Source organism: Burkholderia sp. Bp9099 (assembly GCF_003857805.1).
Taxonomy (GTDB): Bacteria; Pseudomonadota; Gammaproteobacteria; order Burkholderiales; family Burkholderiaceae; genus Burkholderia.
In genome coordinates this window covers 1-57,671 of sequence record NZ_QTPU01000039.1, presented here as the reverse complement: position 1 = coordinate 57,671, position 57,671 = coordinate 1, and the positions used below count along the sequence as shown (strand labels likewise).

Annotated in this window: 41 protein-coding genes and 3 pseudogenes (1 of these 44 running past the window's edge); 24 read left to right on the top strand and 20 right to left on the bottom strand. The window is 67.2% G+C overall.

Features of this window, described 5'->3' with window-relative positions:
• The 3 genes in view from DIE17_RS32500 to DIE17_RS32490 are tightly spaced (at most 30 nt apart) and all read right to left on the bottom strand, a layout consistent with a single transcriptional unit that may run on beyond the window.
• Positions 1 to 1,897 carry the 5' portion of a T6SS effector BTH_I2691 family protein gene (locus DIE17_RS32500; RefSeq protein WP_124488666.1) on the bottom strand. Its footprint begins 665 nt before the window's first position, so the window shows 1,897 of its 2,562 coding nt (coding positions 1-1,897); the start codon lies at positions 1,895 to 1,897; its stop codon lies off the left edge, out of view.
• Between the two features lie 30 nt (positions 1,898 to 1,927).
• On the bottom strand, positions 1,928 to 2,731 hold the full coding sequence (locus tag DIE17_RS32495; RefSeq protein ID WP_124523290.1) for a DUF4123 domain-containing protein: 804 nt from the start codon (positions 2,729 to 2,731) through the stop codon (positions 1,928 to 1,930).
• A gap of 10 nt (positions 2,732 to 2,741) precedes the next feature.
• Complete coding sequence (locus DIE17_RS32490) at positions 2,742 to 5,294, bottom strand: type VI secretion system Vgr family protein (protein ID WP_124921665.1); 2,553 nt, start codon at positions 5,292 to 5,294, stop codon at positions 2,742 to 2,744.
• 447 nt (positions 5,295 to 5,741) lie between these two features.
• On the opposite strand from DIE17_RS32490, the pseudogene DIE17_RS32485 reads away from it, so the two are divergent.
• The 3 genes and pseudogenes from DIE17_RS32485 to DIE17_RS32475 all read left to right on the top strand — a co-directional run.
• Positions 5,742 to 6,482, top strand: a pseudogene (locus DIE17_RS32485) (substrate-binding domain-containing protein); the annotation flags it as partial.
• Between the two features lie 46 nt (positions 6,483 to 6,528).
• Positions 6,529 to 7,215 (top strand): c-type cytochrome, encoded by a 687-nt coding sequence (locus DIE17_RS32480; protein ID WP_044847421.1) that lies wholly within the window; start codon positions 6,529 to 6,531, stop codon positions 7,213 to 7,215.
• Complete coding sequence (locus DIE17_RS32475) at positions 7,212 to 8,183, top strand: c-type cytochrome (protein WP_124921663.1); 972 nt, start codon at positions 7,212 to 7,214, stop codon at positions 8,181 to 8,183. The genes DIE17_RS32480 and DIE17_RS32475 overlap by 4 nt, the downstream gene beginning before the upstream one ends.
• Positions 8,184 to 8,217: 34 nt before the next feature.
• On the opposite strand, the gene DIE17_RS32470 is transcribed toward DIE17_RS32475, so the two are convergent.
• From DIE17_RS32470 to DIE17_RS38140, 3 genes are all read right to left on the bottom strand, one after another.
• Complete coding sequence (locus DIE17_RS32470; protein WP_124523294.1) at positions 8,218 to 10,140, bottom strand: SMP-30/gluconolactonase/LRE family protein; 1,923 nt, start codon at positions 10,138 to 10,140, stop codon at positions 8,218 to 8,220.
• Positions 10,141 to 10,805: 665 nt separating this feature from the next.
• Positions 10,806 to 11,999: a porin gene (locus tag DIE17_RS32460; protein WP_124921662.1), complete on the bottom strand. Its 1,194-nt coding sequence runs from the start codon at positions 11,997 to 11,999 to the stop codon at positions 10,806 to 10,808.
• A 184-nt stretch (positions 12,000 to 12,183) separates the two neighbouring features.
• Positions 12,184 to 12,318 carry a hypothetical protein gene (locus DIE17_RS38140; RefSeq protein WP_260439282.1) on the bottom strand — a complete coding sequence of 45 codons (135 nt, stop codon included), beginning with the start codon at positions 12,316 to 12,318 and terminating at the stop codon, positions 12,184 to 12,186.
• On the opposite strand from DIE17_RS38140, the gene DIE17_RS32455 reads away from it, so the two are divergent.
• The 4 genes and pseudogenes from DIE17_RS32455 to DIE17_RS32440 all read left to right on the top strand — a co-directional run bounded on the left by DIE17_RS32455 (position 12,317) and on the right by DIE17_RS32440 (position 15,079).
• Positions 12,317 to 12,949, top strand: coding sequence for a LysE family translocator (locus tag DIE17_RS32455; protein ID WP_124921661.1), 633 nt, complete (start codon positions 12,317 to 12,319; stop codon positions 12,947 to 12,949). The genes DIE17_RS38140 and DIE17_RS32455 overlap by 2 nt on opposite strands.
• A 96-nt stretch (positions 12,950 to 13,045) precedes the next feature.
• Positions 13,046 to 13,581 (top strand): annotated as a pseudogene (locus DIE17_RS32450) (GNAT family N-acetyltransferase).
• Positions 13,582 to 13,680: 99 nt separating this feature from the next.
• Positions 13,681 to 14,415, top strand: a complete 735-nt coding sequence (locus DIE17_RS32445) for a metallophosphoesterase (protein ID WP_124921660.1) — start codon at positions 13,681 to 13,683, stop codon at positions 14,413 to 14,415.
• 52 nt (positions 14,416 to 14,467) lie between these two features.
• Positions 14,468 to 15,079, top strand: coding sequence for an alpha/beta fold hydrolase (locus DIE17_RS32440; protein ID WP_124921659.1), 612 nt, complete (start codon positions 14,468 to 14,470; stop codon positions 15,077 to 15,079).
• Positions 15,080 to 15,140: 61 nt separating this feature from the next.
• Here DIE17_RS32440 and DIE17_RS32435 read toward each other — a convergent pair whose 3' ends face one another.
• Both DIE17_RS32435 and DIE17_RS32430 read right to left on the bottom strand, forming a co-directional pair.
• A complete protein-coding gene (locus tag DIE17_RS32435; protein ID WP_124921658.1) occupies positions 15,141 to 16,463 on the bottom strand; it encodes an ATP-binding protein in 1,323 nt (440 codons plus the stop codon).
• A complete protein-coding gene (locus tag DIE17_RS32430) occupies positions 16,460 to 17,200 on the bottom strand; it encodes a response regulator (RefSeq protein WP_044847429.1) in 741 nt (246 codons plus the stop codon). The genes DIE17_RS32435 and DIE17_RS32430 overlap by 4 nt, the downstream gene beginning before the upstream one ends.
• 227 nt (positions 17,201 to 17,427) lie before the next feature.
• Between DIE17_RS32430 and DIE17_RS32420 the strand changes: the two genes are divergently transcribed.
• Positions 17,428 to 18,009, top strand: coding sequence for a thioredoxin family protein (locus tag DIE17_RS32420; RefSeq protein WP_124488678.1), 582 nt, complete (start codon positions 17,428 to 17,430; stop codon positions 18,007 to 18,009).
• A gap of 49 nt (positions 18,010 to 18,058) precedes the next feature.
• Here the strand turns inward: DIE17_RS32420 and DIE17_RS32415 are convergent, their stop codons facing one another.
• Entirely contained in the window at positions 18,059 to 18,697 is a 639-nt protein-coding gene (locus tag DIE17_RS32415) for an FMN-binding negative transcriptional regulator (protein WP_124529959.1), read from the bottom strand.
• Positions 18,698 to 18,823: 126 nt separating this feature from the next.
• Between DIE17_RS32415 and DIE17_RS32410 the strand changes: the two genes are divergently transcribed.
• The 3 genes from DIE17_RS32410 to DIE17_RS32400 all read left to right on the top strand — a co-directional run bounded on the left by DIE17_RS32410 (position 18,824) and on the right by DIE17_RS32400 (position 23,218).
• Entirely contained in the window at positions 18,824 to 20,377 is a 1,554-nt protein-coding gene (locus tag DIE17_RS32410) for a PLP-dependent aminotransferase family protein (RefSeq protein WP_124921657.1), read from the top strand.
• Between the two features lie 97 nt (positions 20,378 to 20,474).
• The gene (locus DIE17_RS32405) at positions 20,475 to 22,673 is read left to right on the top strand and encodes a penicillin-binding protein 1A (RefSeq protein WP_124921656.1); all 2,199 of its coding nucleotides are present in this window, start codon (positions 20,475 to 20,477) and stop codon (positions 22,671 to 22,673) included.
• 98 nt (positions 22,674 to 22,771) lie between these two features.
• On the top strand, positions 22,772 to 23,218 hold the full coding sequence (locus DIE17_RS32400) for a nuclear transport factor 2 family protein (protein ID WP_124667888.1): 447 nt from the start codon (positions 22,772 to 22,774) through the stop codon (positions 23,216 to 23,218).
• A 120-nt stretch (positions 23,219 to 23,338) separates the two neighbouring features.
• On the opposite strand, the gene DIE17_RS32395 is transcribed toward DIE17_RS32400, so the two are convergent.
• Positions 23,339 to 24,628, bottom strand: coding sequence for a hypothetical protein (locus DIE17_RS32395; protein ID WP_185735413.1), 1,290 nt, complete (start codon positions 24,626 to 24,628; stop codon positions 23,339 to 23,341).
• A gap of 334 nt (positions 24,629 to 24,962) precedes the next feature.
• Positions 24,963 to 26,380 (bottom strand): annotated as a pseudogene (locus DIE17_RS32390) (MFS transporter).
• Positions 26,381 to 26,802: 422 nt separating this feature from the next.
• On the opposite strand from DIE17_RS32390, the gene DIE17_RS32385 reads away from it, so the two are divergent.
• Positions 26,803 to 29,262, top strand: a complete 2,460-nt coding sequence (locus tag DIE17_RS32385) for a DUF3772 domain-containing protein (protein ID WP_124921655.1) — start codon at positions 26,803 to 26,805, stop codon at positions 29,260 to 29,262.
• Positions 29,263 to 29,404: 142 nt separating this feature from the next.
• Here the strand turns inward: DIE17_RS32385 and DIE17_RS32380 are convergent, their stop codons facing one another.
• Complete coding sequence (locus tag DIE17_RS32380; RefSeq protein WP_044848776.1) at positions 29,405 to 30,916, bottom strand: aldehyde dehydrogenase family protein; 1,512 nt, start codon at positions 30,914 to 30,916, stop codon at positions 29,405 to 29,407.
• 642 nt (positions 30,917 to 31,558) lie between these two features.
• Between DIE17_RS32380 and DIE17_RS32375 the strand changes: the two genes are divergently transcribed.
• From DIE17_RS32375 to DIE17_RS32365, 3 genes are all read left to right on the top strand, one after another.
• Positions 31,559 to 33,139 carry an amino acid permease gene (locus DIE17_RS32375; protein ID WP_124488685.1) on the top strand — a complete coding sequence of 527 codons (1,581 nt, stop codon included), beginning with the start codon at positions 31,559 to 31,561 and terminating at the stop codon, positions 33,137 to 33,139.
• A 135-nt stretch (positions 33,140 to 33,274) separates the two neighbouring features.
• Positions 33,275 to 34,543: an NAD(P)/FAD-dependent oxidoreductase gene (locus DIE17_RS32370; protein ID WP_124488686.1), complete on the top strand. Its 1,269-nt coding sequence runs from the start codon at positions 33,275 to 33,277 to the stop codon at positions 34,541 to 34,543.
• Positions 34,544 to 34,658: 115 nt separating this feature from the next.
• Positions 34,659 to 35,333, top strand: coding sequence for a TetR family transcriptional regulator (locus DIE17_RS32365; RefSeq protein ID WP_044848780.1), 675 nt, complete (start codon positions 34,659 to 34,661; stop codon positions 35,331 to 35,333).
• A gap of 139 nt (positions 35,334 to 35,472) precedes the next feature.
• On the opposite strand, the gene DIE17_RS32360 is transcribed toward DIE17_RS32365, so the two are convergent.
• Together DIE17_RS32360 and DIE17_RS32355 are read right to left on the bottom strand one after the other, a co-directional pair.
• Complete coding sequence (locus tag DIE17_RS32360) at positions 35,473 to 37,296, bottom strand: phospholipase D-like domain-containing protein (RefSeq protein ID WP_124921654.1); 1,824 nt, start codon at positions 37,294 to 37,296, stop codon at positions 35,473 to 35,475.
• Positions 37,297 to 37,400: 104 nt separating this feature from the next.
• Positions 37,401 to 38,159 carry a DeoR/GlpR family DNA-binding transcription regulator gene (locus DIE17_RS32355; RefSeq protein WP_044848782.1) on the bottom strand — a complete coding sequence of 253 codons (759 nt, stop codon included), beginning with the start codon at positions 38,157 to 38,159 and terminating at the stop codon, positions 37,401 to 37,403.
• A gap of 205 nt (positions 38,160 to 38,364) precedes the next feature.
• On the opposite strand from DIE17_RS32355, the gene DIE17_RS32350 reads away from it, so the two are divergent.
• The 3 genes from DIE17_RS32350 (at position 38,365) to nadE (ending at position 40,788) form a co-directional block, all read left to right on the top strand.
• Positions 38,365 to 38,550, top strand: a complete 186-nt coding sequence (locus DIE17_RS32350) for a hypothetical protein (RefSeq protein ID WP_006752380.1) — start codon at positions 38,365 to 38,367, stop codon at positions 38,548 to 38,550.
• A gap of 252 nt (positions 38,551 to 38,802) precedes the next feature.
• Positions 38,803 to 39,672, top strand: coding sequence for a DMT family transporter (locus DIE17_RS32345; protein WP_124921653.1), 870 nt, complete (start codon positions 38,803 to 38,805; stop codon positions 39,670 to 39,672).
• A 279-nt stretch (positions 39,673 to 39,951) separates the two neighbouring features.
• Complete coding sequence (nadE, locus tag DIE17_RS32340) at positions 39,952 to 40,788, top strand: ammonia-dependent NAD(+) synthetase (RefSeq protein ID WP_124921652.1); 837 nt, start codon at positions 39,952 to 39,954, stop codon at positions 40,786 to 40,788.
• Between the two features lie 87 nt (positions 40,789 to 40,875).
• Here nadE and DIE17_RS32335 read toward each other — a convergent pair whose 3' ends face one another.
• The 3 genes from DIE17_RS32335 to DIE17_RS32325 all read right to left on the bottom strand — a co-directional run bounded on the left by DIE17_RS32335 (position 40,876) and on the right by DIE17_RS32325 (position 45,134).
• Positions 40,876 to 42,552: a S10 family peptidase gene (locus DIE17_RS32335; RefSeq protein ID WP_124921651.1), complete on the bottom strand. Its 1,677-nt coding sequence runs from the start codon at positions 42,550 to 42,552 to the stop codon at positions 40,876 to 40,878.
• A 73-nt stretch (positions 42,553 to 42,625) separates the two neighbouring features.
• On the bottom strand, positions 42,626 to 44,251 hold the full coding sequence (locus tag DIE17_RS32330; protein ID WP_124921650.1) for a protease pro-enzyme activation domain-containing protein: 1,626 nt from the start codon (positions 44,249 to 44,251) through the stop codon (positions 42,626 to 42,628).
• Between the two features lie 259 nt (positions 44,252 to 44,510).
• Positions 44,511 to 45,134 (bottom strand): LysE family translocator, encoded by a 624-nt coding sequence (locus tag DIE17_RS32325; protein ID WP_124488692.1) that lies wholly within the window; start codon positions 45,132 to 45,134, stop codon positions 44,511 to 44,513.
• Between the two features lie 134 nt (positions 45,135 to 45,268).
• Here DIE17_RS32325 and DIE17_RS32320 point away from each other — a divergent pair, with 134 nt between their 5' ends.
• Positions 45,269 to 45,733, top strand: coding sequence for an Lrp/AsnC family transcriptional regulator (locus DIE17_RS32320; protein WP_044848788.1), 465 nt, complete (start codon positions 45,269 to 45,271; stop codon positions 45,731 to 45,733).
• A 68-nt stretch (positions 45,734 to 45,801) separates the two neighbouring features.
• Here DIE17_RS32320 and DIE17_RS32315 read toward each other — a convergent pair whose 3' ends face one another.
• Entirely contained in the window at positions 45,802 to 46,713 is a 912-nt protein-coding gene (locus DIE17_RS32315; RefSeq protein WP_124523321.1) for a LysR family transcriptional regulator, read from the bottom strand.
• A gap of 150 nt (positions 46,714 to 46,863) precedes the next feature.
• On the opposite strand from DIE17_RS32315, the gene speB reads away from it, so the two are divergent.
• Both speB and DIE17_RS32305 read left to right on the top strand, forming a co-directional pair.
• Positions 46,864 to 47,820 (top strand): agmatinase, encoded by a 957-nt coding sequence (speB, locus tag DIE17_RS32310; protein WP_124488694.1) that lies wholly within the window; start codon positions 46,864 to 46,866, stop codon positions 47,818 to 47,820.
• 53 nt (positions 47,821 to 47,873) lie between these two features.
• Positions 47,874 to 49,199 carry an MFS transporter gene (locus DIE17_RS32305; protein WP_124921649.1) on the top strand — a complete coding sequence of 442 codons (1,326 nt, stop codon included), beginning with the start codon at positions 47,874 to 47,876 and terminating at the stop codon, positions 49,197 to 49,199.
• 181 nt (positions 49,200 to 49,380) lie between these two features.
• Here DIE17_RS32305 and metE read toward each other — a convergent pair whose 3' ends face one another.
• Positions 49,381 to 51,675: a 5-methyltetrahydropteroyltriglutamate--homocysteine S-methyltransferase gene (gene metE / locus DIE17_RS32300; RefSeq protein WP_124921648.1), complete on the bottom strand. Its 2,295-nt coding sequence runs from the start codon at positions 51,673 to 51,675 to the stop codon at positions 49,381 to 49,383.
• A gap of 127 nt (positions 51,676 to 51,802) precedes the next feature.
• Between metE and DIE17_RS32295 the strand changes: the two genes are divergently transcribed.
• The 3 genes from DIE17_RS32295 (at position 51,803) to DIE17_RS32285 (ending at position 55,590) form a co-directional block, all read left to right on the top strand.
• Positions 51,803 to 52,711, top strand: a complete 909-nt coding sequence (locus tag DIE17_RS32295) for a LysR family transcriptional regulator (protein WP_124488697.1) — start codon at positions 51,803 to 51,805, stop codon at positions 52,709 to 52,711.
• A 220-nt stretch (positions 52,712 to 52,931) separates the two neighbouring features.
• Positions 52,932 to 54,524 carry an inorganic phosphate transporter gene (locus tag DIE17_RS32290; RefSeq protein ID WP_124667898.1) on the top strand — a complete coding sequence of 531 codons (1,593 nt, stop codon included), beginning with the start codon at positions 52,932 to 52,934 and terminating at the stop codon, positions 54,522 to 54,524.
• A gap of 322 nt (positions 54,525 to 54,846) precedes the next feature.
• Entirely contained in the window at positions 54,847 to 55,590 is a 744-nt protein-coding gene (locus DIE17_RS32285) for a 2OG-Fe(II) oxygenase (protein ID WP_185735412.1), read from the top strand.
• 255 nt (positions 55,591 to 55,845) lie between these two features.
• On the opposite strand, the gene DIE17_RS32280 is transcribed toward DIE17_RS32285, so the two are convergent.
• The gene (locus tag DIE17_RS32280) at positions 55,846 to 57,270 is read right to left on the bottom strand and encodes a DHA2 family efflux MFS transporter permease subunit (protein WP_124488700.1); all 1,425 of its coding nucleotides are present in this window, start codon (positions 57,268 to 57,270) and stop codon (positions 55,846 to 55,848) included.
• Positions 57,271 to 57,671: the final 401 nt, after the last annotated feature.

The following is a 57,671-nucleotide window of genomic DNA, read 5'->3' as shown; positions in this document are numbered from 1 at the left end:
CGGGTTTGGCCTTAACGTTTGCCAGGGCGGCGGCCTCCGTCGCAGGGCTTTCGACTAGCACGAATTGCTTCGCCTTAATTTCCGGCTCGGCACTTCCTCCTACGGTGGCCTTGTCCTGAAGCTGTTTCTTCAGGTCCTGCACGCTAATTTTCTGCCGACCCGGCATCATTTCCTGCATCTGGCGGGCGACGTAATTCACCCACTGGTTTACCGACCCGTATACGGCCTTAAACTCGAACAGCTGTTTCGTCCGCATGCACAACGTGACATACAACGTCTTCGCCGCCGCAGTCTCCACGCCCGTACTGACCGCTTGAACGACTGGCCCACCGGTCTCGTGCAACAGTCGCGCCAGGGATTTCGCGACGGCAACCTTAATGCCCTTGTCCTTCGAATCCTCCACCTGCTCTATCTTGCTGTAGGACTCGATGAGCTTCGCCACAAACTCCCTCAGTTCCATGTACGGGTAACTGGACGCTTCCTTGACCTTCTCGGCCAGCACCGGGCTATTTAAGACGAACGCGCGCAGCAGCGGGTTGCGGGTATCGGATACGCTTCCTTGGGCCCACTTGACGAGCACGTCAATGGTTTCTTTGCGGTCCGCCGAGCCTTCGATGCACCGAGTAAATGTGTTGGTATAGTTCAGCCCGCAACGCCAGCTTCCCGACTCGTAGTCGAATTCGAACACATTGAGAAGCGCGGGACTGGAAAGCCATACCTGATGGTCTTGCGATAGCGGCACAAGCGTACTAGTTTGCTCCTGCCTCATGTCGTTTGCCATCTTTTGCCGAAAGTCGACGATGGCCTGCTGCCGATAGTGGGTCGTATAGGGCTTCCATGCCTCCGGTCCGGCCGTTGCAAGCTCCGCCGTCTTCTTCGCCTCAATGCTTTTGAGTTGCTTCTCAAGCGCCTTGCCACCATCGAACAGCGCTCCGAGGCTCATACCCTCATAGGCATTGGCTTCTAACATACTGGCGCCACGTTCAACGTCCTCTTTCGCCGATACCGCGACCGCTTTTTGCAGCGCACCGATTGCGCTGGCGGCCCAGATGCCGTGTTCATACGGTGCAAGCGCAGCGCCGAAAGCGACGCGCTGCTCGAAGTTGAGCTCCTGCGTGATACCGACCGGGTCCCACAATGCGAAGAACAGCCCCTTGTCCGGCAGGATGGTATCCATCGCCTTTTTCAGGGCCGGCTGCTGCCCGGCACGGTCATGGTACGGAAAGCAACCGGTAACGAGCGCATCGGGACGGCCGCCCTGGTATTCGCTCAGCAGCCCCTCGAGATGGTCCAGGCTATCCGCGTGCGGCTGGTTCATGCTGCCGTTATACCAGGCGGTCGCATCGAACTTCTGCATCCGCTTGTCACGACAGCCCATGAAATTCTTCGCATAGGTGTCGCGGACCTTCTGCGTCCAAAGCTCATCGCTGAACGCCAGATACACGGCTCCGGCATGTTCAGCGTCTTCAATGGTGATGCATTGGGCCAGTTGCGCATGCCCGGGTTGATGACAGCTGAACGGCTTCTCGAAACTACGGTCGAGCTTGATGCCGACCGGATAGTCGTACAAGTATCCTTCCGCCGTAACGGCATATATCTGCCACCGCTGTGTTTTCGGATAGAAGATATACACGTAGCCATAGCGCAAAGTGCGCAGCGTGTACTTTGCCTTCTTGAGCGCAATGCTGACAACGCCGTCGCCAAACTTGCCGCCCATGAGCGACATCGCGCCAGCAGAGCTGTGGGCCTTCGAGTTGGCCACGGCCCCGTAGCGGACGGGCAGAATCGGCAATCCCTTCTTCTTGCACATGTTGCATGAATTGGGCGCGCGCGAGCTTGTCTGCATCGCAGACTGCGTGAGCTGGGAAATACTCGCAAAGTTCGTGTCGAGTGCCATTCTGTATCTCTCTCGTGCCCCCACTCGGGCTTATTGATATTGGATGCTCTCGCGCGCAATCGCTTCCCAGTCTGCTGCGCTCCAGTTCGCCACCGCTTCAGCATACGGGCCTTTCCGCGGCGCCTGCAGAACGGCCCGAACACGCGGGTGACGGTCGAAGTACGGGGAGACGAGTGTGCCGTGAAGTGCAAAAGCAAGCAGGTCCCCGCCAGCGAGTCCATGAGCTTCGCCTTTTGCAAGCTGCGCATCGAGCAGTGCCGGAATTTCGGGACGCGGCGCCGTACCATTGCGCCGGAGCAAGTCAAGCGCGCGCTGAACCAGCTCGATGCGCGCGATTCGTGCGTGCTGGTCCGCCGTAACAGCGAAGGCTGCGTCCAGTTCGGCGGCGCCGTTGACCACCGTCCAACCGCTCATGGGGTCGAGGTACGTCCACGATGCAACCGGCCCCAGAAGAGCACCCATCTGCTCAGCCTTCAAGATGCGACCCAAGTGCGGAAACACGCGCGGGTCGTAGTAGCGGAAGACCGCATCGCCCGAAGTTGGCGCCCGCAGTATCAACCGGTCCGCCAGATGGTGCTGTAGCCGGCCCGTCGCCTTGCCGCATTCGACAATGGCGCAAACGACCGGCGGCAAGCCATTCTCCAGGTCCGATTCGGCGCGCTCTCTCAACGCTGGCAATTGCAGTTCGGGATGCTCGGCGCAGTACAGCACGGGAGCCACGCCCTCGAGCTCGGGACGAGCCGCGGGAACCAACTCACCGACTTCATAGACCGGCGGCACGCCAAGCAGCTCGAGCTTCCCGTTGACGACTTCAACGATAACGTAGTGAACCATGCTGACCGCCCTACACGAGTGCCGAGCCGGCCTGCGCTGCGGCTGCGAACTGCTGGGCGCACGACTTTGAAGGCGCAAGCTGCGCCGATGCGTTATCGCCCCCCGGGCCATCGAAGACGAGTGGACTGCCCTTGACCTCGACCAATCCCGGCGCATGGATGAAGATTTTGCCGTCGGCGATGCGAATCGTTGCGCCGCCGGCGGTGAGGGTGATTTCCTTCTGGGCCGTAACATTCACCGAATCGGACGTGGACACGACCTTCACGGTTTTGTCTGCCGTAAGTTCGATGTTGTCCGACTGCGCCTGCACTTCGACCTTGCCTTTGCCGGCAAACAGCTTGATACCGGCGTTCTGCACAAAGAAGCTCAGTTTCTCGCCAATGCTGGCAATCCATGACTTGGCCGCCGACACATAGGTGCTCTCGCCGCTGACCAGATTGACGTGCTGGGTGGCTGCTGCGTGGAGTGATTTCTGCGTCGACAGTCCCATGTCAGCCGGGCTCGCGAGCAGCATGACGGGTTGCGAAAATGCATTGGCGCTTCCGGTGCCGCCACCCGCTGTCCTGCCGCCCGCCATAGAGCCCTGCGCATCGCTCTGCGTCGTCGCAGCGAAGTCCTTGATGGCGTCCTGTGCGTCGTCCAGGGTCTCGGCCTTGCCGTCAGCTGCCGCGAGTGAGCGATGCTGAATCACGCCGCTCGAATCGATAAGGTGTTGCGTGGCTTCCTTCACATCCAGCGGCTGACTCGACGTACCGCCGCGGGCGTAGGTCGACACGTAGAGCCCGCGTCCGGCCCGCAGTGCGCCTGACGCCTCGGTCTTCAGTTCGAATCCCGCTCCAAGGTAGTTGCCGCGCGTATTGCCGCTGTGGTCGATGAGATAGCCGATGTGCAGATACGAATTCGCCGTCGAGCTGAAAAGCTGCGCCCGGTTCTGCGACGTGGAATCGTCGAAGACGAGTTGATTGAAACCCTGCCCGCTGTACTCCTGCGACTTGAAACCGGACAGCAGGCCGTTCGAATGCCAATGTGGCGTGTTGACAGCGTGAAAGAGCACTCCGCTGACGACCGGGCGGTCGCAATCCCCGTCGAGGTAATTGACGGCCACTTCCTGCCCGATTCGCGGAACAAACACACCGCCGAACCCTTTGCCGGCTTGCGGCAGTATCACCCGCATCCAGCACGATGACGTCTCGTTATTGCTACCCAGACGGTCCCAGTGCATCTGCGCCTTCACCCGGTTCAACTCGTCCGTGTACACCTCCTCACCCGCCGGTCCCACGATAGTGGCCGTCTGCATGTGCATGACCGGCTTTCTGTGCTCGAACGGGCTGCGGAATGGCACCGAGCGGCGCTGGACCTCGATTTCGGCCAGCACGAAGCTTTCATTACCTAACGGGTCTTTGGACACGAATGCGGCCTGCCGGTCCTTGTATTCGGCACGCAGACGCGACAGGCGCCGCTGCAGGCTACCCGGGAAGGGACGGCTGTTGCCCAGCGGCAGATTGTTCTGGATAGCCCAACGCACGCCGAGAATCGCGAACTCGCGGTCCTCAGGCTTGTCTGCTTCGTGCTCGGGATGGTCTTCGAGCGTGAACCATCGACCGGCGTCCATGCACGGCACACTGCCCACCCCGAAAAACCGTTTGCTGCGCGAGGCCATCTCTTCAAGTCGAATTCGCATAGCGCGCTCGCCACGGTCGTAGGACTCGCCGGTAACCGGAAAGCTATAGTGGCCCGCATATTCGTAGACTTCCAACTGCTGCGGGATATCGCCTTGGTCGACCGTAGACCGGTCCGCCCGCTGCAAAGCGCGCGTTGGACGTTTGTAATCCGCCGTGCTGAACGCATATCCGACGCTTTGCGTCGTACGCTCGCCGCTCCATTCGACGAGTGTGCCGGCCTGACCGTCTTGGTCGCCGCGGTAGAACGGTACTCGCTGGGTAGCGAGCGCCTTGCAATTGAAGAGGTCGTCGGTCACGACAACCGTATGGGACTTACCGTCCTCGGCATACTCCACGTACGTGAACCACCCCTCTGACTCCATCAGCCGATGGACGAAATTGTGGTCGGTTTCGTACTGGGTGCAATAAGACCGCACTGCGCCCGGGTCTTTCGTGTCAACACGGAAGTGGCCCTTTGCCTGCATGTGGCCGCTGAACACTTCAGTCAGGATGTCGGCAGTCGTCAGGTCCTGGAAGATGCGCGCATCCTTGCGGTACTGCAGAAAGCGCATCCACGATGAAAAGGAAAGCTGGTAGTAAACGAGTCCCCCGTCCGCGCCGAGGCGTCGCGTGGCATAAACGTAGCCGTGCCAGGGCAGGTAAGACTCGTCGGCTTGACGCACCCATAACGTGACAGGTTGCGCCATCAGGTTCTTCAACTGGAGCGCTTGCTCCCGGGAAACGACGTCGACTGTGAGCTCGAAATCCCGGCCCACGCGAGATTCACCGATAACGCGCTGCGGCAAAAGCACTCTTGCCCCGAGAGGAGTGTCCAGGATGAGCGTCCGGTTCGTCTGCTCGATACCCGCGTCGAGCATCAACGCGTTGGGCAACCTACCCATATCGAATATCTCCTCGGGAAATTAACATGCACATAAATCGAAAGGACAAAAGGTCAGACGAGATTTTGACACAACGACCTTCCCGATTTGATAACAAACGTAAAAACAGCAAGCCTGCAATATTTTCCGAGTCAATGCACCGCAATCTCTCTCCTCGGGAGCATTGGTATTTTTTACATCACCCCAATGTACAGCAATCGCCCAGTACCATCTGTGATAAAAGCGAACAGTTCCCGCGCGTATCGTCCTTCATGGCGTGAGGGCGCTCACATTCTAAAAAATGCGCACCAAATGGACCTCCGCACAATCGCGTTGAGTTATTCAATTTTTCGAAAAATATAACGGCGAAAAATAAGCAACTGTCAGAAATTACTGGTCACGCAAATTTCGTCATGTGTCGCTGCCCTGCCCCGGCGACGTGATTGAACTCCATTCCAAAAGTTGATTCCGGAATACCGCGGCCGCATCTACTCGGAAACGACCCCGCCCGGCCTGCTCGTGAAGCAGATTCACGCGGGCGGCACGATCACCGTCGGCAACATGACGTGGACGGTCGAGCCCGACGCGTATTTCGCCGGGCTCGGCAAGATCGACGAACTGATCGCGGACGGCACGCTCGACGGTCCGGCCGTGCCCTACGTGACCAACCAGTTGACGATCACGGTGCGCGCGGGCAATCCGAAGCACATCGCGTCGCTGAGCGATCTCGCGCGGCCCGACGTGAAGCTCGCGATGCCGAACCCGGCGTTCGAAGGCGTCGCGCGGCAGATCCGCGCATCGCTCGTGAAAGCCGGCGGCGGCGATACGCTCGCGCGCACCGTCTACGACGACAAGGCGCGCGCCGGCACGACCGAACTCACGCACATTCATCATCGGGAAACCGCGCTGTTCCTGATGCAGGGACGCGCCGATGCCGGCGTGCTGTGGCAATCGGAAGCGGCGTTCCAGGAACAGGTCGGGCATCCGCTGATGCACATCGACATTCCGGCCGCGCACAATACGACGGCGATCTATGCAGGCGCGATGGTGAAGCACGCGCCGCATCCGGACGCCGCACGCGCGTGGCTCGCGTACATCCAGTCGCCCGAGGCGTTCCGGATTTTCGCGCGCTACGGCTTCGGGCAATATGACGCGACGGCACCGACACCGCAGCTTGCGCCACGGCAGGACCGGCCCGACGCGGGTTGATCGCGCAATTGCGCACGCCACAAGACAGACAATGAGGAGGGGACCCGTGAACGATTCGGTCGACACACCGCGACGCCGGTTCGCGCCGCTGCTGCTCGCCGCGGCAGCGCTCCTGGCCGGCAACGCGCGCGCGGACGACGTCGCGCTCGGCAAGACCATCGCCACCCGGGGCACGACGACGGGCGTGGCTGCATGCATCGGCTGCCACGGTGCCCAGGGCGAAGGCAACGCGGCCGCCGGCTTTCCGCGGCTCGCCGGCACACATGCCGCCTATCTTTCGGCTCAACTCGCCGCGTTCGCCGACGGCAGCCGCCAGAATCCGGTCATGCAGCCGCTCGCGAAACTGCTGTCGCCGCGCGATCGCGACGCGGTCTCCGCGTACTTCGCGAGCCTGCCCGCGCCGCCCGCCATTGCCGCTTCCGACGCCGCGTCGATCGACCCGGCGAACACCGGCGCGTGGCTCGCGACGCGCGGACGCTGGTCGCAGGGCCTGCCCGCCTGTGCGCAATGCCACGGCGCGGGCGGCCTCGGCGTAGGCACCGCGTTTCCGCCGCTCGCCGGCCAGCCGGCCGCGTACATCGCGGGCCAGCTGAACGGCTGGAAGCGCGGCACGCGCGCGCCCGGCCCGATGGCGCTGATGCCGATGATTGCCGGCAAGCTGTCCGACGCCGATATCGACGCGGTGGCCGCCTACTATGCGCGCGGCGGCGCCGCGAACGGAGAACAACGATGATCGACCGCTCGGTGGTGGTCCGCGGCGCGCGTGCCGCGCTGCTCGGTACGGCCTGGCTGCCCGCGCTCGCGTGCGCGGCCGCGCCGCAGGACGCCCCGGCCGCCGCTTCCGCTTCCGCTTCCGCCTCCGCCGCTTCCGCCTCCGCCACAGCCACCGTTCCCGCGACGACGACGACGGCGAAGCCGTTCACGCCGCCGCCCGAATCCGCGATACCCGCCGACGACTTCGGCAAGACCGTGAAGCTCGGCGAGCAGATCTTCCTGCACACACCCGAGCTCGCGGGCAAGTACGTCGGCAACAAGCTGACCTGCGCGAGCTGCCACCTCGACGCGGGCCGCCGGCCCGATTCGAGCCCAATGTGGGCCGCCTACCTGCTGTACCCGGCCTACCGCATCAAGAACGGCCACGTGAACACGTTCGCCGAACGCCTGCAGGGTTGCTTCAGATACAGCATGAACGGCAAGGCGCCGCCGGCCGGCGATCCGATTCTCGTTGCGCTCGAAACCTATTCGTACTGGCTCGCGAAGGGCGCGCCAGTCGGCACGAAACTGCCCGGCCAGGGTTTCCCGAAACTGCCGCCGCCCGCACAAAAAGCCGACTACGCGCGCGGCGCCGCCGTCTACACGCAGCACTGCGCGCTGTGTCACGGCGCGGACGGCCAGGGACAATCGAGCGGCGGCAAGCCGGTCTTTCCGGCGCTCTGGGGCGCACGCTCGTTCAACTGGGGCGCGGGGATGGGCGACATCCGCAACGCGGCCGGCTTCGTGAAGGCCAACATGCCGCTCGGGCTCGGCGGCACGCTGACCGATCAGGAAGCGTGGGACGTCGCGACCTTCATGGACAGCCACGAACGCCCGCAGGACCCGCGCTTCACCGGCTCGGTGCAGGACACCCGCGCGAAATTCCACGACACGCCCGACTCGATGTACGGACGCGAGGTGAACGGCCGCGTGCTCGGCGCGCCATGAGACCTGGCCGGCGCGGGCGGCGCGGCTTGCACCATCACGGACGCCAGCGATACACGACGAGGCTCGACCCGTTGTAGTTGTCCTTCGTGATCACGTATTCGCCGGTCGAGCGCAGGTACGCACGGATGCCGTACATCGAGTCGACGTCGTTGCCGACGTCCATCGCCGACGTGTTCGAGTTCGTCAGCGTGGTGACGAGGCTGCCGGTGTTCAGGTCGAACACGTCGACGTTCGGCACCGTGTGCACGTAGCCGACGAACAGATAGTGGCCGGCCGCCGCCATCGATTTCGGATTCGCGCTCGTCAGGTTGATCGCCACGTTCGGCGTGCTCGTGTTGCCGGCCATCCAGCCGCGATAGACCTCGATGTGCCCGTTCATCGCGGTCCAGTCCCAGCTGCCCGAGATGCCCTGCGCGAGGATCATCGTGTCGCTGTCGGCCTGGTAGATGATCCGCGTGAGCGGCAGCACGGTGCGCGGAATCGGAATCTGCACCGGCTTGCCCCATGTCGGCTTCCCGGCCGCGTCGAAACCCGTCATCGGATAGTGCGAGATGTTGTTGGTGCGATCGAGCCCGGCCCACACGTCGCCGTTGTCGTCGAGCGAGAAACCTGCCGTTACCTGCAGCGTCGTGTTGAACGGCTTGCCGGGAATCGAGCCGTCCGGAATCGCGATGTAGCCGCTCGCGCCGTTGAAGTGATAGAGGTTGTAGTTGCCCGGGTTCTGCCCGGTCGCGACGAGCATTCGGGTGCCCTTTACCAGCGCCAGCTGGCCGAAATGCTGGCCGCGCTGGTAGTCGTTCATGTCGAGGCGCGGGTCCTTCGGATAGCTGAACGGATCGATCGTGTTCGCGACGAACGTGCCGCCCGCGGTGCCGGTGTACACGTTGTTGCCGCTGTAGAAGAACGCGCCGTCGGTCGCCGGATCGGGCGCGGCGGCACCCTCGAAGTTCAGCGCCTGCAGCTTCCATTGCAGCGCGCCCGTCGGGTTGTACGAATGCAGGTCGGTGCTGCCGTTGCGCCCGAGATCCCAGCCGCCGCCCCACGCGTTGTTCAGCACGTACAGGTTGCCGGCCGCGTCCTTGCCGATGCCTGCGACGCGCGTGAAGCGCTTGTCGCCGACCTGCCCCTTGATGCCAGACGTCGTGTCGAGATAGCCGCCCTGCACGCCAAACGTGCCGAGCTGCACGGGCTGGCCCACGAGCGCGTAGATCTTGATGTTCATGTCGGGGCCTTCGTCGCCCACCAGCAACTGCCCGCGCGGCGCATCGAAATACAGCGATGCCGGCCGCGCACGGGCCGCCATCTGGATCGTGCTCATCGCCGTGCCCGTCGGGCTGAACTGCGCGACGACGCCCGCGCTCTTGCGCGCGACCCACAGGTTGCCGGCCGCGTCGAGCGCCAGCGCGCCGGGCCCCGATACGCCGATGTCGCGCTGCCACACGCCGTCCGTCGTGTAGACGCGCACGCGATTGCCGTAGAAGTCGCTCGCGTACAGCAGGTTGCCGGCCGTCGCGAGGCCCGTGATCACGTCCGCGTACTGGATGCCCGTCCACGTGCTGACCGGAATGCGCAGGTCGCGCTGGTTCGTGCTGCGGTTGTAACGGCCGACCGAGCCGCTGCCGAACGTGCGGTTGTAGCCGAGCGCGACGAACAGCGCGTTCGCATTGCCGGTGATCGCGCCGCCCTGGAATTCGTCATGGATGCCGATCGTGCCGAGCGTCTGCCCGTTCTGGTAGATCGCGACGCCGCCCGCGTTCTCGTCCCAGCGCGAAGCCGTATAAATCACGCCCTCGGGGGCGACCCACAGCGAGCGCGCGCCGTTGCCGACGTGCGCGGCGAGCGTGCCGAACGTGTTCGCGAGCCAGTCCGTCGTGTATTGCGCTTGTGCGTGACTGACCGGCGCCAGCATTGCCATGCACAATCCAAGCAATGCCGCGCGAATTTGTTTCGATAACATGAATGATGCTCCCGGACGATCGTTGTTCGACACTCTAATTCGCCGCGTATGAAATATCGGTGATTTTTTCAAGAACCGGTTCAATTACCGTGCAAACGATTCATTACGTTCCCTTATCGCACGACGCGAATTGACCAGCGATGGGGCATGCCGGGGTCACCACCGTGAAACCCGTCAACCAACGCCGTTGCGATCCGTCATTACCGGCACTTTGTTCCGAATTTCCTAATGCTCGCACGTCATTTTTTCTGACATGCGCGCATTGATTTTCATTGCCATGAAATCGATTCGATTATTACAAATCGAAATAGAAATGAAAGAGAAAAAATATTATCCGGCGCACGCAGCATTGCCGGGTAAATCGTGAATATATGAAATAAGGCAGTGTGCGGCGGAATGCCGTTGCCGATGAAGATGCGGATGAGGACCGGGATGTACCGCGCGTGCGGCGAAGGGAAGTGGGCAGCGGTGAATGAGCACGGCCGCACGCCGGCGGGTGGCGGCCGGTTACGGTCAGCTCGCGCTGTCGAGCGTCGGGCCGTCCCGGCCGTCGAGGTACTTGGCCAGCGCATCGACGACGTCGATCACGCGCTGCCGGTGGAACAGATGCATCCACGCAACCGGCGGCCCGCATCGAACGCGAGCCCCCGGTCATGCGCATGCCATCAGAACTTCTGACGCAGCCCGAGGCTGACGATCGCCTGCGACCGCGAGTCGGACGAGTGGCCGTTCGCCTTGTCCGACACCGACGCGGTCGCCGCCACCGGCCGGCCGAGCACGTCGAGCGTCGTGCCCGACGCATGCTGGTACGCACCGAGCAGGTACACGCTGGTGCGCTTCGACAGGTCGTAGACCGCACCGAGCGTGACGTTGTGATACTGCGCACGGTTGTCGATGCCGTCGACGTCGCTGCCGCGCGTGTAGCTGTAGCCCGCGAACAGTTGCGTCTGCGGCTGCACGTTCCAGCGCGTGAACACGCCCGCGACGTTGAACATCGCATGACCGTTGAACAGCGACTGGGCCCCGCTGCGGTACTGCACGTTGCTGTAGTTCACCCCGACCACGGCCGGGCCGAAGTCGTACGTCGCGCCGGTCGCGATGATCTGCTGCGACTGCGCGCTCGCATAGCCTTCGTTGATCGACGAGTTGAACAGGCCGTCGTCGGTGCTTCGCCACTTGCCGGCGGTCGGGTCGGTCGCGCCCGTCTTGCTGTTGTCCGAACGCTCGTAGCCGACGCCCACGCGCAGCGGCCCTGCCGCGTACGCCGCGCCGACGCTCCACGTGTTGCGCTGCTTCATGCTGCCCGGCTGGCTGCCGAAGCCGTACAGCGCGCCGAACGTGAAGCCCGCGTAGTTCGCGCTCGTGTACTTGATCGAGCTGTCGACGCGCGCGGTCTGGTCGAGGTCGTCGATGTCGCCCGGATGCGCGCCGAAGCCGCCGATGAACGACGACGGGCCGACCGGGCTCACGAAGTCGTCGAGCGACGTGTACTGGCGGCCGAGCGTGACGGTACCGTAGCGATCGCTGCCGACACCGACGAACGCCTGCCGGCCGAACTGGCGGCCGCCCTGGCCCGACGTGCCGTTGGTGATGTCGAAGCCGTTCTCGAGCACGAACAGCACGCGCATCCCGCCGCCGAGATCCTCGGCGCCCTTGATGCCCCAGCGGCTGCCGGACAGGTTGCCGGTGGTCAGGGCGACGTCCGAGTGCCCCGTATAGGCGCCCGGCGAGCCGACCCGTTCGTTGCTGCGATAGGTCACGCCCGCATCGACGATGCCGTACAGCGTGACGGAGCTTTGCGCGGAGGCGATGCCCGCGAGCGAGAGCAGCAGCGGTGCTGCGATCAGTTGCTTGTTCATGATTTTTTAGCGTCTCCGGGCGGTGAGCCCGTTGTTCTATGCGAGTAGCGCGTGCGGTCGGCGAGATCCGCCGGCATGGCGAGGCCGGCAGCGTCCGCACACGGGAACGCGCGCATGCGAAACGCGCGCGCGACGTCGCGGCCAGCATGCCCGCCGCGGCCGCCATGGTAGTTGGAACCGGTTCCTATCGATAGCGCAATAATGAAAACAGCTTCTTGCCAAAATCGAGATAATCAGCCGCGCGGCGGACGTCCCTGTACAGCGCGAGGCCGCGCGCCCGATAATCGGGCACCCGCCTTCCACCGGGAGTCTTCGGCATGCATCAATCGACCCTGCTGATCTTCGCCGCCGTCGCGTTCGTCGGGATCGCGACGCCCGGCCCGACCGTGCTGCTCGCACTGACCAACGGCTCGCGCTACGGCGTGCGCCGCGCGGCCTACGGCTTCGCCGGCGCGATGCTGTCCGACTTCGTGCTGATCGTCGCGGTCGCGCTCGGCCTCGGCGCGCTGCTGATGGCGTCGGCGTTCTGGTTCTCGGTGGTGAAATGGCTCGGCGCCGCCTATCTCGCGTACGTCGGCATCCGGCTGCTCACGTCGAAGGGCTCGCTCGACGTCGCCGTCGCGCATGGCGGCGCGGCGTACGAACGCAACGCGTCGATCTTCGCGAAGAGCTTCCTGACCGCGGTGACGAATCCGAAGGGCTATCTGTTCTTCTCCGCGTTCCTGCCGCAGTTCCTCGATCCGGCCGCCCCGCTGGCACCGCAATACGTTGCGCTCGCGGTCACGTTCGCGCTGCTCGACGGCGCCGTGATGTTCGGCTACGCGCTGCTCGGCGCGCGCGCTATGCGGCTGCTGAGGCGCTCGGGCGCGCTGTGGCTCGAACGCGCGTGCGGCGCGATGCTGCTCGCGCTGGCGGGATCGCTCGCGCTGTATCGGCGGCATGCTGCGTAGGAGCATCGGCATGCGCGGTGCTTCGGGCGCTTCGAGCGCTTCAGGCGCGCCGTTCGCGCGGGTCGCATTACCCGCAACGTTCTCAACGGGCTCGCGATGAGAATCGACGTCCCGCCCCGCTCCGGTTTCCCCGGCCTGTCGCTGCGCCAACTCGACCGCGCGGATCTCGACACGTGGTACGCATACCTGTCGAATCCCGACGTCGTCCGCCACACGAGCTGGAACCTGCATGCGCGCGACGATCTGCTGCCGCTGTTCGACGGCATCGAATCGGCTCATCCGGATTCGATCCGCCGCCTCGCGATCGTCGACGACGCGTCGGGCGCGCTCGCCGGAACCATCGGGCTGCATACGGTATCCACCGCGCACCGCTCGGCCGAGATCGCGTACGACCTCGCGCCGTCGCACTGGGGGCGCGGCATCGCGAGCGCGCTGTGCGCGAGCGTCACCGCATGGGCGTTCGCCAAAGCGGCTTCATGCGGATCCAGGGCGTCGTGCTGACCAGCAATGCCGGCTCCGCGCGCGTGCTGCAGAAATGCGGCTACCGGCACGAAGGATTGCTGCGCGCATACCGGATGGTGCGCGGCGCGCCGGGCGATTTCGCGCTGTACGCGCGCCTCGCGACCGACTGACGGGCCGACGCGACGCGCCGATCCGCACGCCGTCGACGCGAATGGACGACCCGCGGCGAATTCGCGACAATCGCCGTTCCCCGCCTCGACTCCTTCGCCATGAAAATCGCCGCGCTGTCCGACATCCACGGCAACCTCGCCGCGCTCGACGCGGTGCTCGACGACGCGCGCCGCCGCGGCGCCGACGTGATCGTCAACCTCGGCGACATCGTGTCGGGCGCGCTCCATCCTGCCGCAACGGCCGACCGCCTGATCGCGCTCGACCTGCCGACCATCAAGGGCAATCACGAACGGCAACTGCTGACCGGCGATCGCGACACGATGCGGCTGTCCGACCGCTGGGCGCACGACACGCTGCGCGACGACCATCGCGCATGGATCGCCGCGCTGCCCGAGCGCCTGACGCTCGGCGACGATGTACTGATGGTGCACGGCACGCCCGCCAGCGACCTCGTCTACTTCCTCGAAACGGTCACGCCCGACGGCTGCCGTGCGGCGACGCCCGATGAAATCGCGCAGCGCGCGGGCGACGAGACGGCCTCGCTGATTCTGTGCGGCCATACGCATGTGCCGCGCCTCGCGAAACTCGACGACGGCCGGCTGATCGTCAACCCCGGCAGTGTCGGGCTGCAAGCGTACGCGGACGATCTACCGCACCCGCACCGGATCGAAACGGGTTCGCCGCATGCGCGCTACGCGATGGTGTCGCGCACGCCGGCCGGCTGGCACGCCGAATTCCATGCGGTCGAATACGACTGGCATACGGCCGCCGCCACCGCGGCATCGCGCGGCCGCGACGACTGGAGCGTCGCGCTGCGCACCGGCCGGTGCTGACGCATCGCCGCCTTCCATTCACCCGCTTCGTTCACCAGAACACCAATCCGTCATGCCCGTTCCGTCACAACTGCTGTTCCTGCCCGGCGCATCGGGCAGCACCACCTTCTGGCAACCGCTCGCGAGCCGCCTCGCGCATCCGGCCGAGCGTCGGATCGTCGGCTATCCGGGTTTCGGCGACACGCCGCGCGATCCGGCCGTCGACGACTTCGACGGTCTCGTGCGCCATGTGCTGAGCGCGATCGACCGGCCGACCGCCGTGATCGCGCAATCGATGGGCGGCGTGATCGCGATGCGCGCGGCACTCGAACGTGCGCCGCTCGTCACGCACCTGGTGCTGACGGTCACGTCGGGCGGCCTCGACATGCAGGGGCTCGGCGCGCAGGACTGGCGCGCCGGCTTCGCGCAAGCGAACCCGCAATTGCCCGACTGGTTCCTGACGTTGCGCGCCGACCTGTCGCAGGGCATCGGCCGCATCGCGCAGCCGACGCTGCTGCTGTGGGGCGACGACGATCCGATCAGCCCGGTCGCGGCAGGCAAACGCCTGCTCGAACGGCTGCCCGATGCACGGCTGCACGTGGTGCCGGGCGGCCGGCACGATCTCGCGGCCGTGCATGCCGAAACGCTCGCGCCGCTCGTCGACGCGCATCTGCAGCGCGTGTGACGCAGCCCGCTTCCACCCCGAAGCCCGCGACGCGCTCGACGCCGCATCTCGGGGCGCCCCGTCAGGTCGCGTTCACCAGCGTCAACCGCGCTTCGAGTCCACCGCCGTCCGGCCGGTTGCGCAACGTGAGCGTGCCGCCCATCGCGAGCGCAAGCTGCCGCGCGATCGCGAGGCCGAGCCCCGTGCCGCCCGTCTCGCGATTGCGCGACGTCTCCACGCGCCGGAACGGTTCGAACACCGCATCGAGCTGATCGTCCGGAATGCCCGGCCCGCGGTCGAGCACCGCAATGACCGCGCCGCCGCCCGGCGCCGCCTGCACGTCGATCTCGGCCGCGCCCGCGAACTTCAGCGCGTTGTCGACGAGGTTGCCGACGATCCGGCGCAGCGCCTTCGGCCGCGTGACGAGCGCGAGCGGGCCGCCGCCATGCAGCGCGACGTCCTGCCCCGCATCCGTGTAGTCGCACACGATGCTGTCGAGCAGCGCATCGAGATCGATCCGGCGCGCGGCCTCTTCCGTGCCGTGCAGCGTGCGCGCATACGCGACGCCTTCCTTCACCAGATGCTCCATCTCGAGCAGGTCCTGGCGCAGCTTCGCGCCCTGCGCGTCGTCGTCCATCACGTCGACGCGCAGCCGCATCCGCGTGATCGGCGTCTGCAGGTCGTGCGAGATCGACGCGAGGATCTGCATGCGCTCGGCCATGTATTGCGCGATGCGGTCCTGCATCGCGTTGAACGCCCGCGCGGCACGCGCGACTTCGGACGGCCCGTCCTCGTTCAGGCGTTCGCCTTTCAGGTCGGGGCCGAGCGCGTCGGCCGCCTGCGCGAGCTGCTTCAGCGGCCGCGCCGCGAGCCGCACCGCGAGCCAGCAGCACCCGGCCAGCACCGCGAGCTGCAGCGCGAGCACGACGGGCAGCCAGCTCGACAGCGGCACCGTCGACATCGGGTGGATGTCGATCGTCAGCGGCGAGCCGTCGGTCAGGCGCAGATGCACCTGCAGATGTTCGCGATCGCCGGGGATCGCGTTCGCCGTCAGCGGATAGTCGCCGCCGATGCCGTCCGAGATCGAGCGCTCGACGCGCGCCGAGAGCCGCGCCTCCGGCGGCGTGCCCGTCTCGCCGGGCCCGAGGATGAACGCGTAGCTGCGCCGCGCGAGACGCGGCAGCCACGCGGCACGCTGGTCGGGCGGCAGGTGATCGAGCAGCGCGACCGAACTCGCGACCTCGCGTTCGATGTAGCCCATCATCAGGTTGGTGGTCGCCTGGTCGCGCTCGGTGACGGTGAGCCAGAACGACAGCGTCTGCGCGAGCGCGAGGCCCACGCACAGGATCAGCGCGAGTCGCGCGAACAGCGAGCGCGGCCAGTGCCACGGGGTGCGCGCGCTCATGCGTCGCCTTCGACCGCGGTCACCGCCGACGAGAACACGTAGCCCTCGTTGCGCAGCGTCTTGATGTAGCGCGGCTCGCGCGCGCCGTCGCGCAGGCGCTGGCGCAGCCGGCTCACGAGCAGGTCGATCGACCGGTCGAACGGATCGGACTGCCGGCCCTGCGTGAGGTTGAGCAACTGGTCGCGCGTCAGCACGCGCTGCGGATTGTCGAGGAACACGCGCAACAGCCGGTATTCGGCGCCGCTCAACGCGACCAGCGTGCCTTCGGCGTCGAGCAGGTGACGCCCCGTCGTGTCGAGCCGCCATTCGCCGAACGCGAGCATCGCGGCCGACTCCGTCACCTGCATGCCGGGCGGCAGCATGCGCGCGCGGCGCAGCACCGAGCGGATCCGCGCGAGCAGCTCGCGTACCGCGAACGGCTTTGCGAGATAGTCGTCGGCGCCCATCTCCAGACCGATGATGCGGTCGGTTTCCTCGCCTCGTGCGGTCAGCATCAGTACCGGCACCGTCCGGAACTTGCCCGCGCGCAGATCGCGGCACAGCGTGAGGCCGTCCTCGCCGGGCATCATCAGGTCGAGCACGATCAGGTCGGGCGCGCCGTCGTCGAGCGCGTTGCGCATCTCGCGGCCGTTCGCGGCGAGCGACACGCGCATGCCGTTCTTCTCCAGGTAGTCCGCGATCAGTTCGCGGATCGCGCGATCGTCGTCGACGATCAGTACGTGGTCGATCTTGTCCATGGGCGGTGTCGTTGGCGTGATGTTCCGGCTGGCGATGTCCGCTTTTATACCCCACCGCGGGCACCCGTTTGTATCCCAATGTATCGCGCCGCCGTGACGACACACAACATTGCACACGCGCGGCTTGCCGGACACATCGCAGATACGTCGGCGCGGCCCAATGAGGGCTGTCGAAACCTGTCCGGCCGCCGCCCCCGCGCGGCGGCCGGCCGAACCGGAGAACCGCCATGCCGACCAGACTCAAGACCGCCGCCCTCGTGATCGCCCTCGCCGCCACGGCCGGGCTCGCCGCGTTCGCCGGCACCCGCGACGACGCGGGCATGCCCGCCTCGCTGGCCGGCACGCCGGCGCCCGACTTCACCGGCATCGAGCGCTGGCACAACAGCGCGCCGCTCAAGCTCGACCAGCTGCGCGGCAAGGTCGTGCTGGTCGATTTCTGGACGTACTCGTGCATCAACTGCATTCATACGATTCCGTACGTGAACGACTGGTACCGGAAGTATCGCGACCAGGGGCTCGTCGTGGTCGGCGTCCATACGCCCGAGTATCCGTTCGAACGCGATGCGAAGAACGTCGCCGATGCGGTCAAGCGCTTCGGCATCCAGTATCCGGTCGCGCAGGACAACCGTTACGACACGTGGCGCGCGTACGGCAACCAGTACTGGCCCGCGCTGTACCTGATCGACGCGAACGGCAAGGTCGTCTATACGCGGTATGGCGAGGGCGGGTATGACAAGACGGAAGCGGCGATTCGGGGGGCGCTGGCGCAGGCGGGGGAAGTGGCGAAGGGCGCGACGCGTACGCAGTAGCGTGCGCCGGCGGGGGTGCCACATGCACCCCCGTGCGATTCACCGTGACTCACCTGCGCTTCGCGTCGGCTTCCGCCAGCATCGCCTCCCCGATCGCGAGATTCCCGTCCGCGATCAGCGCGTCGCCCGCGCCGCGAATGTCGTCGACCGCCTTGTTCTGCCCGAGCTTGCGCTTGCCGACGAGCCGCGTGATCTCGATCTGCAGCCCGACGATCGACTGCAGCATCGTGTCGAGATAGTCCTTCGGCGCGTCGGCCATCTTCCACGGCGCCGGCTGCGACGCCTCGTGCGTGCGCGTCAGCCGCGCGACCACGCCGCGCACGAACTTCTCGTCGTCGCGCACGGTGATGCGGCCGTGCGCATGCACGACCACGTAGTTCCACGTCGGCACCTGCCGATGCGCGACGTGCTTGCTCGGGTACCAGTTCGGCGAGATGTACGCGTCGCCGGCGCGGAAGATCACGAGCACCTCGTCGCCATCCGCGACGTCCTGCCAGACCGGATTCGCGCGCGCGACGTGCGCATGCAGTTCGCCGAGGCCGCCATCGCCCGGCAGCAGTTCGAACGGAAGGTGGTTCGCGTCGAGCCCGCTGTTCCCGCGCGTGACCAGGGTGCCGAACGGATGCTGGACCATCAGTTCGCGCAGCACGTCGGGACGGGATTCGGCGAAATCGGCGGGGACATACATGGCGGCTCCACGGTCGGACAGGGTTGGGAGGGAACGGGTCGGAACCGGCCCGTCATGCCCCGATTGTGATCGCTAACTGGTTTATGCTGTAGAGCCGGTTTGGAACATTTTCAGCAGACCAGAATCATGGCCAGGACCGCCCGGATCGTCGAAATCCCGTCGCTCGGCGCGCTCGACCGCGCGGCCGGCGACCTGAGCCGCCAGCTCGCGCAGGCGTTGCGGGACGCAGTGCGCCGCGGCGACGTGCGGCCCGGCGACACGCTGCCGTCCACGCGGCTGCTCGCGGCATCGCTGCAGGTCGCGCGCGGCACCGTCGTCGACGCGTATGCGCAACTCGTCGCCGAAGGCTTCCTGGAGTCGCGCGGCGGCGCCGGCACGCGGGTCGCGAACGCGCTGGCCGAGCCGTCGCCGCCGGCTGGCGCACGGCCCGGCGCCCGCGAGCGTGCCACCCACGCCGGCCTGCCCGAACCGGCCGCGACGTTTGCGCGGATCGCCCGCGAATTCCGCCCGCTGCCGGCCGTGCCGTTCGCGATCTCGGTGCCGGTCGGGCTCACCGCGCCCGACGACATCTGGCGCCGGCTCGGCAACCGCCTGCGCGCCCGCGGCGCCGGCGCGCCGTCCGGTTATGCGGATCCGCAAGGCGCGCTGCCGCTGCGCGAAGCGATCGCCGATTACGTGCGCCGCTCGCGCTCGGTGCGCTGCAGCGCCGAGCAGGTCGTCATCACGAGCGGCACGCAACAGGGGCTGCACCTCGCGAGCCAGATCCTGCTCGGCCCGAACGATCGCGCGTGGGTCGAGAATCCCGCCTATCGCGGCATCACCGCGCTGCTCGAGAGCACCGGGCGGCGCGACGCGATGGTCCGCGTGCCGGTCGACGCGGACGGCATCGAGGTCGAGGCCGGCATCCGTCTCGCGCCGGACGCGCGCGCGGCGTTCGTCACGCCGTCGCACCAGTATCCGCTCGGGATGCCGATGAGCATGGCACGCCGCAACGCGCTACTCGGCTGGGCGCGCGCGCATCGCGCATGGGTGGTCGAGGACGACTACGACAGCGAGCTGCGCTACGAAGGCTATCCGTTCCCGTCGCTGCAAGGCCTGGATCCGGAACACGTGATCTATCTCGGCACGTTCAGCAAGATCCTGTTCCCGTCGCTGCGGCTCGGCTACGTGGTCGCGCCCGCCGAGCTCGTGCCCGCGTTCTGCGGCGCGCGCGTGCTGATGGATCGCCACGCGCCGACCGCCGATCAGCACGTGCTCGCCGCCTTCATCGCGGAAGGCCATCTCGACCGCCACATCCGCCGCGTGCGCGGCGTCTACGCGGAACAGCGCGCGCTGCTGATCGACACGCTCGGCGCGCGGCTGCCGCGCGAGCGCGCCTGGGTGCAGCCGGGCGATCAGGGGATGCACGTCGTGCTGTGGCTCGCGGAGGGGATCGACGATCTCGACGTGGTGGCGCGCGCCGCGCAGGCGGGCGTGGCGGTGCGCGCGGTGTCGCCGATGTTCGCGCCGGGCACCGCGCGTCCAGGCCTCGTGCTCGGCTTCGGCGGGTTCGATCGCGCACGGATGGAAGCGGCCGCGCAGCGGCTCGCGGACGTGGTCGGCGAAGCGGCCGGCGTCGATTCGTCGGAGGAATCGCGGCGACGCATGCGACCAAAAGTTGTCCGCGGGCAACAAACGTAATCGTCTGTAACGCCTGCAGGAAAACCGGCGTTTTGGCCACAGGTGACGCTGCGCGGTTTGCTAGGATCGCGCCTTTTCCGCTCGCGCTCCTGCCGCCGTGAATCGCTTCGTGCCGTATCTTCGAGATCTGTGGCTTCGCTGCCGTACCGGCGCCCGCGCGCTCGGCGTCGGGGCGTGGCACCGCCTGCGCCATCCGACGCGCCGCGGCGTCGCGCTGACGCTCGCCGCGATCCCCGTGCTCGGCCTGCTGGTCCTGCTCGCGTTCGTGCCGTTCACGCCGAGCATCGGCGACATCCGTAAGGCGCGCATCGACCGTCCCGCGCGCGTGCTGTCGGCCGACGGCCAGCTGATCGCCGAGTTCCGGCCCGTGAACCGCGAATGGGTGCCGCTCAAGCAGATCTCGCCGCACATGGTCGACGCACTGATCGCGACCGAGGACCATCGTTTCTACGCGCATCACGGCATCGACTGGCGCCGCACGCTCGCGGCGGGGCTGCATACATTCTCGGGCAGCCGCCAGGGCGGCTCGACGATCACGCAGCAGCTCGCCCGCAACCTGTATCCGGACGAAGTCGGCCGCGCGCCGACGCTCACGCGCAAGGTGAAGGAGCTGATCACCGCGTTCAAGATCGAGGCGGTGTACAGCAAGGACGAGATTCTCGAGACTTACCTGAACACCGTGCCGTTCCTGTACAACGCGTACGGCGTCGAAATGGCTGCGCGCACCTATTTCGGCAAATCGGCGGACCAGCTCGACATCGTCGAAAGCGCGACGCTCGTCGGGATGCTGAAGGGCAACAGCTACTACAACCCGGTGCTGAATCCGGAGCGCGCGGTCCAGCGCCGCAACATCGTGCTCGCGCGGATGGCCGCGATGGGCATGCTGTCGCCGCGGCAGCTCGCGCAACTGCAGCGCCGCCCGCTGCGCGTCGACTTCGAGCCGCAAACCGCGCAACCCGGCCCCGCCCCGCACTTCGCGGTGCAGCTGCGCAAGTGGCTGATCGCCTGGGCCGACCGCAACAACTACGACCTCTACTCGGACGGCCTCGTCGTGCGCACGACGCTCGATGCGCAATTGCAGGAGATGGCGACGCGAGCGCTGACGCAGCAAACCGATCGCCTGCAGGCGATCGCCGATGACGCGTGGCACAACCCGTCCGGCTGCGGGCTGCGCAACGACCTGTTCCGCGGCTTCATCCGGCAGACGCCCGACTATCGCGACGCGCGCGCCGCCGGGCTCGCCGACGCGGCGGCGCTGAAGCAGCTCGGCGCGAATCGCGCGTTCGTGCGCGCGTTATGCGAGCGCAAGACGCAGGTACAGGCCGGCTTCGTCGCGCTCGATCCGCGCAACGGCGCGATTCGCGCGTGGGTCGGCAGCCCCGATTTCGGCAGCGAGCCGTTCGATCACGTCGTGCAGGCGCGGCGCCAGCCGGGCTCGACATTCAAGCCGTTCGTCTATGGCGCCGCGTTCGCGGACGGCATGCGGCCGGACGATACGTTCGTCGATCGCCCGGTGGCGATCCCGATCGGCGCGCACGCGGTGTGGCGCCCGACCGATGCCGAACCGCCGACGGACGCGCCGATGACGCTGCGCGACGCGCTCGCCCTGTCGCGCAATCGCATCACCGCGCAGGTGATGCAGCGCGAAGGCGCGGCCAGGGTCGCACAGCTCGCCCGTGCGATGGGCGTGCGCGAAAGCCCGCTCGACGCGGTGCCGTCGCTCGCGCTCGGTACGAGCCCCGTCACGCTGAAGGAAATGGTGTCCGCGTACGGGACGATCGCGAACCGCGGCGTGTACGTCGCGCCGCAGATGATCACGCGCATCGAGGATCGCGACGGCAAGGTGCTCGCCGCGTTCGGCAGCGCGCCGCCCGAACGCGCGATGCCGGTGGCCGCGGCACAGACGCTGGTCGACGTGATGCGCGGCGTCGTCGATTACGGGACCGGTGCCGACATCCGCTCGCGCTACGGGATTCGCATCGACGTCGCGGGCAAGACCGGCACGACGCAGGACAACACGGACGGCTGGTTCATCCTGATGCATCCGCAACTGGTGGCCGGCGCGTGGGTCGGCTTCGACGACGGCAACGTGACGCTGCGCAGCGACTACTGGGGCGCGGGCGCGCACAGCGCGCTGCCGATCGTCGGCTCGTTCTACGATGCGGCGCTGCGTGCGCGTGCGATCGACCCGCATGTGCAGTTCTCGCCCGACTTCCGGCCGCGCAGCGCGCCGGCGCCGGCACCGAGGCGGCGTCCGCATCCGGGCCTGTTCGACTGGCTGAAGATTTTCCGCTGAGCGCGGCACGACTAAGACGCTTCGTCCACCCGGACGAAGCGATCCCGGCCCGCACCGCGCATCATCGACGCAACCCGTCCATCGATGCCGGAGGCCGCATGACCCACAGCGCTGTCCAAATCGCGAACCTGCTGTACCGCTACGCGGAGCTGCTCGACGCCGGTGACCTGCCGGGGATGGCGACGCTGTTCCGGCATGCGCGGATCAAGGTCGAGGAAGCGGCGCCGACGATCGGCGCCGATGAATTGCTCGCGCTGTTCGACGCGCGCGTGAAGCGCTACGCGTGCGGCACGCCGCGCACGAAGCATGTAATCACGAATCCGCTCATCGAGATCGACGAAGCCGCACATCGCGCGACGGCTCGCTCGTACTACACGGTGCTGCAGGCCGTCGACGGCCTCGCGCTGCAGCCGATCGCAGCGGGCCGCTATCACGACGCGTTCGAGCGCGTCGACGGCGCATGGCGTTTCGCGTTCCGCGACTACACGCTGTTCGATTTCGCGGGCGACCTGCGTCGCCACCTGAACGACGCGCCGGCGGGTTGACGCGCCGGCCGGCGAACGCGGCCGGCAACGCGCTCAGGCCGCCGCGAGCATCGCGGCCGGTGCGTCGAACTCCGGCGCCCACGCCGCGCGGCCTTCGTCGCGCCGGCGGACCGGCTGTCGTCAGTCCGCCGTGTCGCCGCTCTTCGGCAGCTTCGACCATGCGCTGCGTCCCGGCGCCGGCGACCATGCCGGACGCGTCTTGCGCGCGCTGTCGATCACGACCAGGTAGCGCCCGGCGATCGGCGTGACGTCGCGATCGCGGCGCAGCACCCACAACGACTTGCCGTCCTCGATGCGCGCCTCGTAGTCGTCGTCGAGGATGCCGTGCTGGTCGATGAACGCGTTCAGCGAAGCAGGAATCCGCACGCAGCCTTTCGAGTGCCGGATGCCGAGCAGCGGCTCGAGGCGATCGGGATCGGTCGCGTGCATCTGGAAGCGCATCGGCGACTTGCCGCCCTTGCCCCAGCCGCGCTCGCCGTCCACCCAGCCGAAGTCGTAGATGCGCATGTCGCGCTTGCCGTAGCCGCGAATACCGTTGTCGTTCGTCGTGCCTTCCGCGCGGAAATCCATGTTGTCGGGCGAGTGGTGGAACACGCCGAGCGGCGTCAGGAAGTGATCGTATTTGCCGGGCCAGCCGGTGCCGACCGGCGACGCGCCGATCATCAGCCACGCATTGGTCGGCGTCGCGCGGAAGTAGATGAACAGCGCCTGCACGTTCGGGGCGCGGTCGACGATCGCGACGTATTCGCCGGCCAGGTCGCCGAGGTCCGCATCGGCGAGCGCCTGCTGAAGGCGGACGCCATACGCGCGCTGCTCGCTCGCGGGCACGTTCAGGCGTCGCGTGACTTCCTGCGTGAAGCGCTTGCGCATGTCGATCGCACGCGCGGTTGCGCTCTTCGCTTCGTCGGCCGACAGCGGCGGGTGCCGGCGCGGCGGCGTCGGTGCGGGTGCTTCGGCTTCGCTTGCCGGCGTGCCGGATGCTGCCGATGCAGGCGATGCCTCCGATGCTGCCGATGCGGCGGATGCCCCGCTGGCGGGCGACGCATGATGCGCGGCGGATGCCGCGGATGACGGAGCGACTCCGGAAGACACATGCGCCGGCGAAGCCGGATGCGCGGCCGAAGCCGTGGATGACGACGCGACGCCCGACGACACATGCGCCGGCGAAGCCGAATGCGCGGCCGAAGCCGTTGATGAGGATGACGTAGCAGTTGCCGACGGCACGTCGGACGCGGCAAAGGCGGGCCGCGCGACAAGCACGGAGATCGGGAGAACGGCCGCGAGCCACACATGGGTGGCGACCGCGAGAGTACGGCAACGCGGCTTGTACAACCGCCGCGTCAGGTCGGAGAGCATCATGCGATCGAAACCATCGGCCGAACCGGCCGCCGCACGTTGCGAACGGCGCATCTCCCGCGCGAGCCATCGACACGCCGGCCGCACGCATGTGCCCGGCGCCGACGCCTCTTCGCGGTGGAGTCGTTCGCAGTACAACGCGTTCGGTCCAATGGCGGCTAATGAGTCGTCAGGTCTTTCATTCTACCCGCGCGGACACGAATCGGCAGGGCCGCTTCCCCGGTTTCGCCGCGGTTTTGCGCTTCGTCACACTTTGTTTCAACTCATTGCCGCTTGATGCGCCGCTGCACGGCAGGTTGCTTCGCCGGGCGTGTCCGGCAAGACAAAACCGAAACGCCCGGAAATTCACTCGCATGCGGCATACGACACGCGAGCGCGCAACCCCCGTCTACTTCGAAATGGTTTCGAGCGCGATGCCCTTGGTGCGCGGCCCCATGAACCCGATCGCGGCCATCACGATCACCATCGCGCCGGCGATGAACGCGAACACGCCGAACGTGCCGAAACCCTTCAGCACGGCCGCGATCACGAACGACGAGAAGATCGCCGAGAAGCGGCTCCACGAGTAGACGAAGCCCACCGCGCGCGCGCGGATCGACGTCGGGAACAGCTCGGCCTGATACGCGTGGAAGCTGTACGACATGATGTTGCTCGCGAGCGTGAGGCCGATGCCGAGCACGATCAGGAACGCGCCCACCGTCGTCTGGCTGAACAGCAGCCCGCAGACGACGATCGCCGCCGCCATCGCGACGATCACCGACTTGCGCTCGAAGCGGTCGGCGATCACGAGGCCGATCAGTGGGCCGAGCGGCGCCGCGAGCGCGATCACGCTCGAATACATGAGACTCGACGTGATCGTGATGCCCTGCTTGATCAGCAGCGTCGGCACCCAGTTCGCGAAGCCGTAGAAGCCGACCGTCTGGAACACGTTGAAGATCGTCATCATGATCGTGCGGCTGCGATACGGCGGCACCCACATGTCGCGGAAGCTGCCGCGCGGCGGCACCGGCTCGGCCGGTGCGGGCGGCGGAAGCGGCCGGCCGTATTCGGCTTCGACCTTCGCCTCGAGCGCGCGCATGATGCGGTCGGCTTCGTCGACGCGGCCCTGCTGCGCGAGCCAGCGCGGGCTCTCCGGCAGCGCGCGGCGAATCCACCACACGAACAGCGCGCCGTGCGCGCCGATCAGCACGACCCAGCGCCAGCCGTCGAGGCCGAACGGTGCGTGCGGCACGAGCAGGTACGCGAGGAACGCGACCACCGGCACCGCGACGAAGCCGACCGCCTGCTCGCACGCGAACGCGCGGCCGCGGATCTGCTTCGGCACGAGTTCGGAGATGTACGTGCCGATCGTCACCATCTCGACGCCGAGCCCTAGGCCGACGACGAAACGCCAGAAGTTCAGCCCGCCTGCCGTGTCCTGGAACGCCATCACGACGTTGGCGCCGTGTACCACAGCAGCGACCACGTGAAGATCGCGCGGCGGCCGAAGCGGTCCGCGAGGAAGCCGCATGCGATCGTGCCGATGAAGAGGCCGGAGAACAGCGCGGCGATGAAGCTCGCAACGCCCGTGGTGCCGAACAGGCCGTGCGTCGTCGCGGACAGGATCCCGCTTTTCACGAGGCCCGGCGCAACGTAGCCGCTGTACAGCAGATCGTAGAGTTCGAAGAAGAAGCCGAGGCTCAGCAGCACGACGAGCTTCCAGACGCTGCGGGTCGGCGGCAGGCGGTCGAGGCGGGCTGAAATCGAGCCGGCGTCGATGGAAGAGGACGAGGTGGCTGCCTGGGGAAAGCTGTCCGTTGAGACCATCTGGGTCGTGTCTCCTGATCGTGTCGTGTGTTGTTGTCCGGCGGCCGATCGGCCCGGCCGCCGTCGGGCGATTCGTCGCATTGTACCGGCACGCCGCGCGCGCCGCGTCGCGTGGCGAACCGGTTCCGACACCCCACTTTCGCGCCGGACCATGTGTAACTTGCGTAACCGTCTGTCGAATCCGTAAGGTTCGAAGGCATCGCGATCGTCTGCCACTCGCGCGCATCCGAAACCGGCACGGCCCCGTCTGCAAGAGGCTGCCGGGCCGTCGCGCGCCCGCGCCGGCACCGCGAGACACGACAGGCAACGTGCGCAATCGGCAGCGCCGCCGCCGCCACGCCCCGGTAACATGCTACCGGGCCAACTCCCGGCTTCCGGGCGCCTTTCGGCACCCGACATTGTCGGCAAAACGTAAGCATTCCATGTTCATACAACGACTCTCCACGTACGCACGCCGGATCGCGCTGTTCGCACTGCTGCAGTTCGCGGCGATCGCGACCGCGTCGGCGTTTCCGACGGCTGCGTCCGCACCGGGCGCGAGCGGCGTCGGCGTCCCCGTGCCGACCATTTCGCTGAACGACGCGGTTGCGCGGCTCAAGCAGATGCAGGTGCAACAGGACCGCATCAAGCAGCAGACATCGAACGCGACCAACAGCAAGGAGCTCGACGAGCTCGGCGACGCGACCCAGGAACTGAGCGCCGACGTCGACAAGCTGCAGGGCCAGCTCGCGCCACAGCGCACGCAAGTCCAGGCGCAGCTCGACGTCCTCGGCCCGCCGCCGGCGCCGGGCGCATCGCCCGAAACGCCTGCCGTCGAACAGCAGCGGGAGACGCTGAACGCGCGCAAGGCGCAGATCGACGCGGCGCTGAAACAGGCCGCCGACCAGAAGACCAACCTCGCGAACCTGAACGACCAGTTCGCGAAGCTGCACCGCAGCCTGCTGAAGAACCAGCTCGCGTTCCGTTCGGGCAGCATCTTCGGCGCGCAGTTCTGGCTGCCGCTGTTCCACCTGTCGCCGGACGACGTCCAGCGGCTCGAGGACTTCAACGACGAACTGCGCGACATGCTGCGCTCGTCCTGGACACCCGGCCAGCGCGCCATCACCACGCTGCTGCTGATCGCCGCGCTCGCTGCCTGGCTCGGCGGCCGCCGCGTCGTCGAACGCGGGCTCGCATGGTTCTGCCTGAACCGCCTGCCGCCCACCCGGCTGCGCCGCAGCGCGCTGGCGCTGGCGACGGCGTTCTCGACGCTGCTCGCGACCGCGGTCGCCGTACAGATCCTCTATCTCGCGCTCGCCCGCCACTCCGAACTCACGTCTTCGATGACCGATCTGTGGGACCAGTTCGCGAAGCTCGCCGTGACCTGCGCGCTGATCGCCGGCCTCGGCCGCGCGCTGCTCTGCACGAAGCATCCGTCATGGCGGCTGCCGGCGCTCGCCGATCCCGTCGCGCTCGCGATGAAGCCGTTCCCCGGCGTGCTGGCCGCGCTGCTGCTGATGTCCGGCACGCTCGAGTCGATCAACCGGATCGTCGATACCAGCCTGTCCGTCACGCTGTTCGGCCGCGGCATCGTCTCGCTCGTCGTCGCGCTGACCGTCGGCGCGTCGATCCTGCGCGCGAATCGCGTCCGCACCGCGCTGGCAGCATCCGGCGAGGCGCCCGAGCAACGCTCGACGCTCGCCGGGCTGATTCACGCCGGCGTCACGCTGGCGATCGTCGTGTCGCTGGTCGCGCTGCTGATCGGCTACATCACGGTCGCGCGCTTCATCACGTACGAGCTCGTCTGGTTCGAGATCGTGGTGTGCAGCGTCTACATCCTGACGCAGCTGACGCGCGACGCGAGCGAAAGCCTGTTCTCCGCGAACCTGTCGACCGGCAAGCAGATCAAGCACCTGTTCGCGCTCGACGACCGGCATCTCGACCAGGCCCACACCGTCGTGTCCGGCCTCGGCACGAGCCTGCTGATGCTGATCGCGGCGATCGCGCTGCTGACGGGCGGCTTCGGCACGACGCCGAGCGACCTGCTCGACAGCGCGGTCGCGATGATCGGCGGCCAGCGGCTGCAGAGCCTGAACATCATGCCCGACCGGATCCTCAACGCGGTGATCGGGTTCGCGATCGGCTTCTACCTGCTGCGCTCGGTGCGCCGCTGGCTCGACGGCGAGTTCATGCCGGCGCTCGGCATGGACGCGGGGATGCGCGTGTCGCTGATCACGCTGTTCACCAACGTCGGCTACGTGCTGCTCGTGCTGATGACGCTGGGGCTGCTCGGCGTCAGGTGGAGCAACCTCGCGTGGATCGTCAGCGCGCTGTCGGTCGGTATCGGTTTCGGCCTGCAGGAGATCGTGAAGAACTTCGTGTCGGGGCTGATCCTGCTGACCGAGCGGCCGGTGAAGGTGGGCGACATGGTCAGCATCGCGGGCGTCGAAGGCGACATCCGCCGCATCAACGTGCGCGCGACCGAGATCCAGCTCAGCGACCGCTCGACCGTCATCGTGCCGAACTCGCAGCTGATCTCGCAGAACGTGCGCAACGTGACGATGGGCAACAGCACGCAGGGCGTCGCGACGCTGATACTCACGTTCCCGCTGAACACCGACCCCGAGCAGGTGCGCGACCTGCTGCTCGACGCGTATCGCGAGCACCCGGCGATTCTCGACAAGCCGGCGCCGTCGGTCACGTTCAGCCAGCTCGCGCCGGACGGGATCACGCTGAGCGTCACGGGCTACGTGGCGAGCCCGCGGATCGCAAGCTCGACGAAGAGCGACCTGCTGTTCGAGATCCTCAAGCAGTTGCGGGCGGCGCAGATCACGCTGTCGACGCCGCAGATGCTGGTCGTGCAGAACATGCCGGCAAGCGACGCTTCCGCCCCGCACGAGTAAGCGATCGAGCGGGCATGCGCCGATCGGGCATCGCCGCGCACGCATCGCCGCAAGCGACAAGGGCCGGTTACCGCTTTCGCGGCAACCGGCCCTTGTCATTCGATCGATTCGACCGTCGCGGCGCCCTCCCGGACGCGCTCCGTCAGACGTCGAACTTCACACCCTGCGCCAGCGGCAACTGACGGCTGTAGTTGATCGTGTTCGTCGCCCGGCGCATATACGCCTTCCACGCATCCGAACCCGACTCGCGGCCGCCGCCCGTTTCCTTCTCGCCGCCGAACGCACCACCGATCTCCGCGCCGCTCGTGCCGATGTTCACGTTGACGATCCCGCAGTCGCTGCCCGCTGCCGACATGAACTGCTCGGCCTCGCGCATGTCGTTCGTGAAGATCGCCGACGACAGGCCTTGCGGCACCGCGTTGTGCAGTTCGATCGCATCGTCGAAGTTGTCGTAGACCATCACGTACAGGATCGGCGCGAACGTCTCGCGCTCGACCACGGCCGATTGCTTCGGCATCCGTACGATGGCCGGGCGCACGTAGTACGCATCCGCGTGACCGACGTCGACGCGCTCGCCGCCCTTCACCTCGCCGCCCTGCTCGCGTGCGTCGCCCAGCGCCTTCTGCATCGCATCGAACGACGCGCGATCGACCAGCGGGCCGACCAGCGTGCCTTCTTCAAGCGGGTTGCCGACCTTCACCGACGCGTAGGCCTTCTCGATGCGCGGCAGCAATTGCTCGACCAGGCTGCGATGCACGATCAGGCGGCGCAGCGTCGTGCAGCGCTGGCCGGCCGTGCCGACCGCCGCGAACGTCACTGCACGCACGACGAGATCCAGGTCCGCGCTCGGCGCGACGATCATCCCGTTGTTGCCGCCGAGTTCGAGGATGCCGCGCGCGAGACGCTGGCTCAGCACCTTCGCGACTTCCTGGCCCATCCGCACGCTGCCCGTCGCGCTGACGACCGGCACCTTCTTCGACGCCGTCAGCACCTCGCCGACATCGCGCATGCCGAGCACCAGCTGGCTCAGCTCCGCCGGCGCGACACCCGGATGCGTCTTGTCGAATTCGCGGATCGCCTTCTGGAGCAGCACGTGGCACGCGATTGCCGTGAGTGGCGTCTTCTCGGACGGCTTCCACACGACCGAATCGCCGCACACGAACGCCAGCGCGGCATTCCACGCCCACACCGCGACCGGGAAGTTGAACGCCGAGATCACGCCGCACACGCCGATCGGGTGCCACGTTTCCATCATCCGGTGGCCCGGGCGCTCGGACGCGATCGTCAGGCCGTAAAGCTGGCGCGACAGGCCGACCGCGAAATCGCAGATGTCGATCATTTCCTGCACTTCGCCAAGGCCCTCCGACGTGATCTTGCCGGCCTCGAGCGTGACGAGGCGGCCGAGCTCGGCCTTGTGCTCGCGCAGCACGTTGCCGAACACGCGCACGAGTTCGCCGCGCACCGGCGCCGGCACCGTGCGCCACTTGAGGAATGCGTCGTGCGCGGCGTCGATCTTGCGCTCGGCGTCGGCGGGCGAGTCGACCGCCAGCGTCGCGAGCGTCGCGCCGTCGAGCGGCGAACGCGCGGTCAGCGCATTGCCTTTCCACTGGGCGAGATCGATGTCGAGCGCAGCAAGAATGTCGTTGAATTGCATCACTTCCTCTTCAGGGACAGATTGATCGGTGCGGCGGCGACGCCGCCCGCGTGATTCGATTGGAGCGCGTTCGCGCGCCCTGTGCAAGCGGATGCGCAGCTCGGCAGGCCCGGTGCGCCGCACGGCGCATCGCGCGGCGCCGCCGCCGGAAACCCGGCCGGGCGGCGCGCCCCCGCCTCGCGAGGCACGATCCATGAGACACATTGTCGATGGCCACAAGTCCGGCCGCTATTGATATTAACTCACGACTTCATTCCCAAAACGCAACAACCCAGCGGGACGAATCCGCCCGTTTCGGCACCGGCATGGGACGTATCCAAGGCCGATGGCCGGGCCGCCGGGGCGGTTTCGATGCGCGGCAAGTTGATGACAAAGTTGCATCACCCTGTGCGGAAATATCGTTTGCCGCGCTTGCGGCCGGCACCCACAATCGGGGCGGCGTCGAGGTGCACCGCACCCGGCGCGCCGACGGCCGCCCAACGGGCGGCCGACGACAGACGAAGGCAACACGCGTCGCGGCCCGGCGGTCCCGGTCGATCCGGACCAGCCCCGCGAAGCAGTGCCGCCGCCCGGCCGGCGGCCGGCAACGCGCCGCCCTTCGTAACCAAAAAACAATCCCGGAGACAGCGCCCAGCACCCGCCATGCATTCAGATGCCCGCCCCGACTCGCCCCGTCCGTCCGGCTCGCCGCCCGCGCAGCCGTCCCTCCACCGCAGCCTGCAGGCGCGCCATCTGCGGATGATCGCGATCGGCGGCTCGATCGGCACCGGTCTGTTCGTCGCGTCCGGCGCGTCGATCTCGCAGGCCGGCCCCGGCGGCGCGCTCGTCGCGTACATGCTGATCGGCCTGATGGTCTATTTCCTGATGACGAGCCTCGGCGAAATGGCCGCGTTCATGCCGGTGTCGGGCTCGTTCGCGACCTACGGCGCGAAATTCGTCGACGAAGGCTTCGGCTTCGCACTCGGCTGGAACTACTGGTACAGCTGGGCCGTGACGCTCGCGGTGGAACTCGTCGCCGCGCAGCTCGTGATGCACTACTGGTTCCCGCACGTGCCGGGCGTCTGGTGGAGCGCGATCTTCCTCACCTTGATCTTCGCGCTCAACGCGCTGTCGGTGCGCGGCTTCGGTGAAGCCGAATACTGGTTCGCGCTGATCAAGGTGCTGACGGTGCTCGCGTTCGTCGGCGTCGGCCTGCTGATGATCTTCGGGATCATGCAGGGCGGCCCGAGCGCGGGCTGGGGCAATTTCACGATCGGCGACGCGCCGTTCGCGGGCGGCTGGGCCACGATGCTCGGCGTCGCGATGATCGCGGGCTTCTCGTTCCAGGGCACCGAAATGATCGGCGTCGCGGCCGGCGAATCGGAGAACCCGCGCACGACGATCCCGCGCGCGGTCAGCCAGATCTTCTGGCGCATCCTGCTGTTCTACGTGTTCGCGATCTTCGTGATCGGCGTGCTGATTCCGTACACCGACCCGAGCCTGCTGAAGAGCGACGTGACCGACGTCGGCGTGAGCCCGTTTACGCTCGTGTTCCGCCACGCGGGCCTCGCGTTCGCGGCCGGCGTGATGAACGCGGTGATCCTGACGGCCGTGCTGTCGGCCGGCAACTCGGGCATGTACGCGTCGACGCGGATGCTCTACAACCTCGCGGTCGAGGGCCGCGCGCCGAAGCTGTTCGCGAAGCTGTCGCCGGGCGGCGTGCCGCGCAACGCGCTGTACGCGACGACCGCCGTCGGCGCGCTGTGCTTCCTCACGTCGCTGTATGGCGATAAGACCGTCTACCTGTGGCTGCTGAACACGTCGGGCATGGCCGGCTTCATCACCTGGCTCGGCATCGCGGTCAGCCACTACCGGTTCCGCAAGGGCTTCCTGAAGCAGGGCTACCGGCTCGACCAGCTGCCGTACCGGTCGAAGTGGTTCCCGTTCGGGCCGCTGTTCGCGTTCGCGCTGTGCGCGATCGTCGCGCTCGGCCAGGACTACCAGGCGTTCCTCGCCGACAGGATCGACTGGGCCGGCATCGCCGCGACCTACATCGGCCTGCCGTTCTTCCTCGCGATCTGGCTCGGCTACGCGCTGGTGCGCAAATGCCGCCTCGTCCGCTACGAGGACATGGAGATCGCGCCGTGGATCGAGCGCAACGCGGCGCCCGACGCCACGGTCAAGACCGACGCCGGCTATCCGGCCTACATCGCCGCTCCGGTCAACCCGACGCCGGGCGCATGATGCCCGGCCGCGCGCCAGCCGCCGCCCGACCGCGGCGGCCGGTGCGCTGAATACCCCATTCGACGCGGCGCGCGCGTTCAGGCAAGATCGACGCGCGCCGTCCGTTTTTCCGTCGTCACGAGTCATCGAAAACGCATGCAGAACTTCTACGAAGCCACCGTTACCCGCCAGCCCTACCCGCAACTGACCGGCACGATCGACACGCAGGTCTGTATCGTCGGCGGCGGCCTCGCCGGCCTGTGCACGGCGCTCGGCCTCGTCGAGCGCGGCGTGCGGGATGTCGTCGTGCTCGACGGCGAACGGGTCGGCTTCGGCGCGTCCGGCCGCAACGGCGGCTTCGTGTTCGGCGGCTACAGCCTCGACAACGCGGACCTGCTGCGCACACTCGGCCGCGACGAAGGCCGCCGCCTGTACCGGCTCACCGTCGACGCGGTCGACCTGATCCGCGCGCGGATTGCCCGCTACGGCATCGACTGCGACATCGTCGACGAGGGCGTGATGCTCGCCAACTGGTTCGACGATCCGTCGCGGCTCGACGGCGTGCGCACGCTGATGAAGCAGGAATTCGACGTCGACTGGGAACCGGTCGCGACCGACGCGCTGCGCGCGCGGCTGAAGACCCAGCGCTATTACGGCGGCCTGTTCGAGCCGAACGCGTTCCACTTCCATCCGCTCAAGTACGTGCTCGGCGTCGCGGCGGCCGCCTCGCGCGGCGGCGCACGCGTGTACGAACGCTCGGCCGCGCTCGGCATCGCGCGCGAGGGCGCCGGCTACGTCGTGCGCACGGCGCAGGGCACGGTGCGCGCGAAGGACGTCGTGTTCGCCGGCGGCGGCTACGCGCGCGGCGTGTCGCCGCGCATCGAGCGCGCGGTGCTGCCGATCGCGACCTACGTGATCGCGACCGAGCCGCTCGGCACGCGGCTGCCGGACGCGATCGACGCGCCGTACGCGATCTACGACACGCGTTTCGCGTTCGACTACTACCGGCCGCTGAAGGACACGCGGATTCTGTGGGGCGGCCGGATCTCGGTGCTCGACCGCGGCCCCGACGCGATCGCGCGGCTGCTGCGACGCGACCTGCTGCGCGTGTATCCGCAGCTCGACGGCGTGAAGGTCGAGTACGCATGGGGCGGGCTGATGAGCTACGCGCGGCACAAGATGCCGCAGATCGGCCGCGACGCGGACGGCGTGTGGCACGCGATCGCATTCGGCGGTCACGGGATGGCGCCCACCACCGTCGCCGGCGAAGCGCTCGCCGCCGCACTGGCCGGGGAGCAGCCGGTGCCGGAAGGCTTCGCCGCGTTCGGGCTCACGCGCACGTTCGGGCTCGCCGGCCTCGCGGCCGCGCAGCTCACGTACACCGCGTACCAGGCCCGCGACGCGCTCGCGTCGTGCCGGCGCTGAGCGGCGACGGCCGCCGAAACCGCGCGGCCGATTAGAGCAGAAGGTCGGCCGGGCGGCGATTTCCCGCATGCTAGAATGATTTCTTCATGCCGCCGCGAACCCACAACAAAGTCACATGAAAGCTGGAAGCAAGGCCGCCACGTCCGAAAGCCGCGCGCTTGCGACCGATGCGCGGCGCAAATACGATCCCGAGCAGACCAAGCGCAACATCCTCGACGTCGCCACGCAGGAGTTTTCCGCGATGGGCCTCGCCGGCGCGCGCGTCGACGCCATCGCCGAGCGTACCAACACGACGAAGCGGATGCTCTACTACTACTTCGAAAGCAAGGAAGGCCTGTACGAGGCCGTGCTGGAGAAGGTGTACGGCGACATCCGCGCGCTCGAGCAGGAACTGCACGTCGGCGACATGGAGCCGCGCGAAGGCATGCGCCGGCTCGTCGAATTCACGTTCGACTATCACGACAAGCATCGCGACTTCGTCCGCCTCGTGTCGATCGAGAACATCCACGGCGCGAAGTATCTCGAACAGCTGAAGTCGTTCAAGAACCGCAACGTCAGCATCATCAAGACGCTCGAGGAACTGCTCGAGCGCGGCGCGGCGAGCGGCGCGTTCCGCAAGGACATCGACGCGTTCGACCTGCATCTGCTGATCAGCTCGTTCTGCTTCCACCGCGTGTCGAACCGCTATACGTTCGGCGCCGCGTTCGGCCGCGATCCGTCGGCGCCGCGTCTGCGCGCGCGGCATCGCGAGACGATCGCCGATTCCGTGCTGCGCTACGTCGCCGCGTAAGCGCATCGCGCGGTTTCATCCGAAGGCCGGCGACGAGCGCTGAACCCGCCGCCCGGCCCTCTCCCGACTGGCACTACGACGCTTGCAACCGGCATGAGCCGGATTCACGCGGCGCGTTCCTTCAAGCCGCTCAGGCCGCTCAGGCCGCCTCAGGCCGAACTTCCGCCTCACGCCAGTCCGTCGGCGCCGACGCCAATGCGATCCGCGCCTTCTCTTCCGGGCTGCCCGCCACGTAATACTTCTTCGCCCAGCTCGAATCCGGTGCGAGCGCGAGGTGCCGTTGCGCACCGGCGCCCTGCCGTTGCGACTCGATCGACAGCGCCCGCGCGCGGTAGTGCTCGTAGAGCCGCAGGAATTCCGCGAGATAGATCGCCGCGATCCGCGCGTCGCGAATCTCCAGCAGGTTCTCGTCGTTGTACTGCTCGGAATTGCGGCTCATGTTCGCCGAGCCCGTGTAGACGATCGGGTTCGCCCCTTCCGCATCGATCACGATGAACTTGTGGTGGATCACGACCGGCGGATAGGCCGGCGCCGGCTCGCCCGGAAAGAGGCGCAGTTCCGGCTCGAAACCCTGCGGCACCGTCGCCGGTGAAAAATACGCGGCGTCGATCACGTCGCGATGATCGCGCCGACGATGGTAAAGCTCGAGGTTCGCGAGCGTCGCCGCATCGAGCGGCCGGCCGTCGTGCTGCGCGGCATCGGCCTGCGTCGCGCTGCCGGCGTTGATGCGGTTCACCAGGCCGAACATCATCAGGCCGCGGTCGCCGGCGGCAAAGCATGCGTCGCGCAGCGCCGCGTCGGTCGGCATGAACAGGCAGAACGACACCGAATGCTGCGCGGCCGCGATCGCGGCGACGATCGTATCGATCTCGGTGCGCTGCCCCGCCGGCTCCGGCGAAAACGCGACGCGCACCTGCGCGCTGCCGATCGTCAGCGGCTCGGACCAGCCCGGCGACAACCTCGCCGTCTCGGCGATCGGCGGATTCGCGGCCAGCGCCTGCGCACGCGCGTTGTACAGCGCCGCGAGCGCCGGCGAATCGAATGCGTGCAGCACGTTCGCCTGCTCCGTCAGCCCTTCGGTCGTGAAGTTCGCGGAACCGGTCAGCACGCGCGCGGGCGTCGCCGCAGTCGTCCCGTTCGCCGGTGCGTCGGTCACGATGAACTTGTCGTGCATGATGTGCGTCCTGTCGCGCGGCGCGCGCGTCGCGAGGCCCTGCAGCGCGTCGACGGCCGGCTGGTTCGGCGACGGCAGCGGCGGCTTGCCCTTGCGGGCGGTCACGTGCGCGTCGTAGACGATCGCGAGCGACGCTTCGCCGTGCTGCCGCCCGAACGCCTCGAATGCGGGCAACGCCCACAGCGTGTCCGTCAGGTGATAGACGGCCGAGACCGCGCGCGACGCGGGGTCGAGCATCTCCGCGAACACCTGTTCCATGTCGTTCGCGAGCCACGTGCGCAGCTTCAGCGCCTGGTCCGCGCTCGGCGCCGCATTCGGCGCGAGACCCAGCGCCGCGACCTGCTTCGCGAACGCCTGCGAACTGACCACCGCGCGATTGAACCACGTGCCGACGCCGTCCACGATGTGCGCGGGCAGCACGACATCGCACACGCCGGCCTGCGCATCGAGCACCTTCAGGTTCTCCGGCGTGCCGACGACCGGATAGACGTCATAGCGGAACGACGCATCGCGATCCTGCGGATCGATGCGCGCGTCCCACCACATGAATTTCTGGATCGGTGCCTGGTCGGTCGGCGCGTCGCCCTGCGTGCCGGCGGCCGGGCCGTCGAACGTGAGCCGGTTCGGCAGCCAGCTGTCCGGCGCGCGCGTCTTGCCGTCGGCCGACCAGAAGCCCGGCGTGCGCCGGATCGCGAAGCCGAGGAAGTCGGTGCGCGAGGCCGCGTCGGGCCAGTCGAAAGCGAGGAGAACCAGGGTCGGGGAAAGATAGCTGCGTACGCTGACGGTCATTCTTTGCTCCTGCCGCGGCGGCCGGTCGAAAGGAATGAGTCAGTGTCGAAGGCGCATCTTCCCGTGCGATGACCGTTCGATGAACCTTGTATGTCGGCGCCGCGTCAGTCGCACACGAGCAGCTCGATGCCGCGCGCGGTCAGCGCTCGGCGCACGGCCTTGTCCGGCGTGCGTTCGGTGACGAGATAGCGCGCGGCCGAGGCGCCGTTGATCCGCACCGGCGTCACGCGGCCGAACTTCGAATGGTCGGCGACGATGATCGCGGTGCCGGCCGCCGCGATCATCCGGCTGCGCACTTCGGCGGCGAGCCGCGAGTAGTCGGTGCAGTCGCCATCGGCCGTGATGCCGCCCGCGCCGACGAACGCGAAATCGACGTGGTATTGCGCGAGCTGCTGGATCGTATCGAGCCCGAACGTCGCATCCTCGTCGTCGGACAGTTCGCCGCCGAGCAGCGTCACGCGATTGCCGTTGCGCCGCGCGAGCACGAACGCGGTGCGCCAGTCGTTCGTGTAGATCGACAGCCGGTGCCGGTCGGCCAGCGCGAGCGCGACCGCATGCGGCGTGCTGCCCGAGTCGATCAGCACCGAGGCGTCGTCGGGCACGAATTCGGCCGCGCGTCGCCCGATCGTGCGCTTCGCTTCGGCATTCGCCGCCTCACGCTCGGACAGGCTCGGCTCGCGGCGATCCGCCGCCAGCGCGCCGCCGTGCGTCATCACGAGCAGGCCGCGCGCCGCGAGCGCGTTCAGGTCGCGCCGTACCGTCTCGCGCGACACGTCGAGCGAGCGCACGAGTTCGGCGACCGACAGCGCGCCCGATCGTCCGAGCTCCGACAGAATGTATTGATGACGTTGTTCCGCCAGCATCGCAATGCGCCCGAGGCGACTGGTAATGGGTAGGCCGACCATTGTATTACGGCCGTTTGACCGCCATTTGACGGCGGTGCGTCCGGCCGCGGCCACGTTTCACGAAAGCGAAATTCTGTATTGCCCGATGCGCGCGAATCGGCGTGGCAAGCGGTTGCTACACTCTGCGTTTCGCCGAACGACAGACCATCAAGGGGCTTGCGTCATGTACCGCAAAGGCAGTGTGCTCGAAATCCAGTTTTCGCCGGAACGGCTCAACGACGGGGCCGGCGATCCGTACTGGATCGACCTGACGCTCGACGAGGCCCGCCGGCTGTACGAACAGCTCGCCGCACGCTTCGCGACCGATGCGCGCGCGAACCAGCCGCTCGACACGTTCTCGCTCGACTGATCCCCGTTCCTCTGCGCGCGCCACGGCGCGCTTTCATGCCGCGGCGCCTTCGCCCGGACGGCCGCTAACCGGACGGCCGGCGTGCTGCCGCGCTCGTGGCGGATCACGCCCGCGGCCAACGTGCCGCGCACCGCTGCTGCATGCGTTCCGCACGCGCCACGCGCGAATGCAGAATCCGACAAGACGGCCGCGCCGCTTCACCCGATACTGGCCGGCTCACGATTCGTCCGGCCGTATCGCGGCCCGCCACGCATGTTTACCTCGCTCGTCGCCGCGGCTTTCGTCGCGCTGTGGTCCACCGGCTTCATCGTCGCCCGGGCAATCAAGCCCTACGCCGACCCGAACCTGTTCCTGCTCGCGCGTTTCGCGGGCACGGCCGTGCTGTTCGGCGCGGTGGCGCTCGCCGCGCGCGCGCCGTGGCCGGCGCGCCGCGAATGGCCGCGCCACCTGATCGCGGGCGCGCTGCTGCAGGGCGTCTATCTCGGCGCCAGCTACTGGGCCGTCGCGCAAGGGCTGAACGCCGGCGTGATGGCGCTGCTCGGCGCATTGCAGCCGCTTGCCACCGCCGTGCTCGCGGTGCCGCTGTTCAACGAGCGGCTGCCCGCGCGCGGCTGGCTCGGGATGGCGCTCGGGCTCGCCGGCGTCGCGCTCGTCCTCGCACCGAAGGTCGCGGGCAGCGTCGCGCCGCCGGCGGGCGCCGCGCCCGCGTGGTTCGTCGTGACCGTGTCGATCCTGTCGGTCGGCTCGATCACCGCAGGCTCGCTGTACCAGAAGGGCAAGCTCGCGCAGAACGACCTGCGTACGGCCGTCGCCGTGCAGAACCTCGGCGCGGCGATCGTCGCGGCCGTCTTCGTCGTGCTGCTGCACGAAACGCGCTGGATCGGCGCACCGGCGCTGTGGATCTCGCTCGTGTGGGGCGTCGTGTTCCTGTCCGGCGGCGCGGTCACGATGCTGATGTGGATGCTGCGGCGAGGCAACGCCGCGCGCGCGACGTCGTTGCTGTTCCTCGCGCCGCCGCTCGCCGCGCTGCAGGGCTACCTGCTGTTCGGCGAAACGCTCGCGACCGTCCAGCTCGCCGGCTTCGCGCTCGCGCTGGCGGGCGTCGTGCTCGCGCGGCGCTGACGCGGGCGAGCGCACGGGTTCGTCACCGCGCCCCGCCATGCGCGGCGTCGCGCTGCCGCCGGGCGCCGCGCCTCGTGGTTCATCGTGGCGCGCCCCGCCATGCCTCGAAACGAAGCATCCGCGCGCACGCCGGGGGACGCCGCCCCGCGCGCCGCACCATGACGATGCATCGCGTCTCGCCGATGCAACGCGCGGCCGCCGGATCGCATGCCCGGCGCGGCGCCGGGCCGCGATTGCGCTTATGATGGGCGCCTTGCATTTCGTTCCGGAACCACCTTCATGACATCCGCCGATTACGCCAGCCGCCAACGCGCGATCATTGCCGAACTGAACGTCGCGCCGCACTTCGACGCCGATGCCGAAATCGCCCGCCGCGTCGATTTCCTCGCGCAGTACCTTCGTTCGACCGGCCTGCGGACCTACGTGCTCGGCATCAGCGGCGGCGTCGATTCGTCGACGGCCGGACGGCTCGCGCAGCTGGCGGTCGAACAGCTGCGTGCCGGCGGCTACGACGCCCGCTTCATCGCGATGCGCTTGCCGAACGGCGTGCAGAACGACGAAGCCGATGCGCAACGCGCGCTCGCGTTCGTGCGCGCGGACGAAACGTTCACGGTCGACGTCAAGCCCGCCGCCGACGCGATGCTCGCATCGCTCGTCGCGTCCGGCCACGCATTCGAAAACCCGGCCCAGCAGGACTTCGTGCACGGCAACATCAAGGCGCGCGAGCGCATGATCGCGCAATACGCGGTGGCCGGCGCGCGGCGCGGCATCGTGATCGGCACCGACCACGCGGCCGAATCGCTGATGGGCTTCTTCACGAAATTCGGCGACGGCGGCGCGGACGTGCTGCCGCTCGCCGGCCTGAGCAAGCGCCGCGTGCGTGCGGTCGCCCGCGCGCTCGGCGGCGACGAACTGATCGTGATGAAGGTGCCGACGGCCGACCTCGAGGAACTGCGTCCGCTGCGCCCCGACGAGCACGCCTACGGCGTCACCTACGACGAAATCGACGATTTCCTCGAAGGCAAACCCGTCGCCGACAACGTGTACGAAACGGTGCTCCGCTTCTACGACGGTTCGCGCCACAAGCGCGCGCTGCCGTACACGCCGTTCGACTGACCGGCCGCGTAAGCCGGCTCGTTCAGCCGCAACACCGCGCCGCGCGAACCCTGGCGGTTACGCGCGGCGCCTGCGCGACGGGCAGCGCTACGCGTGCCCGCCCGCCTTCTTCGCCTGCAGCGCGCGAATCCGCAGCCGCGCGCCCGTATCGCTGACCGTCGCGTCGTATATCGTCGCGAGATCGCGCTTGAGCGCGGTGCGCGAACCGCCGTCGAGATACACCATGTGCCCGGACGGATAGAAACGCGCGGACAGGTTCTGCCGCACCTTCGGATCCTCGAGCGGCATCTGCTGCAGGTCGATCACGGTCTGGTAGAACGGCGTGACGAAGTCGTAGAGGCCGTTCGCCGACAGCACCTTCAGGTCGACGTTCAGCGCCATCACCGCGGCGAGATCGCCCGCCGTGTAGAGGATCAGGTTCCCCTTCGCATCGATGCCCTGCTGCGCGCCGGTCGGGTCGATGTGGCTGAAGTCCCAGTTCCGGAACGCCTGGTCGTTCAGGTCCGTGAACGCGGAATTCGACGTGAACTTCAGCTGCTCGTTCAGGTAGCTGTTCCACATCGCCGTGTAGACGCCCGTCACGGCCGTCATCGTCGGATCGTTGCCGCCCGAGTTCGGGTCGATCTTGCCGGCGATGCCCGACGAGATCCCGGTCACGCGGCCGTCGTACGACCCGAGCGCGAGCCCCTGCGCGTGCAGCAGCGTCGTCAGGAACAGCGAATTGCCGCGCGTGTCGTAGCCCGCGATGTCGAGGCTCCACGACTGCAGCGTCGCGGTATCGATACCCGTGTATCGCGACAGCTTCTGCACGGCGGCCGGGTCCGCATGCGGAACCGTGCGCAGCGCCTTCAGGTAGTCGGTGCGCGCGAATTGCGCGACTTCCTCGACGAACGCGCCGAGATCGGTCGGCGCGGGCGTGACGCCGAGCTTCTTGTGATACCACGCGTCGGCCGCCGCGGTCGGCAGCGCGCCGACCGGGTTGCCGGCCTGCCGGTAGTCGAGGATCGACGACTGCAGCGTGACGCCGTTCAGGTCGACGCCGTCCTCGTGCAGCTTGTACGCGAGCACGCAGCTGCGCGCGGTGCCGTACGACTCGCCGAACAGGTACTTCGGCGAATTCCAGCGGTTGTTCTTCGTCAGGTAGCGCTTGATGAACTGCTTCAGCGAATCCGCATCCTGGTCGACGCCCCAGAAATCGCGGTTCTTGTTCGGCGCGACGGCCGCGGAATAACCGGTACCGACCGGGTTGATGAACACCAGGTCGCTGTGGTCGATCATGCTGTCCGGATTGTCTTCCATCTGATACGGCGCGGGCGGCGTGAACCCCGGCATCGACGTCCTGATGCGCTTCGGCGCGAACGAGCCGAGCAGCACGAACACCGACGACGACCCGGGTCCGCCGTTGTAGAAGAACGTGACGGGCCGCGTTTCCTCCTTCGCGCCGTCGGCCGTGAACGCGACGTAGAAGAGCTTCGCGGCCGGCAGCGAGCTGCTCGGGTCGACCGTCACGAGGTGGCCGGCCGTCGCCGTGTACGCGATGCGCTTGCCATCGATCAGGATCGTGTGATGCGTGATCGCGGCCGCTTCGGTCGTGTCGGTCACCGAGTCGTCGGGACCGTTGCCGTACGCGACCGGATCGAAGAACGGCTGGTCGCGGCCGTGGCTCAGCGCGACCGGACTGATGGTCGGCGGCACGCCATGCGAATTGTGGTCGCCGTGATGCAGCGGATACACGCCGCCGGAAGATGCGGAATCGATGCCCATCGTGCTGCTCCTCGAGGTGAAAAAAGACGCGGGCAGGAAACCCGCGTCGCTTGGAAAGGCCGGTGCCGGCGCGTCAGCTCGACGGCTTGCGCGCGAGGATCGCCGCGAGTTTCGCGCCGTCGGGGCTGCCGAGGCCCGTGCACGCATCCCAGCCGGACGCGGCGGCATACGTGCCGTTCGAGCCTTTCGTGATGTCACGCAACGCGCCAGGATTCTTGTACAGCGCCGGGTTGATCCAGCCGGCCGATGCACTCGCCGCCACACCGGCCGCCGCACTCGCCGCCGCACTCGCCGCCGCATTGATCCGCGCGATCAGCGCGGCCCACAACGGCGCGACCGCGCTCGTGCCGCCCATCACCGCGACCGTGCCGGCGACCGACACCTCGTAGCCCGTCTGCGGCGATGCATCGGCGGCGACGTCCGGCACGCCGCGCTTCGTGAGCGGCGTGGTGCTGCCGTCGGCGAGCGTGACGGTCAATCCCTGCTGCCACGCCGGCAGGTCGAACAGCGTGCTGACACCGCCGCCGCCCGCGCCGCCGCCGGCCGCCTCGTCGTTCCACGCGACTTCGCTGCGAATGCCCTGCCCCGGCAGCGCATCGAGCTGCGTGCCGCCGCAGCCGAGCACGTAAGGACTCGACGCCGGGAAGTCGACGTGATCCGTGCCGTCCTGCAGCCCGTCGCCCGAGCCGCTGTCGCCCGACGCCGCGCACACCGTGATCCCCTGCGCGGCGGCCGCCTGCAGCACGCGGTTGAACGCATGCGCCGACTGCGCCTGCCAGATCGCTTCCGGCCCGCCCCAGCTGATCGAGATCACCGACGGCCGGTTGGTCTTGTCGGTGACGGCCGCGTTGACGGCCTGGATGAAGCCCGCGTCGCTGTTCGGCGCGAAATAGACGGCGAGCTTCGCGGCGGGCGCGATCGCACCGGCGATCTCGATGTCGAGCGCGACTTCGCCGTCCGGGCCGTTCGCCTCGCCGGTCGGCGCATTGCGGCCGGTGCCGACGTTCACGTCGACGAGCGTCGGCGGCGTCTTGATGCCGAGCCCGCGGAAATACTGCTGGATATCGGCCGCGCGATAGCCGCCGCCGAGTTCGACGATCGCGATGCATTGCCCTGCACCGTCGCCGGCCGGAAAGCCGTACAGCGACGCGAGCTGGATCGGCGTGAACGTGACGGCGGGCGCGCCGCGCGCGGGCTGGAACGGCGGACGCAGCCGGAAGTGCGGCCGCGCCTGCGGACGGCTGTCGAGGCCGAGCACGGCCGTGACGGCATCGCCGAGCTCGTCCGGCAGCGCGATCGGGCCCGAGCGGCCGCGGTACTGGCCGATCGAACGATGCTCGAAACGCTCGAGCTTCACGCTGAATGCCGCTTCGAACTGCTGGATCGAGCCGGACAGCACGACGACGCTTTCGACCGGATCGACGCGATCGACCGTGAGCTGGTGACGGCGCGCGAAGTCCTCGGTCTTGCGAATGTCGTCGGGATTGGCGGAGAAACGCTGCGCGAACGCTTCGCGCGACAGCGGTTTCGCCTGTGCGTCGCCGGTGGCGAGCTGCTGGACCAACGTGTCGAGTTGCCCTTCTTCCTGCCGCCGCAACATGATCGTGACGTGGATACGTTCTGCCGGATCGCACGGGCCGAGACACTTCGACTCGGCGACGATCCGGGGTTCACGGTCGGCGTGAAGATGCCTTGCCATGTTCAGACCCTCCTTGGTACCGCGTTGCACGGAACAGCCAGGAAATCGGACATAGCCGGCGGAAGTCGGTTCCGTTCGGTCAGTCGGTTCGCGAAAGCGCGAAGCTGAAGGGAGTTTAGATCAGTCAGACGATTTACGCGCACGCCCTTCCACCCCAACGCATGCGCGCGAAGCCCGGCATGGCGCGCGGCCCGCGTTCGGCAGCGCATCGCGGCCGCGCGGCAAGTCGAGCCGCGCGGCCGTGATGCAATGCAGCAGCTCAATCCATCGACAGGCGCAACGCGAACCCGATCAGCGCCGCGGAAAACGTCCAGCGCTGGACCGTCTGCGCGAGCGGATGCGCGCGCATCCACGCCGCGATGCGCGACGCGCCGAACACGCATGCGAGGTCGAAACACACGCCGGCCGCGACGAGCAGCGCGCCGAGCTCGAACATCTGCCACACGACGGGCCCTGCCTCGGGGCGCACGAACTGCGGCAGCAGCACCGAGCAGAACAGCAGTGCCTTCGGATTCAGCAGGTTCGTCAGCAGCCCCTTGAAGAACGACTGCCGCAGTTCGCCCGGCGCCGCCCCATCGCCGTCGCCGAGCGCGAACACCGGCGAGCGGAACACCTGGATCGCGACGTAAGCGAGATAAAGCGCGCCGCCGTAGCGGATCACTTCATACAGCCACGGTGCGCTGCGGATCAGCGCCGCGACGCCGCAGGCGGACAGCGTCACGTGCGCGGTGCGCGACAGCGACAGGCCGGCCGCCGCCGCCATTCCCGGGCGCACGCCGCGGCCGATGCTGGTCTGCAGCACGAGCGCCATGTCGGGCCCGGGCACCGCGTAGATGGCCGCCAGCGCGGCGAGATAAATCAACAGCAAATGCGTGGAAATCATGGTCTGCCCCCGTTCTTCAGTGACGATATGTTGCCGCTGAAGGGAGAGCGATTATTGGCCATCTTTGGCTCGAAATTGGCGATACATAGCGGAATCCGCCACAATCACGGAATTTAGACAAGGATTCCGCCAACATGACCGAACTCGACAAAACCGATCGCGCGATCCTCGCCGCGGTGCAGCGCGACGGCCGCCTGCCGATCGCGCGTCTCGCCGATTCCGTCGGCCTGTCCGAGACGCCCTGCGCACGGCGCCTGAAGCGTCTCGAAAACGACGGCTACATCGAGCGCTACCGCGCGCAGCTGTCGCGCCAGGCGCTCGGCTTCGGCGTCGTCGCATTCGTGCTCGTGCGGTTCGCGACGCACGACCGCAAGGTCGCCGACCGGTTCGAACGGGAAGTGCTCGGCATCGAGCGGATCCTCGCGTGCCACAACGTCGCGGGCACGGCCGACTACCTGCTGCAGGTGGTCGCGCGCGATCTCGACGACTACGGTACGTTCCTGCGCGACTCGCTGCGGATGCTGCCGGGCGTCACGTCGATCGAATCGGCGTTGTCGTTGCGGGAGGTGAAGCACGATGCGGGGTTGCCGGTGCCGTGATGCGGGCAGTGGATCGCTCCGGCGTGACATTCGTTCACGTTGCCGCCCTCAGGCGACCTCACGCGACCTCACACGACATCGGGCTTTTGATGCGCGCGCTCGAGATCCTCGAGAAACGCTTCGACGAGCGGATCGCCGCGCCCGTCGCGCGCCACGACCATGTGGAACGTGACGTCGTAGTGCAGCTGGTCCGGATTGAGCGGCGCAAGCAGCCCCTGCGCGACATACGGCGCCGCAAAGTGCTGCGGCAGGTAGCCGAGGTGATGGCCTGACAGGATCAGCAGCGCGACGGCCTCCATGTTGTCGGCGGTCGCCGTCACGCGATCGGGCGTCGTCGACATCTGCGCCTCCGGCAGCGGATACGAGCGCCACGCCCATTCGAATCCCGCGACGTCGGCCGGCGTCAGCGCGCCGGCGCGTTCGAACAGCGGATGGCCGCGCCCGCAGTACGCCACCTGCCGCTCGATGAACAGCGGCGTGTAGTGCAGCGACGGCACGCGGTGCCAGAAATAGCCGACCGCGATCTGGATCTCGTTGCTCAGCAGCTTTTCCTCGAGATCGCCCGGCGCGCGCACCGAGATCGAGAAGCGCACGGCCTCGTCGCGCGTGCGGAACGCGGCGATCGCCTCGGCGATCCGTGCATTCTGGCTGACCGGCGTATGGCCGATCAGGCCGATGTGCAACGTGCCGACCAGCTGGCGGTCCATGTGCCGCGCCGCGATCCCGAATTCGTCGAGCGCGGCGAGCAGCTTGCGGCTCATCGCGTGGAACCGCTCGCCTTTCGGCGTGAGCCGGAAGCCGCTGCGGCCGCGCTCGCAGAGCCGGTAGCCGAGCCGTGTCTCGAGCGACGACAGCTGCGCGCTGATCGTCGACTGGCCGACGTTCAGGATCGCTTGCGCGGCCGACACGCCGCCCGCGTCCGTGACCGCGAGAAACACGCGGATCAACCGCAGATCGAGGGTCGACAGATTCCCCAGCACGCTATTCCCCTTTTGTTCCCCTTCCATACATCGATGAAAATCGATGTTTACGTCGATATCTTCGCATTCTTCTTTCCGGCCGGACGCGTAAAACTATGTGCCAGGCCGCGTCGAATGATACGGCAACCCCACATCGGAAGAGACAAGCCCATGAACGACCACACCCATTTCCAGCCGCTCGGCGGCAATGAAATGCCGCGCAGCGGCGGCATCGCGACGATGATGCGCCTGCCACACGTGGCGAGCGCAGCCGGCCTCGACGCCTGTTTCGTCGGCGTGCCGTTCGACCTCGGCACCTCCAACCGCACCGGCGCGCGCTTCGGCCCGCGCCAGATCCGCACGGAATCCGTGCTGCTGCGCCCGTACAACATGGCCACGCGCGCCGCGCCCTTCGATTCGCTGCAGGTTGCCGATATCGGCGACGTCGCGATCAACCCGTACAACCTGCACGATTCGATCGCGCGCATCGAGGCTGCATACGACGCGATTCTCGAGCACGACTGCAAGCCGGTCACGCTCGGCGGCGACCATACGATCGCGCTGCCGATCCTGCGCGCGATCCACCGCAAGCACGGCAAGGTCGCATTGATCCACGTCGATGCACACGCCGACGTGAACGACACGATGATGGGCGAAAAGATCGCGCACGGCACGCCGTTCCGCCGCGCGGTCGAGGAAGGCCTGCTGCACGGCGACAAGGTCACGCAAATCGGCCTGCGCGGCACCGGCTACGCGGCCGAGGATTTCGACTGGTGCCGCGAGCAGGGCTTCCGCGTGGTCCAGGCCGAGGAATGCTGGAACAAGTCGCTCGCGCCGCTGATGGAAGAAGTGCGCGCGCGCATCGGCGACACGCCCGTCTACATCAGCTTCGACATCGACGGCATCGACCCGGCCTACGCACCGGGCACCGGCACGCCGGAAATCGCGGGCCTCACGGTGCCGCAGGCGCTCGAGATCATCCGCGGCGCGAAGGGGCTGAACATCGTCGGCTGCGATCTCGTCGAAGTGGCGCCGCCGTACGACCCGTTCGGCACCACGGCCCTGCTCGGCGCGAACCTCGCGTACGAGCTGCTGTGCGTGCTGCCCGGCGTCGCCTATCGCGACTGATCCCGGCACGCGACCCATTCCAAATCAGAGAATTCCAGAGGAGCACATAACAGATGGGGACTGCCATCAAGCAACCGAAGCGGGCGGCGCTCGCTTCGTTCGTCGGCACCACGATCGAGTGGTACGACTTCTATAGCTACGCGACCGCCGCCGCCATCGTGTTCGGGCCGCTGTTCTTCCCCGGTGAAAGCCGTTTCGTCAGCCTGCTCGCGTCGTTCGGCTCGTTCGCGGTCGGCTTCTTCGCGCGGCCGCTCGGCGGCGTGATGTTCGGCTATCTCGGCGACCGCTTCGGCCGCAAGCGCTCGCTGCTCGCGACGCTGATGCTGATGGCCGTGTCGACGGTCGCGATCGGCCTGCTGCCGACCCACGCGCAGGCCGGTGTGATCGCGCCGATCCTGCTGGTGCTGATGCGCGTGCTGCAAGGCATCGCCGTCGGCGGCGAATGGGGCGGCGCGGTGCTGCTCGCCGGCGAGCATGCGCCCGAAGGCAAGCGCACGTTCTTCGCGTCGTTCGCGCAGCTCGGCAGCGCGAGCGGCCTGATCCTGTCGATGCTCGCGTTCGGCGCGATCAGCACGCTGTCGAAGGACGACATGATGAGCTGGGGCTGGCGCGTACCGTTCCTCGCGAGCGCCGTGCTGCTGGCGGTCGGCTTCGTGATCCGCGCGTGCGTGTCCGAGTCGCCCGAGTTCGAGGAAGTCAGGAAGAGCGGCAACATCGCGCAAAAGCCGTTGCGTGAAGCACTCAAGTACTGGCCGCTGCTGCTGCTCGCGATCGGCGCGAACGTGTACGGCATCGCCGGCGTGTATTTCAGCAACATCTTCATGATCAGCTACGCGACGCAGTTCCTGTCGCTCGACCGGTCGATGGTGCTGCATTGCATGACGATCGTCGCGGTGCTGCAGTTCGTCGTGCAACTCGCCGCCGCGTTCCTCGCACAGCGCTTCGGCACGACGCGCGTGCTGCTGATCACCGGCGCATGGGCCGCGATCGTGCCGTTCGTGATGCTGCCGCTCGTGCACCTGGGCACGCCGCTGTCGATCACGGTCGGCGTCGGCCTCGCGACGCTCGCGGAATCGGGCTACTACTCGGTGGTCGCCGGTTTCGTCAGCGGCATCTTCATCGCGCGCATCCGCTATACGGCGATCTCGATCGCGTACCAGGTGTGCGGCGCGCTCGCCGGCGGTCTCACGCCGCTCGTCGCCACGCTGATCGCGCAGAACACCGCGCCGCAATGGTGGCCGCTCGCGATCCAGTACACGAGCGCCGCCGTGCTGTCGTCGGTGTGCGTGTGGCTGATCTCGCGCCGCGTCAGCATCGACGATGCCGGCGCGCCCGGCAGGGCGGACGAAGCGCTGCCGCGCGGTGCGCGTACCGCGTAACCTCACGCAAACGGGCAGGCGACATCGCCTGCCCGTTTGCGTCGGGCGTCGGGCGTCGGGCGGTACGCCGCAACGCCCCGCCTTGCCCCGAACATTCATTGCGACAAACGGCCCGCACATGCGGGCCGCTTGTTTGCCGCCCGATCGTCGATCGGGACGGCCGGCGCGCAGCGTTCGCGCGTCATTGCGCCTGGCTGCGCAGCGTCTTCGCCGCGGCGACCATGTTCGTCAGCGCCGGAAGCACTTCCGCCCACTGACGCGTCTTCAGCCCGCAGTCCGGGTTCACCCACAGGCGCTCCGCCGGAATCCGCTCCGCCGCCTTCTTCATCAGGCCGACGATGTGATCCTGCGTCGGGATGTTCGGCGAATGGATGTCGTACACGCCCGGCCCGATCTCGTTCGGATACCTGAAGCTGTCGAACGCGTCGAGCAGCTCCATGTCCGAGCGCGACGTCTCGATCGTGATCACGTCCGCATCCATGTCGGCGATCGACGCGATGATGTCGTTGAACTCCGAATAGCACATGTGCGTATGAATCTGCGTATCGTCCCGCACACCGTTCGCGGCGATGCGGAACGACTCGACCGCCCACTTCAGGTACGCGCCCCATTGCGCGCGACGCAGCGGTAGCCCTTCGCGCAGCGCGGCCTCGTCGATCTGGATCACGCGCACGCCGGCCTGCTCGAGATCCAGCACTTCGTCCCGGATCGCGAGCGCGAGCTGATGGCACGACACCGAACGCGGCTGGTCGTCGCGCACGAACGACCAGTTCAGGATCGTCACCGGGCCGGTCAGCATGCCCTTCATCGGCTTGTTCGTCAGCGACTGCGCGTACGTGATCCATTCGACCGTCATCGCCTTCGGGCGGCTGATGTCGCCGAACAGGATCGGCGGCTTCACGCAGCGCGAACCGTACGACTGCACCCAGCCGAACTGGCTGAATGCGTAGCCGTCGAGCTGCTCGCCGAAGTATTCGACCATGTCGTTGCGTTCGGCTTCGCCGTGCACGAGCACGTCGAGCTCGAGCGATTCCTGTTCGCGCACGCTGCGCGCGATTTCCGCCTGCATCGCCGCGCGGTAGCCGGCTTCATCCAGCGCGCCGGCCTTGAACCGGCTGCGCGCCTGGCGGATCTCGGCAGTCTGCGGGAACGAGCCGATCGTCGTCGTCGGGAAGGCCGGCAGGTTCAGGCGCGCCGACTGCTTCGGCGCACGCTGCGGGTACGGGCTCGCACGGTTGCCGAGCTGCGCGTCGATGCGCGCGATCGCGGCCTTCACCGCCGGGTTGTTCACGCGCGGCGAGCGACGGCGCGAGCCGATCGCGGCCGCGTTCGCGGCGAGCGCGTCGGCCACCTCGTCGCGGCCTTCGTTCAGCGCGGTCGCGAGCACCTTCAGTTCGTCGAGCTTCTGCAGCGCGAATGCGAGCCACGAGCGGATCTCCTCGTCGAGCGTCTGCTCGCTCGCGAGATCGACCGGCACGTGCAGCAGCGAGCACGATGGTGCGAGCCACAGGCGCTCGCCCAGTTGCTTCGCGAGCGGCTCGAGCCAGTCGAGCGCCGCGTTCAGGTCCGTCTTCCAGATGTTGCGTCCGTTGATCGCGCCGACCGACAGCACGCGCCCGGCCGGCAGTTCGCGCACGAGTGCGTCGATTTCGTCGCGGGCGTGGATCGCGTCGACATGCAGGCCGTCGACCGGCAGCGAGGCCGCGAGCGCCAGGTTGTCCTGAAGCTGGCCGAAATACGTCGCGAGCAGCAGCTTGATGCGGCGCGTCTCGAGCGCGTCGTATGCCGTGCGCAGCGCCTGGCGCCAGGCGGCGTCGAGCTCGGTCACGAGGATCGGCTCGTCGATCTGCACCCATTCGACGCCTTGCGCGGTCAGCGTGTCGAGCAGCGCGCCATATACCGGCAACAGCTTCGGCAGCAGCGCGAGACGATCGGAATCGTCCTTCGCCTTGCCGAGCCACAGATACGTGACGGGGCCGAGGATCACCGGCTTCGCGGCGACGCCCTGCTCCTGCGCTTCCGCCAGTTGCTGGAGCAGGCGCGACGGATCGAGCGAGAAGTTCGTATCCGCATGGAATTCCGGGACGATGTAGTGATAGTTCGTGTCGAACCACTTCGTCATTTCACCGGCCGCGACTCCGCCGCAGCATGCCGCGTGTGCTTCCGCCGACTGCGCCGAGCGGCCGCGCGCGACGCGGAAATAGTTGTCGAGCGCATCGCCATGGAAGTCCTGCACGCGTTTCGGCAGGTTGCCGAGCGTGAAGCTCATGTCGAGCACCTGGTCGTAGAACGCGAAATCGCCGATCGGCACGAGATCGAGGTCGCGCTGGTCGTTCCAGTGGCGCTGGCGGAGTTCGGCGCCGAGTGCCTTCAGCGCGTCGCGCGACGACTCGCCCTTCCAGTAGCGTTCGAGACCGAATTTGAGTTCGCGCTTCGCGCCGATGCGCGGAAAACCGAGGTTGTGGGTCGTAACCATGAAGCTGCCGTCCTGAAGAAATAGTCGATCCAGCAGCCATCATAGGGATTTCATCCCATGAAATAAAATGGCATTATTTCATTCATCCATTAAATCTGTTCATGTATCTGTCGGGCAAGCGATACCCATGCTGGAACGATTCCATCTCGTCGTGATCCGCGAAGTCGAGCGCCAGGGCTCGTTGACCGCGGCCGCCAACGCGCTGCATCTCACGCAATCGGCGCTCAGCCATACCGTCCGGAAAATCGAGCAGCAACTCGGCACGCCGATCTGGGACCGCGAAGGCCGCGGCCTGCGGCTCACGCAGGGCGGGCAGTATCTGCTGAAGCTGGCGAACCGGCTGCTGCCGCAGTTCGAGCTCGCCGAGGAGCGCATGAAGCAGTACGCGAAGGGCGAGCGCGGCACGCTGCGCATCGGGATGGAGTGCCATCCGTGCTACCAGTGGCTGCTGAAGGTCGTGTCGCCGTACCTGTCGCGCTGGCCGGACGTCGACGTCGACGTGAAGCAGCGCTTCCAGTTCGGCGGCATCGGAGCGCTGTTCGGCCATGACATCGACGTGCTCGTGACGCCCGACCCGCTGAACAAGCCGGGCCTGCGCTTCGATCCCGTGTTCGATTACGAACAGGTGCTGGTGGTCGCGGACGCGCACCGTTTCGCGAACGCCGACTACGTGACGCCCGAGCAGCTGACCGACGAGATCCTGATCACCTACCCGGTCGAGACCGACCGGCTCGACATCTACAACCAGTTCCTGACGCCGGCCGGCATCGTGCCGCGGCGTCACAAGTCGATCGAGACGACCGACATCATGCTGCAGATGGTGGCGAGCGGGCGCGGCGTGGCCGCGCTGCCAAGATGGCTTGCAGACGAATACGCGGACCGGATGCCGGTCGTGCCGGTCAAGCTCGGCAAGAAAGGGATCGCGAAACAGATCTTCCTCGGCATCCGCGAGGCGGATGCGTCGATCGACTATCTGGCCGCATTCGTCGCGCTGGCGCGTGAATCGACATGGAGCGCGCCGCGCATGCTGCGCTAGCGGCGCTCGCGCCGTGCGCGCTTCCCGCGGCCCGCATGCCGGTGCGCGGGCCTGTTCACGATATGGATGACGACGCGAGCCGGCACGACATGTCGCAATTCGACGTCACGGCACCCTCCCCTTACACATCCGTAAGACGATGATTCGACGTCCCGACTGTCATCAAACTGACTGGTGGCGAAAGCTAGGATCGGACGCGGTTCCCTTACGAGATGCCGTCATGAATCAACCTGCTTCGTCCGCACCGAACAATTCGGGTTCCGTCGAACGCACCAGGCAGGTCGGCTATGCCGTCTTTCTGCTGGTGCTCGCGTTCGGCGCCCTCTATATCGCCACGCACCTGATCGCCGACCTGTCGCCGGTCCGCGAAGGCTCGCTGTTTCCGTACCTGATGCTCGGCGCCGCGCTGCTGATCGCGCTCGGCTTCGAATTCGTCAACGGCTTCCACGACACTGCAAACGCGGTCGCCACCGTGATCTATACGCACTCGCTGACGCCGAACGTCGCGGTGATCTGGTCCGGCATGTGGAACTTCCTCGGCGTGATGGTCTCGAGCGGCGCCGTCGCGTTCGGCATCCTGCAGTTGCTGCCGGTCGAGCTGATCCTGCAGGTCGGCAGCGGCGCAGGCTTCGCGATGGTGTTCGCGCTGCTGATCGCCGCGATCGTGTGGAACCTCGCGACCTGGTATTTCGGATTGCCGTCGTCGAGCTCGCATACGCTGATCGGGTCGATCATCGGCGTCGGTCTGATGAACCAGCTGATGCACGGGCCGTCGGGCACGAGCGGTGTCGACTGGGCCCAGGCGCTCGGCGTCGGCAAGTCGCTGCTGTTCTCGCCGATCGTCGGCTTCCTGTGCGCGGCACTGCTGCTGCTCGTGCTGAAGGCGCTCGTGCGGGTTCCGGAGTTGTACAAGGAGCCGCCGAAGGATCAGCCGCCGCCGTTCTGGATTCGCTGCCTGCTGATCCTGACCTGCACGGGCGTGTCGTTCGCGCACGGGTCGAACGACGGGCAGAAAGGGATGGGCCTCATCATGCTGATACTGATCGGCACGGTGCCGACCGCGTATGCGCTGAACAAGGCCGTCACGCCGGCCGAAACGCAGACCTTCGTCGCCGTCGCGAACCAGGCTGCCGCGACGTTCGGGAAGTACACGAACGGCGTCGCGCCGTCCGCGAACCCGCGTGCCGACGTCGAACACTACGTGCAGCATCGTGAACTGACGCCCGCGGTGCTGCCGGCCGTGCAGCAGCTGTCCGCGTCGCTCGCGAACGCGGTCGGCGCGTCGGGGTCGATGGCGGCGGTGCCGCAACGCGACGTCGACAACGTGCGCAACACGATGTATCTGGTGTCCGAAGCCATTCGCCTGATCGAGAAGTCGGGGCAGCCCGCGTTCGCCGCCGACGACAAGCTCGCGATCGACAACTATCGCAAGCAGCTCGACCACGCGACCAAGTTCATTCCGACCTGGGTGAAGGTGGCTGTCGCGATCGCACTGGGCCTCGGCACGATGGTCGGCTGGAAACGGATCGTCGTGACCGTCGGCGAGAAAATCGGCAAGCAGCATTTGACGTATGGGCAGGGCGCGTCGGCCGAACTCGTCGCGATGCTGACGATCGGCGCCGCCGACGTGTACGGGTTGCCCGTGTCGACGACGCACGTGCTGTCGTCGGGTGTCGCGGGCACGATGGCGGCGAACGGATCCGGGTTGCAGTGGAGCACGGTGCGCAGCCTCGTGCTCGCGTGGGTGCTGACGCTGCCCGCGTCGATCGTACTGGCTGGCGGGCTCTACTGGTTGTTCCGGTCGGTGGCTTGATCGGGGAAGCGGCGCGTGGCCGGTGAAAACCGGTCGCCTGCCGTGGAAGGTTCCGCAGTCGCTTCTCTGCTTCTGCGCTTCTGCGCTTCTGCGCTTCTCCGCTCCGACACATCGCGGCATCCGATGTGTCCGCGCCGCGCTCCCAACTTTCTCTCCTCCCCTCCCTTCCGAATTGAAGCGCAAGATCTGGAGCGCGCCAGCACGCGGATGCCGCTAGACTGGGTTCATCGACTTTCATCGTGGCTTCAACCGTGCACGCGACGCTGGCGAGTATTTCGCGCGACCGTACGGCGCCACACTGCTGACGAACCGAGGGATGCCCGTGAATATCGCCGATCTGCAACCTGCCGTCGAATCGCCAGACATCGCGCAACGCGTCGACGCAATCGACTGGTCGACCGTCGATGTCGAGCTCGATCGCTACGGATGTGCGCGGGTACCAGGCCTGATCTCCACAAGCGAGTGCGATGCGCTCGCCTCGCTCTATGCGCGGGATGCGCTCTACCGTTCACGCGTCGTGATGGCACGGCACGGGTTCGGGCGCGGCGAATACAAATACTTCGCGTACCCGCTGCCCGCGGTCGTCGCCGAGTTGCGTGCGACGCTCTATCCGCATCTCGCGCCGATCGCGAATCGCTGGAACCAGGCACTCGGGATCGACGTCCGCTATCCGAAAGAGCACCGGACCTTCCTCGATCGCTGCCACGCGGCGGGGCAGACACGCCCGACGCCGCTGATCCTGCAATACGGGCCGGACGACTACAACTGTCTCCATCAAGACCTGTATGGCGAGCATGTCTTTCCGCTCCAGGTCGCGATCCTGTTGTCGGCACCCGGGCGGGATTTCACGGGCGGCGAGTTCATGCTGACGGAACAGCGGCCACGCATGCAGTCACGCGCGGAAGTGGTGCCGCTCATGCAAGGCGACGCGGTGATCTTCGCCGTGCACGGCAGGCCCGTGCAGGGAACGCGCGGCGTCTACCGCGTCAACTTGCGCCATGGTGTGAGCAGAATTCGAAGCGGCCACCGCCACACGGTCGGCATCATCTTCCATGACGCACAGTGACGGCCCGCGGAACGAACATGACGCTGTCGCGCCATTCGGCACGCGGACAGGGTCGTGCAACCGGCACCGCACGTCGGTGCTCGAGGCTCGTTGCACCCTGCCGTCGCCGTACGGTCCGCTCATCGCTCGTGGTAACGGATAACGGGTTGTGCCGCCCGTCGGACCATCGTCGCCTCGACCGATCGATGTTTCAGGTGAGCAACGAAAAGCCGCCGCCCTCACCTGTCGCGACGCCAAGGCAACGCGAGATCCGGCCTACCCTCGGGCCACATTTGCCCGCAGGCGGTCGCCAGCATCGGAAGCCAGCCGCGCATAGCCCGGCAGCGTCAGCAGCGCGAGCACGCCCGCCGCAACGAACGCCCAGCGAAAATCGTCGAGTACGTAGTGCATGCCGGCCGCGTCGCCACGTACCAACGCCGCGAGCCGCAGCGACAACGCACCGAATGCGATCCCCATCCCGATCGTCATCTGCTGCGCGGCGCTCCACAGCGTGCTGGCCGCGCTCGTCTGCCGGGCCGGGATATCCGCATACGCCAGCGTCGCGAGCGTCGTGAACTGCATCGACCGCGTGAGCCCGTAGACGAATACGACGAACAGCGTGATCGCCAGCGGCGTCGACGCGGTCAGCCAGCCGCACGCGATCGTGAAGATTCCGACGATCGTCACGTCGACGAGCGCAACGCGCCGGAAACCGAAGCGGTCGAGGATCCACGACGTTCCCGCCTTCATCCCGAGATTGCCGAGCGCGCTCGCGAGCAGCAGCAGGCCGGACTGGAACGGCGACAGCCCGAAGCCGATCTGGAACAGCAGCGGCAGCAGGTAAGGCACGGCGTTGATCGCCATCCGCGTGATCGAGCCGGTGATCACCGTCACCGAGAACGTCGGCACCTTCAGCGTCGTGAAATCGAGCAGCGGGTGCGCGCAGCGTTGCGCGTGCATCCACGCGGCGATGCCGAACAGCACGCTCGCCCCCACCAGAATGCCCGCGCGCGTGAAGTCGACGTCCTGCTGGCCGGCCGCTTCGGTACCGATCAGCAGACAGGTCAACGCTCCGCCGGCCAGCACGAACCCGACCCAGTCAAGCGGCCGTTGCTCATCGGCCCGTGTATTCCGGACGATCAGCCAGGTACAGACGAGCGCAGCGATGCCGAACGGGACATTCAACAGGAAGATCCATCGCCATGACGCGTAGGTCGTGATGAAGCCACCGATCGGCGGCCCGACGACCGGCGCGACGATGCCCGGCCACGTAATCGTCGCGATCGCACGCATCAGCCTGGCCTTCTCGGTGCTGCGCACGACGATCATCCGTCCGACCGGCACCATCATCGCCCCGCCGACACCCTGCAGCAGTCGCGCGGCCGTGAACGTCACCACGCCCTCGGACAGCCCGCACAGCACCGACGCACCGGTAAAGACGAAGATGGCCGTGGCGAACACCGTACGCGAGCCATAGCGATCCGCGATCCAGCCGCTGATCGGGATGAACACCGCGAGCGCCAGCATGTAGGCTGTCATCCCGAGGCTCAATGCATTCGGCCCGACGCCGAACGAGCGCGCCATCTGCGGCAACGCGGTCGCGATCACGGTCGTGTCGAGATACTCCATGAAGAACGTTGCCGCGACGAGGTACGGCAGGAAGTCGGTCGTCCGACCACCTTGGGCAGGGCTGTCAGTCATGAACGGTACAGGAGACGGAATGCGAGGATGCCGAGTTCCGGCAGGTGCAGACGAGGCCGGTAATCGGGACGAGTGGCGATATTACCCTGAAGGATTGATTGTCCGCTCTGCCGGGCATGTCCCGCGAATGGACTTTATGCGCATAGATTTTTATGACGATATTGCGCCGCGTTGGCCGAATGGTGCACACGAGCAGGTCGACGTGACACTTCGCGGGACGGATGGATCAAGCCGGGGGATTCCGCTGCAAAGTGGCATTTCCAGACAATTGTGGACCAACGTCACGCATCGTCGGCCAGTATGACGTCATCGTCATACGCCGCGACATTGACTGATGCTGACAGACGGCGGATTGGTGTGATCTGGAGAAGGATGTACCGGGTAGATCTCGGTGGGCAAAG

Bases quoted from the DNA above. Each gene is read 5' to 3' on its own strand.
- DIE17_RS32290 (WP_124667898.1), top strand. From the start codon at position 52,932: ATGAATCAACCTGCTTCGTCCGCACCGAACAATTCGGGTTCCGTCGAA.
- DIE17_RS32475 (WP_124921663.1), top strand. From the start codon at position 7,212: ATGATCGACCGCTCGGTGGTGGTCCGCGGCGCGCGTGCCGCGCTGCTC.
- DIE17_RS32325 (WP_124488692.1), bottom strand. From the start codon at position 45,134: ATGATTTCCACGCATTTGCTGTTGATTTATCTCGCCGCGCTGGCGGCC.
- DIE17_RS32345 (WP_124921653.1), top strand. From the start codon at position 38,803: ATGTTTACCTCGCTCGTCGCCGCGGCTTTCGTCGCGCTGTGGTCCACC.
- DIE17_RS32490 (WP_124921665.1), bottom strand. From the start codon at position 5,294: ATGGGTAGGTTGCCCAACGCGTTGATGCTCGACGCGGGTATCGAGCAG.
- DIE17_RS32410 (WP_124921657.1), top strand. From the start codon at position 18,824: ATGGCCAGGACCGCCCGGATCGTCGAAATCCCGTCGCTCGGCGCGCTC.
- DIE17_RS38140 (WP_260439282.1), bottom strand. From the start codon at position 12,318: ATGCCGAAGACTCCCGGTGGAAGGCGGGTGCCCGATTATCGGGCGCGC.
- speB (WP_124488694.1), top strand. From the start codon at position 46,864: ATGAACGACCACACCCATTTCCAGCCGCTCGGCGGCAATGAAATGCCG.
- metE (WP_124921648.1), bottom strand. From the start codon at position 51,675: ATGGTTACGACCCACAACCTCGGTTTTCCGCGCATCGGCGCGAAGCGC.
- DIE17_RS32365 (WP_044848780.1), top strand. From the start codon at position 34,659: ATGAAAGCTGGAAGCAAGGCCGCCACGTCCGAAAGCCGCGCGCTTGCG.
- DIE17_RS32335 (WP_124921651.1), bottom strand. From the start codon at position 42,552: ATGGGCATCGATTCCGCATCTTCCGGCGGCGTGTATCCGCTGCATCAC.
- DIE17_RS32280 (WP_124488700.1), bottom strand. From the start codon at position 57,270: ATGACTGACAGCCCTGCCCAAGGTGGTCGGACGACCGACTTCCTGCCG.
- DIE17_RS32385 (WP_124921655.1), top strand. From the start codon at position 26,803: ATGTTCATACAACGACTCTCCACGTACGCACGCCGGATCGCGCTGTTC.
- nadE (WP_124921652.1), top strand. From the start codon at position 39,952: ATGACATCCGCCGATTACGCCAGCCGCCAACGCGCGATCATTGCCGAA.
- DIE17_RS32395 (WP_185735413.1), bottom strand. From the start codon at position 24,628: ATGCGCCGTTCGCAACGTGCGGCGGCCGGTTCGGCCGATGGTTTCGAT.
- DIE17_RS32435 (WP_124921658.1), bottom strand. From the start codon at position 16,463: ATGAGCGCGCGCACCCCGTGGCACTGGCCGCGCTCGCTGTTCGCGCGA.
- DIE17_RS32440 (WP_124921659.1), top strand. From the start codon at position 14,468: ATGCCCGTTCCGTCACAACTGCTGTTCCTGCCCGGCGCATCGGGCAGC.
- DIE17_RS32445 (WP_124921660.1), top strand. From the start codon at position 13,681: ATGAAAATCGCCGCGCTGTCCGACATCCACGGCAACCTCGCCGCGCTC.
- DIE17_RS32370 (WP_124488686.1), top strand. From the start codon at position 33,275: ATGCAGAACTTCTACGAAGCCACCGTTACCCGCCAGCCCTACCCGCAA.
- DIE17_RS32400 (WP_124667888.1), top strand. From the start codon at position 22,772: ATGACCCACAGCGCTGTCCAAATCGCGAACCTGCTGTACCGCTACGCG.
- DIE17_RS32375 (WP_124488685.1), top strand. From the start codon at position 31,559: ATGCATTCAGATGCCCGCCCCGACTCGCCCCGTCCGTCCGGCTCGCCG.
- DIE17_RS32295 (WP_124488697.1), top strand. From the start codon at position 51,803: ATGCTGGAACGATTCCATCTCGTCGTGATCCGCGAAGTCGAGCGCCAG.
- DIE17_RS32330 (WP_124921650.1), bottom strand. From the start codon at position 44,251: ATGGCAAGGCATCTTCACGCCGACCGTGAACCCCGGATCGTCGCCGAG.
- DIE17_RS32430 (WP_044847429.1), bottom strand. From the start codon at position 17,200: ATGGACAAGATCGACCACGTACTGATCGTCGACGACGATCGCGCGATC.
- DIE17_RS32495 (WP_124523290.1), bottom strand. From the start codon at position 2,731: ATGGTTCACTACGTTATCGTTGAAGTCGTCAACGGGAAGCTCGAGCTG.
- DIE17_RS32350 (WP_006752380.1), top strand. From the start codon at position 38,365: ATGTACCGCAAAGGCAGTGTGCTCGAAATCCAGTTTTCGCCGGAACGG.
- DIE17_RS32360 (WP_124921654.1), bottom strand. From the start codon at position 37,296: ATGACCGTCAGCGTACGCAGCTATCTTTCCCCGACCCTGGTTCTCCTC.
- DIE17_RS32455 (WP_124921661.1), top strand. From the start codon at position 12,317: ATGCATCAATCGACCCTGCTGATCTTCGCCGCCGTCGCGTTCGTCGGG.
- DIE17_RS32420 (WP_124488678.1), top strand. From the start codon at position 17,428: ATGCCGACCAGACTCAAGACCGCCGCCCTCGTGATCGCCCTCGCCGCC.
- DIE17_RS32305 (WP_124921649.1), top strand. From the start codon at position 47,874: ATGGGGACTGCCATCAAGCAACCGAAGCGGGCGGCGCTCGCTTCGTTC.
- DIE17_RS32460 (WP_124921662.1), bottom strand. From the start codon at position 11,999: ATGAACAAGCAACTGATCGCAGCACCGCTGCTGCTCTCGCTCGCGGGC.
- DIE17_RS32355 (WP_044848782.1), bottom strand. From the start codon at position 38,159: ATGCTGGCGGAACAACGTCATCAATACATTCTGTCGGAGCTCGGACGA.
- DIE17_RS32470 (WP_124523294.1), bottom strand. From the start codon at position 10,140: ATGTTATCGAAACAAATTCGCGCGGCATTGCTTGGATTGTGCATGGCA.
- DIE17_RS32380 (WP_044848776.1), bottom strand. From the start codon at position 30,916: ATGCAATTCAACGACATTCTTGCTGCGCTCGACATCGATCTCGCCCAG.
- DIE17_RS32320 (WP_044848788.1), top strand. From the start codon at position 45,269: ATGACCGAACTCGACAAAACCGATCGCGCGATCCTCGCCGCGGTGCAG.
- DIE17_RS32415 (WP_124529959.1), bottom strand. From the start codon at position 18,697: ATGTATGTCCCCGCCGATTTCGCCGAATCCCGTCCCGACGTGCTGCGC.